The 55412-nt window shown below is 72.8% G+C and carries 51 protein-coding genes, 2 pseudogenes and 1 riboswitch (1 of these 54 running past the window's edge); of the genes and pseudogenes, 34 read left to right on the forward strand and 19 right to left on the reverse strand.

Annotated features, from left to right (window positions below; all coding sequences use genetic code 11):
• A pseudogene (gene purU, locus D3218_RS14865) lies at nucleotides 1-129 on the forward strand (formyltetrahydrofolate deformylase); the annotation flags it as partial.
• 22 nt (nucleotides 130-151) lie between these two features.
• On the opposite strand, the gene putA reads toward purU, so the two are convergent.
• Nucleotides 152-3856 (reverse strand): trifunctional transcriptional regulator/proline dehydrogenase/L-glutamate gamma-semialdehyde dehydrogenase, encoded by a 3705-nt coding sequence (gene putA, locus D3218_RS14870; RefSeq protein ID WP_119540888.1) that lies wholly within the window; start codon nucleotides 3854-3856, stop codon nucleotides 152-154.
• Between the two features lie 128 nt (nucleotides 3857-3984).
• On the opposite strand from putA, the gene D3218_RS14875 reads away from it, so the two are divergent.
• The 6 genes from D3218_RS14875 (at nucleotide 3985) to D3218_RS14900 (ending at nucleotide 9226) form a co-directional block, all read left to right on the forward strand.
• Nucleotides 3985-4446 (forward strand): Lrp/AsnC family transcriptional regulator, encoded by a 462-nt coding sequence (locus D3218_RS14875; protein WP_119540889.1) that lies wholly within the window; start codon nucleotides 3985-3987, stop codon nucleotides 4444-4446.
• Nucleotides 4447-4913: 467 nt separating this feature from the next.
• Entirely contained in the window at nucleotides 4914-5405 is a 492-nt protein-coding gene (locus tag D3218_RS14880) for a MarR family winged helix-turn-helix transcriptional regulator (protein ID WP_245415061.1), read from the forward strand.
• 101 nt (nucleotides 5406-5506) lie between these two features.
• The gene (locus tag D3218_RS14885) at nucleotides 5507-7144 is read left to right on the forward strand and encodes an OpgD/OpgG family glucan biosynthesis protein (RefSeq protein WP_245415062.1); all 1638 of its coding nucleotides are present in this window, start codon (nucleotides 5507-5509) and stop codon (nucleotides 7142-7144) included.
• Between the two features lie 2 nt (nucleotides 7145-7146).
• On the forward strand, nucleotides 7147-7476 hold the full coding sequence (locus D3218_RS14890; protein WP_136625110.1) for a hypothetical protein: 330 nt from the start codon (nucleotides 7147-7149) through the stop codon (nucleotides 7474-7476).
• A gap of 210 nt (nucleotides 7477-7686) precedes the next feature.
• Entirely contained in the window at nucleotides 7687-8862 is a 1176-nt protein-coding gene (locus tag D3218_RS14895) for an OpgC family protein (protein WP_119540891.1), read from the forward strand.
• Nucleotides 8863-8998: 136 nt separating this feature from the next.
• The gene (locus tag D3218_RS14900; RefSeq protein WP_119540892.1) at nucleotides 8999-9226 is read left to right on the forward strand and encodes a DUF3329 domain-containing protein; all 228 of its coding nucleotides are present in this window, start codon (nucleotides 8999-9001) and stop codon (nucleotides 9224-9226) included.
• A 102-nt stretch (nucleotides 9227-9328) separates the two neighbouring features.
• Here D3218_RS14900 and cobT read toward each other — a convergent pair whose 3' ends face one another.
• Entirely contained in the window at nucleotides 9329-10345 is a 1017-nt protein-coding gene (gene cobT / locus D3218_RS14905; protein ID WP_119540893.1) for a nicotinate-nucleotide--dimethylbenzimidazole phosphoribosyltransferase, read from the reverse strand.
• A gap of 126 nt (nucleotides 10346-10471) precedes the next feature.
• Between cobT and D3218_RS14910 the strand changes: the two genes are divergently transcribed.
• Nucleotides 10472-11248: an adenosylcobinamide-GDP ribazoletransferase gene (locus D3218_RS14910; RefSeq protein ID WP_119540894.1), complete on the forward strand. Its 777-nt coding sequence runs from the start codon at nucleotides 10472-10474 to the stop codon at nucleotides 11246-11248.
• On the opposite strand, the gene cbiB is transcribed toward D3218_RS14910, so the two are convergent.
• From cbiB to D3218_RS14925, 3 genes are read right to left on the reverse strand one after another with little or no spacing between them, the layout of a single operon-like run.
• Nucleotides 11238-12206, reverse strand: coding sequence for an adenosylcobinamide-phosphate synthase CbiB (gene cbiB / locus D3218_RS14915; protein ID WP_119540895.1), 969 nt, complete (start codon nucleotides 12204-12206; stop codon nucleotides 11238-11240). The genes D3218_RS14910 and cbiB overlap by 11 nt on opposite strands.
• Nucleotides 12203-13219, reverse strand: coding sequence for a threonine-phosphate decarboxylase CobD (gene cobD, locus D3218_RS14920; RefSeq protein ID WP_119540896.1), 1017 nt, complete (start codon nucleotides 13217-13219; stop codon nucleotides 12203-12205). The genes cbiB and cobD overlap by 4 nt, the downstream gene beginning before the upstream one ends.
• Nucleotides 13216-14523, reverse strand: coding sequence for a cobyrinic acid a,c-diamide synthase CobB (locus tag D3218_RS14925; RefSeq protein WP_119540897.1), 1308 nt, complete (start codon nucleotides 14521-14523; stop codon nucleotides 13216-13218). The genes cobD and D3218_RS14925 overlap by 4 nt, the downstream gene beginning before the upstream one ends.
• A 47-nt stretch (nucleotides 14524-14570) precedes the next feature.
• Between D3218_RS14925 and D3218_RS14930 the strand changes: the two genes are divergently transcribed.
• Entirely contained in the window at nucleotides 14571-15707 is a 1137-nt protein-coding gene (locus D3218_RS14930; protein WP_119540898.1) for a cobalt-precorrin-5B (C(1))-methyltransferase, read from the forward strand.
• Nucleotides 15697-16440 carry a cobalt-precorrin-6A reductase gene (locus D3218_RS14935; RefSeq protein WP_119540899.1) on the forward strand — a complete coding sequence of 248 codons (744 nt, stop codon included), beginning with the start codon at nucleotides 15697-15699 and terminating at the stop codon, nucleotides 16438-16440. The genes D3218_RS14930 and D3218_RS14935 overlap by 11 nt, the downstream gene beginning before the upstream one ends.
• Here the strand turns inward: D3218_RS14935 and cobM are convergent.
• Genes cobM through D3218_RS14965 form a run of 6 tightly spaced genes read right to left on the reverse strand, consistent with a single transcriptional unit; the run spans nucleotide 16429 to nucleotide 22764 of the window.
• Complete coding sequence (cobM, locus tag D3218_RS14940) at nucleotides 16429-17208, reverse strand: precorrin-4 C(11)-methyltransferase (RefSeq protein ID WP_119540900.1); 780 nt, start codon at nucleotides 17206-17208, stop codon at nucleotides 16429-16431. The two genes, D3218_RS14935 and cobM, sit on opposite strands and share 12 nt — an antisense overlap.
• On the reverse strand, nucleotides 17205-19010 hold the full coding sequence (gene cobJ, locus D3218_RS14945) for a precorrin-3B C(17)-methyltransferase (RefSeq protein WP_119540901.1): 1806 nt from the start codon (nucleotides 19008-19010) through the stop codon (nucleotides 17205-17207). Before cobJ ends, cobM begins: the two co-directional genes overlap by 4 nt.
• On the reverse strand, nucleotides 19007-19738 hold the full coding sequence (cobI, locus tag D3218_RS14950; RefSeq protein ID WP_119540902.1) for a precorrin-2 C(20)-methyltransferase: 732 nt from the start codon (nucleotides 19736-19738) through the stop codon (nucleotides 19007-19009). The genes cobJ and cobI overlap by 4 nt, the downstream gene beginning before the upstream one ends.
• The gene (gene cbiE / locus D3218_RS14955; protein WP_119540903.1) at nucleotides 19735-20949 is read right to left on the reverse strand and encodes a precorrin-6y C5,15-methyltransferase (decarboxylating) subunit CbiE; all 1215 of its coding nucleotides are present in this window, start codon (nucleotides 20947-20949) and stop codon (nucleotides 19735-19737) included. The genes cobI and cbiE overlap by 4 nt, the downstream gene beginning before the upstream one ends.
• Entirely contained in the window at nucleotides 20946-21590 is a 645-nt protein-coding gene (locus D3218_RS14960) for a precorrin-8X methylmutase (protein ID WP_168990557.1), read from the reverse strand. Before D3218_RS14960 ends, cbiE begins: the two co-directional genes overlap by 4 nt.
• Before the next feature lie 13 nt (nucleotides 21591-21603).
• Nucleotides 21604-22764, reverse strand: coding sequence for a sirohydrochlorin chelatase (locus D3218_RS14965; RefSeq protein ID WP_119540905.1), 1161 nt, complete (start codon nucleotides 22762-22764; stop codon nucleotides 21604-21606).
• 274 nt (nucleotides 22765-23038) lie between these two features.
• Between D3218_RS14965 and D3218_RS14970 the strand changes: the two genes are divergently transcribed.
• From D3218_RS14970 to D3218_RS14980, 3 genes are all read left to right on the forward strand, one after another.
• Nucleotides 23039-23785, forward strand: coding sequence for a TSUP family transporter (locus D3218_RS14970; protein ID WP_119541067.1), 747 nt, complete (start codon nucleotides 23039-23041; stop codon nucleotides 23783-23785).
• Nucleotides 23786-23808: 23 nt separating this feature from the next.
• Nucleotides 23809-25272, forward strand: coding sequence for a cobyric acid synthase (locus D3218_RS14975; protein ID WP_119540906.1), 1464 nt, complete (start codon nucleotides 23809-23811; stop codon nucleotides 25270-25272).
• Between the two features lie 110 nt (nucleotides 25273-25382).
• Nucleotides 25383-25967 carry a cytochrome b gene (locus tag D3218_RS14980; protein ID WP_280959975.1) on the forward strand — a complete coding sequence of 195 codons (585 nt, stop codon included), beginning with the start codon at nucleotides 25383-25385 and terminating at the stop codon, nucleotides 25965-25967.
• A 7-nt stretch (nucleotides 25968-25974) separates the two neighbouring features.
• On the opposite strand, the gene D3218_RS14985 is transcribed toward D3218_RS14980, so the two are convergent.
• Nucleotides 25975-26826: an SDR family NAD(P)-dependent oxidoreductase gene (locus D3218_RS14985; RefSeq protein ID WP_119540907.1), complete on the reverse strand. Its 852-nt coding sequence runs from the start codon at nucleotides 26824-26826 to the stop codon at nucleotides 25975-25977.
• A gap of 204 nt (nucleotides 26827-27030) precedes the next feature.
• Between D3218_RS14985 and D3218_RS14990 the strand changes: the two genes are divergently transcribed.
• The 8 genes from D3218_RS14990 to D3218_RS15025 all read left to right on the forward strand — a co-directional run bounded on the left by D3218_RS14990 (nucleotide 27031) and on the right by D3218_RS15025 (nucleotide 35514).
• Complete coding sequence (locus D3218_RS14990) at nucleotides 27031-27300, forward strand: AAA family ATPase (RefSeq protein ID WP_119540908.1); 270 nt, start codon at nucleotides 27031-27033, stop codon at nucleotides 27298-27300.
• A gap of 17 nt (nucleotides 27301-27317) precedes the next feature.
• A riboswitch (cobalamin riboswitch) is annotated at nucleotides 27318-27555 on the forward strand.
• Nucleotides 27556-27587: 32 nt separating this feature from the next.
• The gene (locus D3218_RS14995) at nucleotides 27588-27764 is read left to right on the forward strand and encodes a CbtB domain-containing protein (protein WP_119540909.1); all 177 of its coding nucleotides are present in this window, start codon (nucleotides 27588-27590) and stop codon (nucleotides 27762-27764) included.
• 144 nt (nucleotides 27765-27908) lie between these two features.
• The gene (locus D3218_RS15000) at nucleotides 27909-28622 is read left to right on the forward strand and encodes a CbtA family protein (RefSeq protein ID WP_119540910.1); all 714 of its coding nucleotides are present in this window, start codon (nucleotides 27909-27911) and stop codon (nucleotides 28620-28622) included.
• On the forward strand, nucleotides 28604-29131 hold the full coding sequence (gene cobU / locus D3218_RS15005; protein WP_119541069.1) for a bifunctional adenosylcobinamide kinase/adenosylcobinamide-phosphate guanylyltransferase: 528 nt from the start codon (nucleotides 28604-28606) through the stop codon (nucleotides 29129-29131). Before D3218_RS15000 ends, cobU begins: the two co-directional genes overlap by 19 nt.
• Nucleotides 29132-29135: 4 nt before the next feature.
• Complete coding sequence (gene cobW, locus D3218_RS15010; protein ID WP_119540911.1) at nucleotides 29136-30212, forward strand: cobalamin biosynthesis protein CobW; 1077 nt, start codon at nucleotides 29136-29138, stop codon at nucleotides 30210-30212.
• A 1-nt stretch (nucleotide 30213) separates the two neighbouring features.
• Nucleotides 30214-33927 (forward strand): cobaltochelatase subunit CobN, encoded by a 3714-nt coding sequence (gene cobN, locus D3218_RS15015; protein ID WP_119540912.1) that lies wholly within the window; start codon nucleotides 30214-30216, stop codon nucleotides 33925-33927.
• A complete protein-coding gene (gene cobO / locus D3218_RS15020) occupies nucleotides 33924-34565 on the forward strand; it encodes a cob(I)yrinic acid a,c-diamide adenosyltransferase (protein ID WP_119540913.1) in 642 nt (213 codons plus the stop codon). Before cobN ends, cobO begins: the two co-directional genes overlap by 4 nt.
• Before the next feature lie 262 nt (nucleotides 34566-34827).
• The gene (locus D3218_RS15025; RefSeq protein WP_119540914.1) at nucleotides 34828-35514 is read left to right on the forward strand and encodes an MFS transporter permease; all 687 of its coding nucleotides are present in this window, start codon (nucleotides 34828-34830) and stop codon (nucleotides 35512-35514) included.
• A gap of 183 nt (nucleotides 35515-35697) precedes the next feature.
• Here the strand turns inward: D3218_RS15025 and D3218_RS15030 are convergent, their stop codons facing one another.
• Genes D3218_RS15030 through D3218_RS15040 form a run of 3 tightly spaced genes read right to left on the reverse strand, consistent with a single transcriptional unit; the run spans nucleotide 35698 to nucleotide 37981 of the window.
• Nucleotides 35698-36990, reverse strand: coding sequence for an NAD(P)/FAD-dependent oxidoreductase (locus tag D3218_RS15030; RefSeq protein WP_119540915.1), 1293 nt, complete (start codon nucleotides 36988-36990; stop codon nucleotides 35698-35700).
• Between the two features lie 37 nt (nucleotides 36991-37027).
• Nucleotides 37028-37171 carry a DUF3096 domain-containing protein gene (locus D3218_RS15035; protein WP_119540916.1) on the reverse strand — a complete coding sequence of 48 codons (144 nt, stop codon included), beginning with the start codon at nucleotides 37169-37171 and terminating at the stop codon, nucleotides 37028-37030.
• 30 nt (nucleotides 37172-37201) lie between these two features.
• Complete coding sequence (locus tag D3218_RS15040) at nucleotides 37202-37981, reverse strand: 3-hydroxybutyrate dehydrogenase (protein WP_119540917.1); 780 nt, start codon at nucleotides 37979-37981, stop codon at nucleotides 37202-37204.
• 153 nt (nucleotides 37982-38134) lie between these two features.
• Between D3218_RS15040 and folD the strand changes: the two genes are divergently transcribed.
• Nucleotides 38135-39037, forward strand: a complete 903-nt coding sequence (folD, locus tag D3218_RS15045) for a bifunctional methylenetetrahydrofolate dehydrogenase/methenyltetrahydrofolate cyclohydrolase FolD (protein ID WP_119540918.1) — start codon at nucleotides 38135-38137, stop codon at nucleotides 39035-39037.
• Nucleotides 39038-39223: 186 nt separating this feature from the next.
• Here the strand turns inward: folD and grpE are convergent, their stop codons facing one another.
• Both grpE and hrcA read right to left on the reverse strand, forming a co-directional pair.
• A complete protein-coding gene (gene grpE, locus D3218_RS15050; RefSeq protein ID WP_119540919.1) occupies nucleotides 39224-39961 on the reverse strand; it encodes a nucleotide exchange factor GrpE in 738 nt (245 codons plus the stop codon).
• 115 nt (nucleotides 39962-40076) lie between these two features.
• Complete coding sequence (gene hrcA / locus D3218_RS15055) at nucleotides 40077-41204, reverse strand: heat-inducible transcriptional repressor HrcA (protein WP_210209688.1); 1128 nt, start codon at nucleotides 41202-41204, stop codon at nucleotides 40077-40079.
• A gap of 411 nt (nucleotides 41205-41615) precedes the next feature.
• Here hrcA and rph point away from each other — a divergent pair, with 411 nt between their 5' ends.
• From rph to D3218_RS15090, 7 genes are read left to right on the forward strand one after another with little or no spacing between them, the layout of a single operon-like run.
• On the forward strand, nucleotides 41616-42335 hold the full coding sequence (gene rph, locus D3218_RS15060) for a ribonuclease PH (protein WP_119540920.1): 720 nt from the start codon (nucleotides 41616-41618) through the stop codon (nucleotides 42333-42335).
• 43 nt (nucleotides 42336-42378) lie between these two features.
• Entirely contained in the window at nucleotides 42379-43032 is a 654-nt protein-coding gene (gene rdgB / locus D3218_RS15065) for an RdgB/HAM1 family non-canonical purine NTP pyrophosphatase (protein WP_119540921.1), read from the forward strand.
• Nucleotides 43029-44228, forward strand: coding sequence for a radical SAM family heme chaperone HemW (hemW, locus tag D3218_RS15070; RefSeq protein WP_119540922.1), 1200 nt, complete (start codon nucleotides 43029-43031; stop codon nucleotides 44226-44228). Before rdgB ends, hemW begins: the two co-directional genes overlap by 4 nt.
• On the forward strand, nucleotides 44225-44566 hold the full coding sequence (locus D3218_RS15075) for a YnfA family protein (RefSeq protein WP_119540923.1): 342 nt from the start codon (nucleotides 44225-44227) through the stop codon (nucleotides 44564-44566). The genes hemW and D3218_RS15075 overlap by 4 nt, the downstream gene beginning before the upstream one ends.
• Nucleotides 44563-45492 (forward strand): 16S rRNA (cytidine(1402)-2'-O)-methyltransferase, encoded by a 930-nt coding sequence (rsmI, locus tag D3218_RS15080; protein WP_119540924.1) that lies wholly within the window; start codon nucleotides 44563-44565, stop codon nucleotides 45490-45492. Before D3218_RS15075 ends, rsmI begins: the two co-directional genes overlap by 4 nt.
• Nucleotides 45489-45869 (forward strand): YraN family protein, encoded by a 381-nt coding sequence (locus D3218_RS15085; RefSeq protein ID WP_119540925.1) that lies wholly within the window; start codon nucleotides 45489-45491, stop codon nucleotides 45867-45869. The genes rsmI and D3218_RS15085 overlap by 4 nt, the downstream gene beginning before the upstream one ends.
• A gap of 31 nt (nucleotides 45870-45900) precedes the next feature.
• Nucleotides 45901-46899 (forward strand): adenosine kinase, encoded by a 999-nt coding sequence (locus D3218_RS15090; protein ID WP_119540926.1) that lies wholly within the window; start codon nucleotides 45901-45903, stop codon nucleotides 46897-46899.
• A gap of 11 nt (nucleotides 46900-46910) precedes the next feature.
• Here D3218_RS15090 and D3218_RS15095 read toward each other — a convergent pair.
• Nucleotides 46911-47813: pseudogene (locus D3218_RS15095) on the reverse strand (YifB family Mg chelatase-like AAA ATPase); the annotation flags it as partial.
• Nucleotides 47814-47850: 37 nt separating this feature from the next.
• Between D3218_RS15095 and D3218_RS15100 the strand changes: the two are divergent.
• On the forward strand, nucleotides 47851-49536 hold the full coding sequence (locus tag D3218_RS15100) for a recombinase family protein (protein WP_373289015.1): 1686 nt from the start codon (nucleotides 47851-47853) through the stop codon (nucleotides 49534-49536).
• A 113-nt stretch (nucleotides 49537-49649) separates the two neighbouring features.
• On the opposite strand, the gene D3218_RS15105 is transcribed toward D3218_RS15100, so the two are convergent.
• Nucleotides 49650-50981, reverse strand: a complete 1332-nt coding sequence (locus tag D3218_RS15105) for a DNA cytosine methyltransferase (protein ID WP_019994354.1) — start codon at nucleotides 50979-50981, stop codon at nucleotides 49650-49652.
• A gap of 432 nt (nucleotides 50982-51413) precedes the next feature.
• Between D3218_RS15105 and D3218_RS15110 the strand changes: the two genes are divergently transcribed.
• The 4 genes from D3218_RS15110 to qatD all read left to right on the forward strand — a co-directional run.
• Nucleotides 51414-53180, forward strand: coding sequence for a KAP family P-loop NTPase fold protein (locus D3218_RS15110; protein ID WP_019994353.1), 1767 nt, complete (start codon nucleotides 51414-51416; stop codon nucleotides 53178-53180).
• 179 nt (nucleotides 53181-53359) lie between these two features.
• The gene (locus D3218_RS19555) at nucleotides 53360-54034 is read left to right on the forward strand and encodes a hypothetical protein (protein ID WP_019994352.1); all 675 of its coding nucleotides are present in this window, start codon (nucleotides 53360-53362) and stop codon (nucleotides 54032-54034) included.
• The gene (gene qatC, locus D3218_RS15120; RefSeq protein ID WP_019994351.1) at nucleotides 54028-55299 is read left to right on the forward strand and encodes a Qat anti-phage system QueC-like protein QatC; all 1272 of its coding nucleotides are present in this window, start codon (nucleotides 54028-54030) and stop codon (nucleotides 55297-55299) included. Before D3218_RS19555 ends, qatC begins: the two co-directional genes overlap by 7 nt.
• Nucleotides 55296-55412 carry the beginning of a Qat anti-phage system TatD family nuclease QatD gene (gene qatD / locus D3218_RS15125; RefSeq protein ID WP_019994350.1) on the forward strand. It continues 615 nt past the right edge of the window, so the window shows 117 of its 732 coding nt (coding positions 1-117); its start codon is at nucleotides 55296-55298; its stop codon lies beyond the right edge, outside the window. Before qatC ends, qatD begins: the two co-directional genes overlap by 4 nt.

Genomic DNA, 55412 nt, shown 5'->3' on the forward strand with positions numbered 1-55412 from the left:
GACGTCGAGGCCCAGGTCCTGTCGCGCGCCATCCACGCCCACATCCACCACCGCACCTTCCCCAACGGCGAGCGAACCGTCGTCTTTCCCGCATCCCCAGGCGGATACGCCTCCACCAAAATGGGCTAGGGGCCGGAGCCGGCCCCTCGCCTCAGCCGATCGCCATGAGGCTGGCGTTGCCGCCGGCCGCCGCCGTGTTGATCGAGGTCGAGACCTCCTCCACCAGCCAGTTCAGACAGATCGCTTCGGGATCCTCGCGCAGCGCCGCGCCGGTGGCCGCCTGCACCAGCACCAGCGGCCCGTCGAGCGCGGCGATGCGGGCGCAGACGGCCTGCACGCGCGCGCCGTCGCCCTCCACCAGGGCGCCCGCGAAGGGGCCGCTCGCCGCCCAGTCCGCCGCGTGCGAGACGCGGGCCCCGACCGCCGCCGGCAGGTCGCGCAGCGCGCCTTCGAGGCCGGCCGCCCCGTCCACCACCACGCCGTTGCCGGTGGCGAGCGCGGCGGCCAGCAGGCGGCGCAGCCCGGTCGCCGTCTCGGGCACGAGCAGCACCCGGCCACGCGGATGCAGAGCGTAGAGGTTGGTCTCGCCCACCGGACCGGGCAGCTCGCGCACGAGGCCGAGGCCGGAGCGCTCCGCCATCTCGCGCGCGGCGGCCGCGTCCTCGGCGTGCCCCGCCCGGTCGAGCCAGCGCACATAGTCGAGCAGCGCCTCGTCGGTGTGCGGCATGCCCTCGCGAACCGGCACCGGCGCGCGCGACACGAGGCGGCCGAGATAGAGCGGCCCGCCGGCCTTGGGCCCGGTGCCCGACAGGCCCCGTCCCCCGAAGGGCTGCACGCCCACCACCGCGCCGATCACGTTGCGGTTGACGTAGACGTTGCCCGCGCGGACCCGGCCCGTCACGTGCGCCACGGTCTCGTCGAGCCGGGTGTGGAGGCCGAACGTCAGGCCGTAGCCGGTGGCGTTGACCGCCTCCACCAGCCGGTCGAGCTCATCGCGCCGGTAGCGCAGGACATGCAGCACCGGGCCGAAGACCTCGCGGCGGAGCTGCCCGAGGTCGTCGATCTCGATCAGGGTGGGCGCGACGAAGGTGCCGTGGCGCGCCTCCTCCGGCAGGGCCAGGCATTCCACGGCCAGACCGAGGCCGCGCATGCGCTCCACATGCGCCTCGATCCCGGCGCGCGCCTCCTCGCCGATCACCGGGCCGACGTCCACGGCCAGGCGGTCCGGCCGGCCGAGGGTCAGCTCCCGCATCGCGCCCTTGAGCATGGCGAGCGTCCGGTCGGCGATGTCGTCCTGCAGGCACAGGACGCGCAGCGCCGAACAGCGCTGGCCGGCCGAATCGAAGGCCGAGGCCATCACGTCGGAGACGACCTGCTCGGCGAGCGCGGAGGAATCCACGATCATCGCGTTCTGCCCGCCCGTTTCGGCGATCAGCGGGATCGGCCGCCCGTCGGACGAGACGCGCTCGGCGAGCTGGGCCTGGATCAGCCGGGCGACCTCGGTGGACCCGGTGAACATCACGCCCGCCGTTTCGGGCGCGGCGACCAGCGCGGCGCCGAGCCGCCCATCGCCCGGGGCGAACTGGAGCGCGGCCGCCGACACGCCGCCCTCGTAGAGGATGCGCACCGCCTCGTGGGCAATCAGCGGCGTTTCCTCGGCGGGCTTTGCGACCACCGGGTTGCCCGCCACCAGCGCGGCGGCGACCTGACCGGTGAAGATCGCAAGCGGGAAGTTCCACGGGCTGATGCAGACCACCGGGCCGAGGGGCTCGTGGGCCGGCCCCAGGCCGGCGCGCGCCTCGGCGGCGTAGTAGCGCAGGAAGTCCACCGCCTCGCGCACCTCGCCCACGGCGTTGGTCGCCGTCTTACCCGCCTCGCGCATCACCACGCCCATCAGCGCGCCGATCCGCGCCTCCATGAGGTCGGCCGCGCGCTCCAGGCACGCCGCGCGTTCGGCGGTGGGCACGCCCGCCCAGGCGGCGGCCCCCGCGGCGGCGGCCGCGAGCACCGCGCCCGCCGCCTCCACGGGCAGCTCGGCGACCCGCCCCACCGCGTCGCGCCGGTCGGAGGGGTTGAGGACCGTGCGGGGCGCGCCGCCCCGCCCGCCATCCACCACCAGCGGGGACGCCTCCACCGGCGTGCGCGCCGAGGCGGCCAGCTCCTCCGACAGACGGGCGAGCACGCTCTCGTCCGCCAGGTCGAGCCCGCGCGAGTTGGCGCGAACGGGCGCGAACAGATCCCCGGGCGCGGCGATCGCCTCGTGCGGGGCGCCGACCACCGGCTCAGCGGCGACCAGCTCGGCCGGATCTGCGACCAGCGTCTCGATGGACACCTTGGGGTCGGAGATCCGATTGACGAAGGAGGAGTTGGCGCCGTTCTCCAGGAGGCGGCGCACCAGATAGGCGAGCAGCGTCTCGTGCGTGCCGACGGGCGCGTAGATGCGCGCCGGCCGGTCGAGCTTCGCGCGGCCGACGACCTCGTCGTAGAGCGGCTCGCCCATACCGTGGAGGCACTGGAACTCGTATCGGCCGGGCCCGAAGTCGGGGCCGGCCAGATGGTAGATCGCGGCCAGCGTCTGCGCGTTGTGGGTGGCGAACTGGGGGAACACGGCGTCGGTCGCCGCCAGCAGCTTGCGGGCGCAGGCGACATAGGCGACGTCGGTGTGGAGCTTGCGGGTGTAGACCGGGAAGCCCGGCAGGCCGTCCACCTGCGCCCGCTTGATCTCGGCGTCCCAATAGGCGCCCTTCACCAGCCGCACCATGATGCGGCGCCCGGCGCGCCGGGCGAGGTCGACGATCCAGTCGATCACGAAGGGGCATCGCTTGCCGTAGGCCTGGACCACGAAGCCGAGGCCCTGCCACCCCTCCAGCGCCGGATCGAAGCTCAGCGCCTCCAGAAGGTCGAGCGAAAGCTCCAGCCGGTCGGCCTCCTCGGCATCGATGTTGAGCCCGATATCGTATCGCTTGGCGAGGACGGCGAGCGCGCGCACGCGCGGCAGCAGCTCGTCCATCACGCGGCCGGCCTGGGCTCGCCCGTAGCGCGGATGGAGGGCCGAGAGCTTGATCGAGATGCCCGGCCCGTCCACGACGCCGCGCCCGCCCGAGGCCTTGCCGATGGCGTGGATCGCGGTCTCGTAGTCGCGGCGGTAGCGTTCCGCGTCGGCCGCCGTGGTCGCCGCCTCGCCCAGCATGTCGTAGGAATAGCGGAAGCCGCGGGCCTCCAGCGGCTTGGAGCGCTTCAGCGCCTCGGCGATGGTCTCGCCGGTGACGAACTGCTCGCCCATCATGCGCATCGCCATATCGACGCCGCGCCGGATCACGGGCTCGCCGGCGCGCGCGATCAGCCGCGTCAGGGCGGCCGACAGCGAGCGGTCGCTGACCGTGGTGGTCAGCCGGCCGGTAACCACGAGGCCCCAGGTCGCGGCGTTGACGAAGAGCGAGCGCCCGGCGCCGACATGCGACTTCCAATCCCCGTCGGCGATCTTGTCGCGGATCAGCGCGTCGCGCGTCGCCGCATCGGGAATGCGCAGCAGCGCCTCGGCGAGGCACATCAGGGCGACGCCCTCCTGGCTCGACAGCGAGTATTCCCGCACCAGTCCCTCGACCCCCGTGCCCTTGTGCTTGGCGCGCAGCGCCTCGATCAGCCGCCGGGCGGTGCGGGCCACGGGCTCGCGCATCTCGGGCGGCAGCCGCGCGGCCTCCACCAGCGGCGGCACGCATTCGGTCTCCGGGCGACGGGCGGCCGCGGTGATCGCCGCGCGAAGGGGCGTCGGCTCGCCGAGGGGCGGGGCGAAGCGCGAGAAGGGGCGCGCCGGGCCGGCGTCGGCCGTGGCGGGGCGATCGAAGGTCTCGGACATCGGGAGGCTCCGAAGGGGAGGAAGCGTCGCGCCATGATAGCCGCTCGCGCCTCGGCCGTCCGACTTGTGTCCACCCTTCCGCAGGCCGTATGGATCGATCGGACGCCTCTGTTCAGGACGAACGACCCATGGACGAGCCTCGCATGGACGATCTGGACGCCTTCGACCGCAGGATGCTCGACATCCTGGCGGAGAACGGGCGCATCTCGGTGACGGAACTCGCCGCGCGCGTCGGCCTGTCCAAGACCCCGTGCCAGATCCGCTTCCGCCGGCTGGTCGAGCGCGGCGTGGTGGATGGGTTCAAGGCGGTGATCAATCCGGGGCGGATCGGCCTCGACCATGTCGCCTTCACCGAGGTCAAGCTCGCTTCCACGAGCGAGGACGCGCTGCGCGCCTTCAACGCGGCGGTGAAACGGATCCGCGAGGTGGAGGAATGCCACCTGATCGCCGGGCGCTTCGACTACCTCCTGAAGGTGCGCACCCGCGATATCCGGCGCTATCGCCAGGTGCTGGGCGAGGCGATCTCCAACCTGCCCCATGTCGCCAGCACGTCCACCAACGTCGCGATGGAGGCGATCAAGGAGAAGTAGCGGCGAGCCACGGGCGCAGCGGCGCCGCATCAGGTCCCGCGCCGCAGCTGCGCGTGATGCGGCCCCGCCGGGAAGGCGCATCTCCCCCTCCAGCCCTGCGTCGGGGCGGGCAGCGAGGATCGTCGGTTCGCTTCATCGCGAAGCGCCGCATCCCCGGACGCTCCGGCACGCGCGCCGTCGCGACCGTTGCGCTCGATGCCCGATGCCGGATGCCGGATGCCCGATGCGCATGCGGTGGCTGCGCAGTCCCGCGTCCCGTCCGGCAGAGCGCCGCGCGGCTGGTTTCGCCCCGGTTTCCCCTTCGGCGCCTTGGGCGAGCAGGATGAAGCGTTCGTCGCGATCACACCGAAAAGGTGAAAAACGCCATTCAGGGTTGTGGCAATGCGATGGCATTCATGCTTGAGTTTCTTCGCCAGACTTACAAGCAGTTAAATGCACGAAGTCGTTCGCCACCCCACAAAGGGATCATGAGCCAGCCCCAATCCACGCACGGCGCCGCCCTCGCATCGGTGCCATCCGCACAGGCCGACGACGGGATGGTGCAGCACCTCCTGTCGATCTCGAAATCGACCCGCGCCTTCCTTTCCCTGCTTCTGATGGAACTCGACCTCCATCCCGGACAGGACCAGCTCCTGGCTCGGGTGGAGCCGGGCGTGCCGGTCAGCGTTTCGGCCCTGGCCGACCAGCTTTCGGTGCGACCGTCCACCGTGTCCAAGATGCTGGACCGGCTGATGGAGAAGAACCTCGTGGAGCGAACGGCCCACAGCCACGACGCGCGGCGCACGATGGTGATGCTGACGCCGGCGGGCCGGGCGTTGCGCGGGCGCGTCGCGACGCTGTGGGAGAAGCTGGAAGCCGACCTCGCCTCGGCCGTGGCGCCCGAGCGACGGGAGAACCTCCTGGGATCCCTGCGCGAGGCGGACGAGCTTCTCACCGCCAAGTTGCGCCGGCTGCGCTGACGCAGGGAAAGGACGGCTTCGGGACGGCGCGCTAGGCAGGGGGCGGCTTTTTGCTTATGCTGAGGGCGTTGTCGCGTTTCCGAAAGAAGCCTCCCATTTCCGTGACGAGTTCTTCCCTCCCCTCCCGCCGCACGGCCCTGAAATACGGCCTGGGCGGAACGCTCGCCCTCCTGTGGGCGCATCGCGCCGGCGCCCAGCAGCCCGCCGACCCGGCGGCTCCGGTGGTCCAGCCTCCCGCCGCCGCACCCGCCGCGCCCCCGCCCACCGTGGTGGACCTCAACGCCTTCTCCTTCGACGCCCTGTCCAACGCGATGCGCGCCCGAGCCGCCGCGCCCTGGAGCGAGCCGGCGCGCGACCTGCCGCAGCCGATCGCCGACCTCGACTACGACAGCTATCGGCGCATCCTCTACCGGCGCGACCAGACGGTCTGGGCGAACGAGCCGCTGAACTTCCACCTCCAGGCCTATTTTCCCGGCTTCCTCTACAAGGACACGACGCGCCTGTTCGTCGGCGACGGGACCCGGTTCCAGCCGCAGATCTTCTCGGGCGCCAACTTCGAGTTCCTCGCCCCGCTCGACCCGTCCACCTTCCAGAACATCCAGCTTCCGGGCGTGGCGGGCTTCCGCCTGAACTACCCGCTCGACCGGCCGGACCTCTACGACGAGCTGGTCTCGTTCCTGGGCGCCAGCTACTTCCGCGCGCTCGGCATGAACAACCGCTACGGCCTGTCGGCCCGCGGCCTCGCCATCAACACGGCGACGGCGGTGGCCGAAGAGTTCCCGCGCTTCACCGCCTTCTACATCGTGAAGCCGCAGCCGGGGCAGGAAGGGATCCAGATCTTCGCCGAGCTGGAAGGGCCCAGCATGGCCGGCGCCTACGCTTTCCAAGTGCGGCCGGGCGTCGAGACGCAGATCGACGTCACCGCGCGTCTGTTCTTCCGTGGCGAGGTGGAGCGGCTCGGCGTCGCGCCGCTGACCTCGATGTACCATTTCGGCGAGAACGACCACAACGAGCGGGAGGACTTCCGCCCCGAGGTGCACGACAGCGACGGCCTGTTCATCCTACGGCCGAGCGGCGAGCGCCTGTGGCGCCCGCTGAAGAACCCCGAGGAGCTCGCCCTCTCCTATTTCGGCGAAACTTCGCCCAAGCTCTTCGGCCTGCTCCAGCGCGACCGCGACTTCTCGCACTACGAGGACGTGGAGGCGCATTACGAGCTGCGCCCCTCGCTGCTGATCGAGCCGATGGGCGACTGGGGCCGCGGCATCATCCAGCTCGTCGAGATCCCGACCGATTCCGAGATCAACGACAACATCGTCGCGTTCTGGGTGCCCGAGGAGAAGCCGGCGGCCGGCTCGCAGTTCGAGTTCCGCTACCGGATGCACTGGGGCTTCAACGACCAGATGGAAAGCCATCAGGCGATGGTGGCCGGAACCTATGCCGGGCTCGGCGGCAACGCCGCCGACACGGGCGAGACCAACCTGCGCCGCTTCGAGATCAATTTCGTGGCCGGCACGGCGCAGAACCTGCCGGGCGACGCGGTGGTGGTGCCGATCCTGGAAGTCCCCGACACGGCCCGCCTCGTCCATAGCGGCGTCAGCCGCCTGCCGGGCGGCGGATGGCGCCTGTCGATCGAGCTGGAGAAGCTCGACGCCTCGCCCGTCGAGCTGCGTGCCAAGCTCTCCTACAACCAGCGCATCATCTCCGAAACCTGGCTCTACCAGTGGACGGGCCGGCCGTGAGGATGCCCACCGCAACCCTCGCCGGGCCCGCGCCGGCGGCGCCGCACGAGACGCACGAGCGCTTCTTCGACGCGCGCCCGGCCGGCATGCTGGTGGACCGTCCGGACCTCTCGGAGGACGACCTCCTGGCGGCCATCGCCGAGCGGCTCGTGTTCGAGGGGCGCACGGGCCCCGAGCCGCAGGTGGTGATCGAGGCGGCCCGGCTCGGCAAGCGCAAGGCGCTGGCCTTTCTGCGCAAGCTTCTCCTACCGCCGCCGCGCTCGCCCCTGTCCATGCCGGTCCGCCCGATCCTGCGCGAGCACATGACGCGCACCGACGACGACATGCGCTGAGGCCGGCGCCGCCGGCGCCGATCCGCGTCCGCGATCGACGGGGCCGCCCGGCGCCGTCTTCCGCCCGCGCCTCCAAGCCGCCGTCCGGCCGCCGGCCGGGCGCCTTGCCGACGCCCCATCCGAGCGCGATATCCCTCCCAGGGACATGACGACCGATTCGCCCGCGAGGGCGTGCCGGACGAACGAGCGAAGGCTCGACCAGGGTTTTTCATGACAGCACCATCCCGGCGCCTCCCCCCGCCGCGCGACCATCGCATCGACTTCTATCGCGGCGTCGCGCTTCTGATGATCTTCGTGAACCACGTCCCCGGGGTTCTCTGGGAGCATTTCACCTCGCGCAATTTCGGCTTCTCCGATTCGGCCGAGCTGTTCGTGTTCCTGGCCGGCGTGTCCTGCGCCCTCGCCTATGGCCGCAACTTCCTCGAGCGTTCGGGCCTCGTCGCCTCGATCCGCGCCTTCCGCCGCGCGGGCGTGCTCTATCTCAACCACATCGCGCTCACGATGATCGTGGCGAGCCTCTACGCCTTCGCCGCGCTGGCGACCGGCGACGGGCGCTACCTCATGCAGCTCGGCTTCGGCTATTTCCTGTCGCGGCCGGTGGACACGCTGGCCGGCATCGCGACGCTCGGGCACCAGTTCGCCTATCTGAACATCCTGCCGATGTACGCCGTGCTGCTCCTGATGCTGCCGGCCATGCTGGCGGTGGTCCGCCGGGTCGGGCTGCCGGGGCTGCTGGCCGCGTCCGCCGCGCTCTGGCTCGCCTGCGGCCTATGGCGCTTCAACCTGCCGAACCACCCCAATCCCGGCGGCTGGCAGTTCAACCCCTTCGCCTGGCAACTCATCTTCGCCATCGGCCTCGCCACCGGCCTCGCCAAGGCGGGAGGCGCCGCGCTGGTGGCCTATTCGCGCCCGCTCTACCTCGCGTGTCTCGCCTATCTCGCGGTGAGCTTCGTGTTCGTGTCCTGCTCGCTCTGGGGTTGGGAGAACGCCCTGCCGCTGCCCGGCTTCCTGCGCGGATTCGACAAGACCTACGTCTCGCTGCCGCGTCTCCTGCACGTCCTGGCGCTGATCTACGTGTTCGCCCACGCGCCGGCCCATTCGCCGCTGCAGCGGATCGGGCGCGAGAACCCGTTCGCGCTGCTGGGGCGCCACTCGCTGCCCGTTTTCGCGGTCGGCACCGTGCTGTCGCTCCTGTTCCAGCTCCTGCGGCTCAACCGCGAGCCGTCGCTGGCCTTCGACACGGGGCTGATCGTGCTGGGGCTCGGCGTGCATTTCGCGCTGGCGCTGTTCCTGGACTGGTGGCGGGCGGTGAACGCGCCGACGCAGCCGGCCCTCGCCGTGCCCGAGCGCCCGCAGGAGAAGGTCGGCGCGGGCGCGCGCGCCTGACGCCCCTTCGCCGGTTCGCTCCGGTTCCCGCGCTCGGTGGCCACCTCGCGGGATCGTGGGGTCGCCCCCCTCGTGCCTCCGGCCGCCGGGCCCGCTATAAGACCGGAGCCGGATCGGCCGGCAGGAGGATCGCCCCTTGAAGGATGCAAGCCATCCCTTCTTCCGCCCGCTCTGGCGCCGCGTCGCGGTGGTGGCGGTCTGCGCCGCCTGGTCGGTGGTGGAGTTCGTCATGGGCGACCCGACCTGGGGCATCATGACGGGCGCGATCGGAGCCTATGCCGCCTATACGTTCCTCGTGGCCTACAAGCCGCCGCCGGAGGCCGCCGAGGCGCCCGGCGAGCCGGGACCGCCGCCGGCCGCCTGACCCTCACGGCTCCGCCCGGGAAGCCGCCAGCGGAGGATCGGCAGCGAGACGAGTGGCGGAAAGCATCGCCCGGCCGGCCCGGCGGCCCCTTCGGACGGGCTTTCAGTCGCGGTTGGCGACGCCGGCCTGCGCGAAGGTCGCCATGCCGTTGTGACAGGCCACGGCCGCCTTCACCACGGCGGCCGCCAGCGCCGCGCCCGTGCCCTCGCCGAGCCGCATGCCGAGCGCCAGCACCGGCACCTTGTCCATGATCGCGAGCGCCTTCTGATGGCCGGGCTCGGCGGAGACGTGGCCGAACAGGCAATGGTCGAGCGCGCGCGGATCCATGGCATGGAGCACGGCGGCGGCGGCGGTGGCGACGAAGCCGTCCACGATCACCGGCACGCGCTGCATGCGGGCGGCGAGGATGGCGCCCGCGATGGCCGCGATCTCGCGGCCGCCAAGCCGTCGCAGCACCTCCAGCGGATCGGCGAAGTGCGCGCGGTGCAGCGCCAGCGCCTCGTCCACCGCCGCCGCCTTGCGCGCCATGCCGGCCGCGTCCTGCCCGGTGCCGGGGCCGACCCAGTCGGCCGCCGTGCCGCCGAACAGGGCGGCGAAGATCGCGGCGGCGACGGCCGTGTTGCCGATGCCCATCTCGCCGAGGACGAGGAGGTCGGGCTCGCCCGCCAGACACTCCATGCCGAAGGCCATGGTGGCCGCGCAGTCGCGCTCGCCGAGCGCCGCCTCCTCCGTGATGTCGGCGGTGGGGTAGTCGAGCGCCAGGTCGAAGATCTTGAGCCCAAGATCGAACGTGGCGCAGATCTGGTTGATCGCCGCCCCGCCCGCCGCGAAATTCTCCACCATGGACTGGGTGACCGTGGGCGGAAAGGCCGAGACGCCCTTGCGGGCCACGCCGTGGTTGCCGGCGAACACGGCGACCACCGGCCGATCCACGGTGGGCGCTCGGCCCTGCCAGGCCGCCATCCACTCGGCGATCTCCTCCAGCCGGCCGAGGCTGCCGGACGGCTTCGTCAGCTCCTCCTGCCGGTGGCGGGCCGCGTGCCGCGCCGCCCCGTCGGCCGCCGGCATCTGGCGGAGCAGGGCGCGGATGTCGTCGAAGGGAAGGCCGGTGGCGGACATGGGCGGGCGTCTCCGAAAGCGATGCGGGCGGGCTCCGCGTGATAGGCGCAAAGGCCGCCCGCCGCAAACCCGGCCGCGCCCTCGCCGCCACCGGCGGCGGCGCCCCGCCTGGTGTAGGGTGGCGGCATGATTCGCCCCGTCCGCTCCGTGCTGCGCGCCAGCGCCTTCCTGACGCGCCTGCCGGCGGTAGGCGGCGCGTTCGCCGGCACCCCGGTGCCGCTGGGGCGGGACGCGCCGGCCTTTCCGGTGGCGGGGCTCCTCGTGGCCGCGTTGCCCGCTCTGGTTCTCGCCGGTCTCGGCGAGGCCGGCCTCGCGCCGCTCGCCGCCGCGACGGTCGCGGTGCTTCTCCTGGTCGCGCTCACCGGCGCGCTGCACGAGGACGGGCTCGGCGACACAGCGGACGGGCTGTTCGGCCATGCCGACAAGGCGCGCGCGCTGGCGATCATGAAGGACAGCCGCACCGGAACCTACGGCGCGCTGGCGCTGGCCGGCGCGCTGCTTCTGCGCGTCACGCTGCTCGCCGACGTCGCGGGGAGCTCGGCACCGGCCGCCGCGCTGGCGCTGGCCGGCGCCGCATCGGCGAGCCGCGGCGCGATGGCGCTCTTCTGGGCCGCGCTTCCGAGCGCCGATCCCGGCGGGCTCGCCGACCGCGCCGGTCGCCCCACGGCGGCGGAAGGCGGCTGGGCCGCCCTCCTCGGGTTCGGCCTCGCCGTTCTCCTGACCCAGCCCCTCTTCGGCTGGGGCGCCGCGCTCCTGCCCCTGGCGCTCGCCGCGCTCGCCTGGGAGGCGCTGCGGCGCGTGGTCCGGCGGCGCCTTGGCGGCCAGACGGGCGACACGCTCGGCGCCTGCCAGCAGACCGTGGAGATCGCCTGGCTCCTCGGCCTCGCGCTCCTCACCCCGTGAAGGCGAGAGCCACGAGCGTCAGCGCGAGAAGGAGGTCGCAGACCCGGCGGAACAGGCGCAGCGCGGCGCGGATGTCGGCCGCCGTCGCCACGCGCCGGCCGGCGGCATGGAGCAGCGGCGCCTCCACCGCGAGCGTGCCGTAGCGGCGCGGGCCGCCGAGCGCGAGCGCCAGCGCCCCGGCGGCGGCGGCTTCCGGCCAGCCGGCATTGGGCGAACGGTGGCGCCGCCCGTCGGCCCACGCGGCGCGCGCGGCCCGCACGCCCGCCCCGCGCCCGGACGTCAGGACGGCGGCCAGCACGAGAAGGCCGGCGGTCAGCCGCGCCGGAACGAGGTTGGCGACGTCGTCGAGCCGCGCCGCGGCCCAGCCGTAGTCGCGGTAGCGATCGTCGAGATGTCCGATCATCGAATCGGCCGTGTTCAGCATCTTGTAGGCGAGGAGCCCCGGCAGGCCGAACACGAGGAGGAACAGCCAGGGCGCGACCACCCCGTCCGAGGCGTTCTCGGCCAGGCTCTCGATCGCGGCGCGCGCGACGCCCGCCTCGTCCAGCGCCTCCGGGTCGCGGCCGACGATCATGGACACCGCGCGCCGGCCAGCGGCGAGGCCTTCCCTGTCCAGCGCCCCGGCGACGCGGCCCACATGGTCGGCAAGGCTTCGCTGCGCCAGGAACACGGAGGCGACCAGCGCCTCCACGCCGAGGCCCGGCCAGCCGAGCGGAGCCAGGAGACGGTGCAGCCCGTGGCCGAGAAGCGCGGCGAGACCGAGAAGCGCGAGGATCGACACCGTGCCGGCCGCCCGCCGCCGGCGGGCCGGCCAGTGCGCCTGGTTGCCCCGGCGCTCGGCGGCGGCGATCAGCGCGCCGAAGCCCGCCACCGGATGGGGCACGCGCCGCCACACCGCGTCCGGATCGCCGAGGATGCGGTCGAGCGCCAGGGCGAGGGCGGCGAGGACGGCGTTCAAGCGCCCGCATCCCCCCGCGCGCCGGCCAAGGCGTCGGCGAGCCGCGCGGCCTCCGCCTCGTCGCGAACCAGGCCGAGCCGCAGCCAGTCGGGCCGCCGCACGAAGGGGCGCGCGAGCACATGCCGGCGCGCCAGGGCCTCGAACAGCGCGTGGGCGCGAGGTGCCTCCACCAGGGCGAACAGCGCGGCGTCGCCCGTCGGCACGAACCCGGACGACCGGATCGCCCCGCGCGTCAGCGCGGCGCGGCGCGCGATCGCCTCGCGCAGCCCGCGCACCAGCGCCGCGTCGTCCATCAGCCGCTCGCCCACCGCCAGCGCTGGACCGGACACGGCCCAGGGGCCGAGCCGCTCCGCCAGCCGGTCGGCAAGGTCCGGCACCGTGAGCGCGAAGCCGAGGCGCAGGCCGGCGAGGCCGAAGAACTTGCCGAACGAGCGCAGCACCACCAGTCCCGGCCGGCCGGCGTCGGGGGCGAGGCTCTCGCGCGGGTCCGCGTCCATGAAGGCCTCGTCCACCAGCAGCCAGCCGCCGCGCGCGGCGAGCGCGTCCGCCAGAGCGAGCAGCGCGGCGCGGCCGAAGCGGCGCCCGTCGGGATTGTTGGGATTCACCACCACCGCGACCCGCGTTTCGGGCGGGCACTCTTCCGGCGCGGCGAGGGGGAGAACGTCGTGCCCGGCCGCCTGGAACGCACGCGCGTGCTCGGCATAGGCGGGATCGAGGATCGCCGTGGGACCCGTCGGCAGGAGGTGGGGCAGGAGCGAGATCAGCGCCTGGCTGCCCGGCGCCGCCACCACGCCCGCACCGGCCGGCGCGCCGCAATGGCGCCGCGCGGCGTCACGCGCGCGCGCCTCCGACGCGGCCTCCGGCAGGCGCGCGAAGAGTTCGGACTCCAGCGCCGGCAGGGGCGGCGGCACGGGGTTGATGCCGGTAGAGAGGTCCAGCCAGTCCTCTCGCCGACCGCCGAAGCGCGCGAGCGCGGCGTCCAGCGCCCCGCCATGGACGAGATGCGCGCTCATGCGCGATCGATCACATGGATATAGGAGCCGCAGACGCGGCCGCGCCGAAGGCCGACGGCACCGAGATCCCGGCCCAGCGCATCCGCCGCGTCGAACAGGCGATCGCCCGCCCCTTCCGCCACCACGGAGGAGTAGTGGAACTCGTGGCCCGTCAGCGCCCCGGCCCAGGGCGCGCCCGCGTGCGCGCGGAGCCGGCGGTAGCCGAGATGCAGCCGGCGCCGGGCGAAGCTGGTCTCGAGCGGCAGGAAGCCCAGCATGGCGTGGCGCGCCCCTCCCTCGTCCTCCAGCCCCTCTCCCAGAACCATGTAGCCGCCGCACTCGCCGTAGATCGCGGCGCCCCGCGCCCGCGCCGCCGCCATGCCCGCCCGAAACCCCGCCGCCGCCGCGATGCGCCCGGCATGGAGCTCGGGATAGCCGCCCGGCAGGAACACCGCGTCCGCGGCCGCCTCCGGCCCCTCGTCCGCCAGCGGCGAAAAGAACGACAGCTCCGCGCCCGCCAGGCGCCAGCCGTCGAGGAGGTGCGGATAGGCGAAGGCGAAGGCTTCGTCGCGCGCCACGGCCACCCGCGCCCCGAGCGGGGCGAGGCGCGGCGCGGGGGCGCGTTCGGGACGAGGCGCGGGCGCGGGCGCGAGCAGCGCCTCGACGGCTGCCGTGTCCGCCCCTTCGGCGAACCACGCGGCGGCCTCGTCCAGGAACCCGTCGAGCCCCGCGGTCTCGCCCGCCTGGACAAGCCCAAGGTGGCGTTCGGGCATCCGCAGGCCGTCGCGCGGCGGCAGGACGGCGAGCACCGGCAGCCCCAGCGGCGCCAGCGCCGCGCGCAGGAGCGCCTCGTGCCGGGCGCTCGCGACGCGGTTCAGCGCGAGCCCGCAGAAGGGGAGGTCCGGCCGGTGGTCGCGAAAGCCGCGCACCAGGGCCGCGACGGATTGCGACTGCCGCGCGCAGTCCACCACGAACAGCACCGGCAGGCCGATGGCGCCGGCAAGATCCGCCGCCGAGCCGGTGCCGTCCGCCGCCCCGTCGAACAGGCCCATCATCCCCTCCACCACGAGCGGCGCGCCGCCGGTCTCGCAGAGGTCGCGGAGCAGCGCGGGGCGCATCGCATAGGGGTCGAGATTGACCGAGGCGCGCCCGGCGGCGGCTGTGTGGAAGGCCGGGTCGATATAGTCGGGCCCGGCCTTGGCGGGTGCCGGCGCGAGCCCGCGCCCGCGCGCCCAGCGCAGGAGCGCGAGCGTGAGGAGCGTCTTGCCGCTGCCGGATTGCGGCGCGGCGACGAGGAGACCGGGACGGGGCGGATGCGCGCTCATGATTGCGGCGCTTTTCGCACGGATGCGCGGCGCCTATAAGCCCCCGCATGGGCATCGATGGCGGGCAGCGCCGGACACGGGCGGGCGGATCGGACGCGGCGGCGGCGACGCGCGAGGGCGTGCCGCTGCGGCGCGGCTGGACCACGGGCGCCTGCGCCACCGCCGCCACCAAGGCGGCGCTCGCCGCGCTGCTCTCCGGCGCATTTCCCGACCCCGTGGAGATCGTGCTGCCCAAGGGCGAGCGACCGGCGTTTCCGCTGGCGCGCGCCCATGTCGCGGGCGGCGAGGCCTTCGCCGCGATCGTCAAGGACGCCGGCGACGACCCCGACGTGACGCACCTCGCCGAGGTCGGGGCGCGGGTGCGGCTGGGGGCGCCGGGCACCGGCATCGTGTTCCGCGCGGGGCCGGGCGTCGGCACGGTGACCCGGCCCGGCCTGCCGATCCCGCCCGGCGAACCGGCGATCAACCCGGTGCCGCGCGCCCTGATGCGGGCCGAGGTCGAGGCGCTGTGCGCCGCCCACGGCGTGTCGCCGGACGTCGAGATCGTGATCGAGGTGGCGGACGGCGAGCGCCTGGCCGAACGGACCTGGAACGGTCGGCTGGGGATCCTCGGCGGCCTGTCGATCCTCGGCACCACGGGGATCGTGCATCCGTTCTCCTGCTCGGCCTGGATCCACTCGATCCATCGCGGGATCGACGTGGCGCGCGCCTCCGGCCTCGGGCACGTGGTCGGTGCGACGGGCTCGGCCAGCGAGGACGCGGCACGCCGGCGCTATCCGGACCTTCCCGACATCGCCTATCTCGACATGGGCGACTTCGCCGGCGGCGTCCTCAAATATTTGCGCCGGCACCCCGTGCCGCGCCTGACGCTGGCCGGGGGCTTCGCCAAGTTCACCAAGCTGGCGCAGGGGGCGCTGGACCTCCATTCGGGGCGCAGCCAGGTGGACCTCCGCTTCCTGCTCGGCCTCGCGGGTGGCGCCGGCGGGGATCTGGAGGCGGCGGTACTCGGCGCCAACACGGCCAAGGAGGTTCTGGATCTGGCGCGGGCGCGCGGCATCGACCTGGCGGCACCCGTCGCGGCCCGCGCGCGCGACACGGCGCGCGAGGCGCTGGGCGACGCCGCCGTCGGCGTCGAGGTGCTGGTGACGGACCGGGCCGGACGGGTGATCGCCCATGCCGGCTGACCGTCCCCGGCGGGTCCTGATCCTCGGCGGAACGGCGGAGGCGACGGCGCTCGCCCGTCGGCTCGCCGCGGAGCGCCCGAGCCTTCCTCTCGTGCTGTCCCTGGCCGGCCGCACGCTCGCGCCCGACCTGCCGGCCGGGATCGACGCGCGGATCGGCGGTTTCGGCGGGGCGGCGGGGCTCGCCGCCTTCCTGGGCTCGCAAGCGATCACGCACCTCGTCGACGCGACGCATCCCTTCGCGGCCGGCATCTCGCGCAACGCGGCGGAAGCCGCCGCGACGGCGGGCGTCCGGCGCCTCGCGCTCCACCGTCCCGGCTGGACGGCGGGGCCGGACGACCGCTGGCTGCGGGTCGCCTGCCTCGCCGGTGCCCGCGACGCCCTGCCGCACGGGGCGCGCCCGTTCCTGGCGCTCGGCCGCCAGCATCTCGCCACGTTCCGCCACCGGCCCGACCTCCGGCCCGTGCTGCGCATGGTGGACCCGCCGGACGACCTGCCCTTCGCGGCCGACCTCGTGCTCGGCAAGCCGGGCGACCGCGCGGCGGAAGTCGCGCTGATGGCGCGGACGGGCGTCACCCATCTCGTGTGCCGCGATTCGGGCGGGCGGGCCTCGTTCGCCAAGGTCGAGGCGGCGCGCGCCCTGGGGCTTCCCGTGGTGCTGATCGACCGCCCGCCACCGCCGCCGCCGCCGCTCGCGGCCGACACGGAGGCGGCGCTCGCCTGGCTAGCCGGCTGAGCGGCCGCGCACGGGGCGCAGGATGTGCGGGTGGGCGGCATCGTAGAGCTTGGAATCGACGAAGCCCTCGGCGCCCAGCGCCCGCCCCACCAGCACCAGGGCGGTCCGGGTGAGCTTCGCCTCGCGCACGCGCCGGGCCACGGTGGAGAGCGTCGCGTGGATGAAGGCCTCGTCGGGCCAGCCGACGCGATAGGCGACCACCACCGGGCAGTCCGGCCCGTAGGCCGGCAGGGCGCCGAGCTCGCGCTCGATATGGGCGAGGTTGCGGATCGACAGGTGGATCGCCAGCGTCGCGCCGCTCCGGCCGAGCGTCGCGAGATCCTCGCCCTCCGGCATGGCCGAGGACTTCATCGCCGTGCGCGTGACGATCACGCTCTGGCAGACCTCGGGGATCGTCAGCTCCTGGCGGAGCGCTGCGGCCGCCGCCGCGAAGGCGGGCACGCCCGGCGTCACGTCGTAAGGGATGGCGAGCGCGTCGAGCCGCCGCATCTGCTCGGCGGTCGCCCCGTAGATCGACGGATCGCCCGAATGGACGCGGGCGACGTCGAGGCCTGCGCGATGCGCCGCCTCCATCTCCGCCACGATCTGGTCGAGATGCATCGGCGCGGTGTCGAGGACGCGCGCGCCGGCCGGCGCCGCGCGGACGATCTCCTCCGGCACCAGCGATCCGGCATAGAGGCAGACCGGGCAGCTCTCGATCAGCCGCAGGCCGCGCACGGTGATGAGGTCGGGCGCGCCGGGGCCGGCGCCGATGAAATGGACGGTCACGATCCGATCCCCGATCCGGCCTTGGCGGCGTAGCCGCGCGGCGTATAGGCATAGGTCCGCCCTTCGCCGCTGGCGAAGGCTCGGGTGTTGCTGGAGCCGACCACCACCACGGTCAGCATGTCCACCTCGTCGACGTCGAGGTCCTGCAGCGGGACGATGCGCACGCTTTCGCCCGCGCGTCCGAGATTGGTGGCGAGCACCACCGGCGTGTCGGCGGGGCGGTGGGCGAGAAGCACCTCGCGCGCATGGGCGAGCTGGGTGCGGCGGCGCTTGGAAACGGGGTTGTAGAAGGCGATCACGAAATCGCCCTCCGCCGCCGCCCTGACCCGCCGCTGGATGTCCTCCCAAGGGGTCAGGAGATCGGATAGTGAGATGGTGCAGAAGTCGTGTCCGAGCGGCGCCCCGGCGCGGGCGGCGGCCGCCTGGAGCGCCGAGATGCCGGGCGACACGGCGAGCGCCACGCGGCGCGCGCCGTCGGACAGGTCGCCCCGGTCGACCAGCTCGAACACGAGGGTCGCCATCGCGTAGATGCCGGCGTCGCCCGAGCACACCAGCGCCACGTCGCGCCCCTCGGCCGCCAGTTCCAGCGCGAAACGGACGCGCGCCTCCTCCGCGCCGAGGTCGAAGTCGTGGCGACGCTTGCCCGTCGCCAGCGGCCCCAGGAGGTCGAGATACAGCGAATAGCCGACGAGATCGGTGGCCCGCGCGACCATGTCCGAGACCTCGGGCGAGCGCCAGTGCGCCCCGCCCGGGCCGATGCCGACCACGAAGAGCGCGCCCCGCGCGCGGCCGATCGCGGCCGGGTCGACGGGCCCGGGGGCGCGGCCGAGCGCCGCCGTGGCGCGGGCGGACTTGCGCTTGGGCACCGCGAGGGCCCCGTCCGACCCGACGCCCGCAAGGGCTGCGCCCTCGCACACGCCATGGCAGCCGGTCTCGCGGAACACCACGTCCGAGGGCGCGGTAAGGCGCGGCGCTTCCGCCTCCAGCCGCGCGGCGTCGAGGAAGCGCGCGGGCACGCCGAAGCGACGCGCCACCGCATGGACGGCGGGCTCGTCCACCTTGAGGTCCAGGGAAGCCACGGCGGCGAGCGACAGCGGGCTGAGGCCGGATTCGGCCATCACGCGCTCGGCCAGCGCCACGGCCTCCTCCGGCGGGGCGCCGCGCTCGGCGCCGATGCCGAGGACCAGGGTCCTCGGCCGGTAGAGCAGTTCTAGCGGCGCCGGCGCGCGGGCCTCGTCCGCGATGCGCAGCGTCACGCGCCCGTCGTCCGAAAGCGGCAGCGACGCCGCTTCCAGCCACGCCGCCTCGCCCTCGATCCAGGCATGTTCGCCGGCGAGGAGCTCGGCCATCACCGCCTTGGCGTCTTCGGGGTTCTCCAGCGCGAAGCCTTCCGGCGGCGCGTCCAACGCGACGCCGAAGCGCAGGTCGCCGGCCGTGGTCACGGCAGGCGCGACGCCGAGCATCGAGGCGATGCGGCGCGCGAGGTCGTTGGCGCCGCGATGGCCGCCGAGGAGCGGCACCACGCAGGACCCGTCCTCGGCCACCGCCAGCACCGGCGGCTCGGCGCCCTTGTCGACCAGCAGCGGCGCCAGGACGCGGATCAGCGCGCCCGCCGCCATCAGCGCGACGATGGGCGTGCCCCGCGCGAACAGGGCCCGCAGATGCGGGGCGGCATCGGCGAAGGCGACGTCGGCACCCGCGACGCGCGGCCCCCCGTGCACCTCGCCGCGCAGCGCGTCGGCCAGCCTGCGGGCGAGCGGCAGGGCGGCGGGAGCGAGGCACAGGATCGCGGGCGCGCTCATCGGGCGTCTCCGGCGGCGAGCGAGGCGAGGATGGCGGGCTCGGCGCCTCGATAAATGAGGATCAGCGCGAAGTAGGGCGCGGCACCGCCGGTCTCGCCGAGCGGCAGCACCCGCTCGCCCGGCTGGCCGACGCGCTCGGCATAGGTCGCCCGGCCGGTCAGACCCATGTCCTCGATCAGCGCCTTCACCCGCGCGAAATGGCGACCGAGCTTCAGGATCGCGACGCTCTCGGCGGCTTCGATCGCGGCGCGGAGCGCACCGTCCGGCAGGGTCGCGGGCAGAACCGCAAAACGGTCGGCGCGCGCGCTCAAGGGGTGCCGCGCGCGGGCGGCGGCGGCCATCACGGAGGAGACGCCCGGCACGATCTCGACCGGATGACGCGGCCCCAGGCGCGCGAGGAGCTGGAGGAAGGACCCGTAGAAGAGCGGGTCGCCCTCGCACAGGACGGCCACGTCGCGCCCCGCCTCGAGGGCTGCGGCGATGCGCGGCGCAGCGCGGTCGTAGGCGCCCTGCCCCGGCGCGCGGTCGGCCGACATGCAGAGCGGGATCGCGATCTCGTCCTGCCCGCCCGGCAGGTGCGGGGCGGCGATGGCGCGCGCCAGGCTCTCGCCGCCCTCGGCGAGCGGATAGGCGATCACCGGCGCGGCGCGCATCAGGCGCACGGCCTTGAGCGTCAGGAGCTCCGGGTCGCCCGGCCCGAGGCCGATGCCGATGAGCCGGCCTGTCATGGCGTGCCCTTCCTGGTGACGTGCCAATGGGTGACGGGCATGGCGGGGCGCCATCCGCGATAGGGGCCGACCGGCTCGGCGGCGGCGACCGACACGCGCAGGAGTTCGCCGCCATGGACCTCGTGGAGCGCGAGGAGGATCTGCTCCGATTCCAGCGTGACGGCATGGGCGACGAGCCGGCCGCCGGGCTTCAGGGCCCCGAAGGCGGCGGGAAACAGGCCGTCCGTCAGCCCGCCGCCGAGGAACACGGCGTCGGGCGCGGGCAGGCCCTCGAAGGCGGCCGGGGCGCGCTCGGGGACGATGCGCAGGCCCGCGGGCGCGAGGCGAGCCGCGTTCTCGGCGATCATGGCGCGGCGCGCCGCGTCCGGCTCGATGGCGAGCACGCGGCCGCCTGGGGCGGCACGCAGCCACTCCACCGAGATCGAGCCGCAGCCGGCGCCGACGTCCCACAGAAGCGCGCCCGGCATCGGTTCAAGGGCGGCCAGCGCCAGCGCCCGCAGCGTGCGCTTGGTCATCTTGCCGTCGTGCCGGAAGGCGTCGTCCGGCAGGCCCGGAACGGCGGAGAAGCGGCGCGCACCGGCGTCGGCGCGGCAGTCCACGCCGATCGTGTGGAGCGCGGCGACGTCGGCCGGCACGTCCCCGTCCGCCACCGTCTCGCGCAGCCGCTCGGCCGCGCCGCCCATGTGCTCCAGGAGATGGAGGCGGCTCGCGCCGAACCCCCGCGCGCGCAGAAGCTCCGCAAGCCGCGCGGGCGAGCGCGCGTCCTCCGCCAGCACCAGGAGGCGCGCGCCGTCGCGGAGCTCGGGCACCAGGGCTTCCGGCGGGCGGCCGTGGATCGACAGGCAGCGCACGTCCTCGAGCGACCAGCCGAGGCGCGCGGCGGCGAGCGAGAAGGCCGAAGGGGCGGGCAGCACGGCGAACTCGCCGGGCCCCAGCACGCCGCGCAGCCAGCGCGCCGGGCCGAACCAGGAGGGATCGCCGGTCGCCAGCACCACGGCGCGGCGCCCGCGCGCGGCGAGGATGTCGGGCGCCGAATCGGCGAAGGGCGAGCGCCAGGGCCGCCGCTCGGCCGGATGGGTTTCGGGCAGGAGGGCGAGGTGCCGGGCACCGCCGAACACGATCTCGGCGCCGGCAACGATGCGCGCGGCCTCGGGCGTGAGCGTGTCCATGCCGCCGTCGCCGATGCCGACGAGGTGGAGCCAGGGCGTCATGCCGGCGCCCCCACGAGACCGGCGGCGAGCGCGTTCACAGCCGCCGCCGCCATCGCGCTGCCCCCGCGCCGGCCGCGAAGGGTCGCGAACGGCACCCCGCGCGGATCGCCGGCGAGTTCCGCCTTGGATTCGGCGGCGCCCACGAAGCCCACGGGAAAGCCGAGGATCACGGCCGGGCGCGGCACGCCCCGGTCCAGACGCTCCAGGAGGCGGAACAGCGCGGTGGGCGCGTTGCCGATCGCCACCACCGCGCCCGCGAGGTCGGCCTCCCAGAGATCGACCTGCGCGGCCGAACGCGTGGTCGCCCCGAGGCGGGCGCGCTCGGCGACGCCCGGATCGCCCAGCCGGCACACCACGCGGTTGCCCGCCGGCAGGCGGGCGCCGATCACGCCGTGCGCGACCATCTGCGCGTCCACCAGCACCGGCGCGCCGGCGCGCAGCGCCGCCCGTCCCGCCGCCACGGCGTCCGGCGAGACCAGGAGGTCGTCGATCGCGTCCGCCATGCCGCAGGCGTGGGCGATGCGGATGGCGAGGTCATGCGCCTCGCCGGGCAGGCGCGCCAACGCGTCCGCCGCCTCCTCGCGGATGGTGCGGAAACTCGCCGCGTAGATCGCGGCGGGGTCGCGCAGGTGGTCGGGCACGGGCATCGGCCGCTCAGTGCCGCTTCAGCGTGCGGGGCCCGAGCGGGTGATCGGCATGCGGATAGGGGTGATGCGTGTGGGCATGGCCCTCGCCGTGGTGGTGGCCGGGCGCATGATGGGGGTGGCCGTGGCCATGGTCGTGGTCGTGGTGGTGCTCGTGGTCGTGGTGATGCCCATGGCCATGGTCGTGCCCGTGGCCATGATGGTGATGGTCATGGGGATGCGCGTGGCCGTGGGACCCGTGCGAATGGTCGTCGCCCGCGCCGTGGTGATGATGCGCGCCCGCGCCGGCCGTCGACGGTCCGGTGCCGATGCCCTCCACGTGGTGGTGGTGGCTCTCCTGCGGCAGGCCGACCTCCGCCTCGAAGCCCAGCACCTGCTCGCGATACTTGCACATCTGGCAGTTCATCACGTTGGTGCCGCCGAGGATCTCCTCCAGCCGGTCCACGAAGGTCTCCACCACGAGGTCGTGGGCGCCCAGGTACTTCGCCTTCAGGAAGCGGATGGCGGGGTGGTCCGCCGCCACGCGGTCCGTCGCGTCGTAGATGCGGTCCACCAGGATGCCGGTGAACAGGAAGTAGGGGAAGACGACGATGCGCCGGTAGCCGAGCCGGGCGGCATGGGTCAGCCCCGGCTCCACCAGGGGAAAGGTCACGCCGGAATAGGCGGTCTCGCCCCAGCCGAAACCGAGCCCCTCCCACAGGAGCCGCATGACCTTGGCGACGTTGGAATTGGCGTCGGGGTCGGACGCGCCGCGCCCCACCACGACCAGCATCGTGTCGTGCAGCGGCTCGCCGTCGCGCCAGCCGTCGGCGCGCAGCGTCTCGCGGATGCGCTCGCCCGCCGCGCGGATCATCTTCGGGTCGATGCCGAGCTCGCGCCCGTAGGTCACCGACACGTCGTTCTGCGCGGCATAGGTGTTGAGGACGGAGGGGATGTCGTTCTTGGCGTGGCCGGCGGCGAACAGCATGCCGGGCAGCGCCAGGATCTCGCGCGCCCCCTTTTCCCGCAGCCGGTCGAGGCCGTCGCGGATGATCGGCGTCGCGAACTCGAGGTAGCCGTAGTCCACCTCCCAGTCGGGCAGGCGGCGCGCCATCTTCTCGGCCAGCCCCCGGAACTCGTCCACCGCACCCCGGTCGCGGCTGCCGTGGCCGCACAGCATCAAGGCCTTCATGATCGTCCTCCGTCCTTGTCGCGCCGGAGGAGGCGTCGCGCCGGGGCTTTCCCCGCGCGGCGAATCGATCCGCCGGTTTCCGCGTCGGCCCCCGGATTGGGTCGGCCGCCCGTGAAATCATGGTGTCAGAGCCCCCGAGGGGCACCGTCAGGCTCCGGCTTCATGCCGCAGGCGGGCGGCTTCGTCAAACCCCGGCCTTTTCCGCTTGGCCCCGGCCCCGGGCGGGCTTATGGCCTGTGACCGTCCCCGCGAACGCCGGATGCCGAAGACCGACATGCCCCTCAACGAAACCTTCCTGCTTCTGGTCCTCGCCGCCTTCGCGGCGGGGATGATCGACGCGATCGCGGGCGGCGGCGGCATGATCACCGTGCCCGCGCTGCTGCTCGGCGGCCTCGACCCGCTCTCGGCGCTCGGCACCAACAAGCTCCAGTCGCTGTTCGGCTCGGCCTCGGCGACGATCTCCTACGCGCGAAGGGGGCACGTGCGGCTCGCCCCGCTCCTGCCCGCCGCCGCCCTGTCCTTCGCCGGCGCCTGCCTCGGCGCCCTCCTCGCCGCCTCGCTTCCGCTGGACTTCCTGCGCCGGCTCCTGCCGTTCCTGCTGATCGCCATCGCCGTGTATTTCGCCCTGAAGCCCGGCCTGTCGGACGTCGACCGCGAGCGACGCGTCTCGCCCCGGGCCTTCGCGCTGTTCCTGGTCCCGCTGATCGGCGCCTATGACGGGCTGTTCGGGCCGGGCACGGGCTCGTTCTTCATGCTCGCCTTCGTTTCGCTGGCCGGCTACGGCGTGCTGAAGGCGACCGCCCACACCAAGCTCCTGAACTTCACCTCCAATCTCGGCGGCTTCGGCGTGTTCGCCCTGGTCGGCTCCATCCACTGGAAGCTCGGGCTGGCGATGGGCCTCGCGCAGTTCCTCGGCGCCCGCGTCGGGGCCGGCGTCGCCATGCGCTTCGGCGCCGGGCTGATCCGTCCGCTCCTGGTGGTGGTGTGCATCGGGCTCGCGGCGCGCCTTCTCTGGTCGTGAGCGCGCGGCGCCCGCCCGCCCTGATGCTGCAGGGCACCGGGTCCGACGTCGGCAAGAGCGTGCTGGTGGCCGGGCTCTGCCGCCTGTTCGTCGACCGGGGGCTTCGGGTGCGCCCCTTCAAGCCGCAGAACATGAGCAACAACGCGGCCGTCGCCTGGAACGGCGACCGGGGCGAATGGGGCGAGATCGGCCGTGCGCAGGCGCTCCAGGCCCTGGCCTGCCGCACGGCCCCCAGCGTCCACATGAACCCCGTGCTCCTGAAGCCGCAGTCGGAGACCGGCTCGCAAGTGGTGGTGTGGGGCGAGGTGCGGGGCACGGCGGCCGGGCGCGACTACCAGCGCCTGAAGGCGACGCTCCTGCCCGCCGTGCTCGACAGCTTCGCGCGCGTCGGCGAGGATGCCGACCTCGTGGTGGTCGAGGGCGCGGGCTCGCCGGCCGAGATCAACCTCAGGGCCGGCGACATCGCGAACATGGGCTTCGCGCGCGCGGCGGGCGTTCCCGTGGTGCTGGTGGGCGACATCGACCGCGGCGGCGTGATCGCCTCGCTGGTCGGCACCCACGCGATCCTGCCGCCGGAGGACCGGGCGCAGGTGGCGGGCTTCCTGGTCAACAAGTTCCGGGGCGACCCGGCGCTGTTCGGCGAGGGCATGGCCGCCGTCACCCGCTTCACCGGCTGGCCCGGGTTCGGCCTGGTGCCCTGGCTGCCCGAGACCGCCCGGCTGCCCGCCGAGGATTCCGTGGCCCTCGACCGACGCCCGCCGGCGGACTCGAGGCGGGGCGACCTCCTGATCGCGGTGCCGCGCCTGCCGCACATCGCCAATTTCGACGACCTCGACCCGCTCGCGGCGACGCCGGGCGTGTCGCTCGCGCTGGTGCGGCCGGGCGAGCCCTGGCCCGACGGGGCGGGGCTGGTTCTCCTGCCGGGCTCCAAGGCGACGATCGCCGATCTCGGCGCCCTGCGCCGCGAAGGGTGGGACCGGGCGATCCTGGCGCACCGCTCGCGCGGCGGCCACGTGCTCGGACTGTGCGGCGGATACCAGATGCTGGGGCGGCGCATCCTCGACCCGGACGGTATCGAGGGCGAGGCGCGCGAGGCCGAGGGGCTCGGCCTCCTGGACGTGGACACGCGCATCGCGGGCCCGAAGACCCTGCGCGAGGTCGAGGCCCGGGCCGGCGACGGAACCCCCTTCCCGGCCTACGAGATCCACATGGGCCGCAGCGAGGGCCCGGACCGGGACCGGCCCTTCGCCCATGTCGGCGCCGAGCGGGAGGGCGCGTCAAGCGCCGACGGCCGGGTGCGGGGCACTTATCTGCATGGCCTCTTCGCGGGGGACCGCTGGCGCGAGGCCTATCTCGGCGGCCTCGGCGTCGCGCCCGCGGGCCGCTCGCACCGGGCCGAGGTGGAGCGGGCGCTGGACGCGATCGCCGCCCGGCTCGAGGCCTGCCTCGACATCGCCGCCCTGGAGCGGATCGCCCGCGCCCGCTGAGCGTGGCGGCGGTCCGAGACTTCGCGGCGCGCCGCGAGATGTCAAATCCGTAATTGGCAATCCATGTGGAATCGCTCCAGGGTTCGCCGCGGTGCAACAGGAGATACGCCGTGGCCGCCTCGCCCCTGACCGATTCCCGCACGGGCTACGGCCTCGTGTCGCGCATGCTCCACTGGAGCATGGCGCTCCTGTTCACGTGGCAGTTCACCACCGTGGTCCTGTCGGCGCTTGCGCACGACACGGCGGTGGAGCGGTTCTTCTGGGGCACGCACTATTCGGTCGGCTTCACGCTCTGGGCGCTGGTGCTCCTGCGCGCCGTCTGGGGCCTTTCGCAGCTGAAGCATCGCCCCCCGCACGAGGGGTCGCGGCTCCTCCAGCGCGCGGCGACGCTCGGCCACCTCGCGCTCTATCTCCTGATGGTGATCGTGCCCTCGCTCGCCATCCTGCGCGCCGCGGGCAACGGGCGCGGCTTGCGGGTCTACGGCATCCAGCTCGTGGCACCCGGCGGCGAGGCGAACCCGGCACTGACCGCACCCGCCAACCTCCTGCACGGGTTTCTCGGCTGGACGCTCTTCGTGCTCATCGCCGGTCACATCGCCATGGCGCTCTGGCATGGGCTGGTGCGGCGCGACGCGACGCTGCGCCGCATGACGCGCGGCCCCGAGCGGGGGCCGCGCTCGCTGCGCTCGGTCTGAGCGCCGCTCAGTCCTCGGTCGCGAAGTCCTTGAAGCGGCCGGCCCAGTCCTTGTGCCAGCGCGACAGCGGCGGACGGTTCTCGACGATGTCTCCGGCCGCCCAGCGGATGCGCTTCTCGTCCGTCCGCCGGTCCGTCTCCCCGTCCGGGCACAGGATGTAGAAATCCCCGGCCTCCAGCCGCTCCATCATGAAGTCCACGGTCTGGTCGGGCGTCCAGGCGCCCTCCGGCTTCTCGGTGCGGCCCCGCGCCGTGAGCCCGGTGAACACGAAGCCGGGGATCAGCAGCGCCGCCTGGACCTGGTGGCCTTCGGTCCCGCGCAGCTCGTGCTGGAGCGCCTCGGTGAACACCTTCACCCCGGCCTTGGACACGTTGTAGGCCGGATCGCCCGGCGGGGTGGTGATGCCCTGCTTGGACCCGGTGTTGACGATCAGCGCCGGCTCGCCGTGCGCCATCATGGCCGGTCCGAAGACCCGCGTTCCGTTGATCACGCCGCCGAGGTTGATCGACAGCACGGCGTCCCAGTTGGATTGGTCGCCGAAGATCGAGGAACCCGGCTGGATGCCGGCATTGTTCATCAGGACGTGGACCTTGCCGAGGCGCTCGGCGATGTGGCCGGCGGTCTTCTCCAGGCCCGCCCGGTCGCTGACGTCGCAGGCCGCCGCGACCACGCGCGTCTCGTCGCCGTCGGCCAGCGCCACCAGTTCCTCGTGCGCGGCGGCCAGATCGTCCATCCGCCGGTCCACCACGGCGACCTTGAGGCCGGCGCGGGCGAAGCGGCGCGCGGCGGCAAGGCCGATGCCGCCCGCGCCCCCGATCACGACGGCGGTGTGGAGCGGGGCGATGGCGGGATGGTGCATCGGAATGATCCTCGGGTAGCTGCCTTCGATTCGCCTTGGACATAGCAGGCTCGCGCCCCATGGGGAGTGCGGGAAGCGAAAGGACGAACCGGCGATGCCTCACGGGCGCGTGGCCTCCACCGGCGGTCCCGGCTCCGGCAGGACGCCCCCGATCCACCGTCTCCGGCGCGGGGGTCTGCCCCACAGGCCCGAGGCGGGCGCGCCGTGATCCAAGACCCAAGCGCCGTCGGCGGCCGGGCCCCGCCCTCGGGCGACCGGTCGGCCTTCGCGGAAGCGATGCCCGCGTGGGAGCAGCGATCCCGGCACGAGGCGGCCGGGCTCGCGGAGCCCGTGCCCTTCGACCGGGGCCTGCCCCACCTCGTCGGCCATCTCCGGCCCTTCGGCCTTTCGGAGCCGGCGCATGCGGAGGCGGCGGCGCGCCCCTGCCGCTACGAGCCGCCGGTCTTCGTCGCCCCGCCTTGGGGAGGCAATTGACAGCGCCGGCGCCACGTCTATCCTCGCGCGCGGATGGTCTCGCCTCGCCAATGGCGCGGGCGAGCTAAGAGGGAATGCGAAGGGCCGACTTAACCCAAGGGCCCGTATCGCAGCCGACCCCGCGACTGTAGAACGGCGAGGCGCCCCCGCCGGCAGGCATCTGCCGGAAACGCCACTGGACGGGTTCGTCCGGGAAGGCAGGGGGAATGCCGGTGACCCGTGAGCCAGGAGACCTGCCATCCGTTTCGAGGCGGCCATTCCGGCCGCCGTCACGGAGGTTGAACACCATGGCCCGTTCGAGCGCATCCGCTCTCAGCACACCCCTGTCCGCGCGCCTTCCGGCCGCGCTTCTCGCCCTCGCCGCCGGCGCCTTCCTCCTGTGGGGCGCGGGGTTTGCCGGCGCCGACGCGCTGCACGACACGGCGCACGACGCGCGCCACGCCATGGGCCTTCCCTGCCACTGAGCCGGCCCCGCCCGTCTCGTCATCCGTAAGGCTCCGCGTCGCGCGCCCGGTCCTCGGACCATCGCCGCGGCGCGACGGCCTTTCCATCGGCACGGTCACGGCTCGGATCGCGACGGCGCTCCGCCGGGCCGGGAGGGATATCCCATGCTCGCACGCTTCTTCCTCGCCGCGCTCCTGGCCGGCATCCTCGCCGGCGTCGTCGTGACGCCCGTCCAGCATCTCAAGACCACGCCGCTGATCCTGGCGGCCGAGACATATGAGGGCGGAGGCGCGGCGCACGACCACGCCGCCTTCGTCCCGGGCCTCGTCTCCGCCGCCCACGCCCATGGCGGCGGCGAGCACGCCGAGGGCGGCACCGCCGGGCGGATCGGCGGGACGCTTCTCGCCAACGTCGTGATCGGCGCCGCCTTCTCGCTGCTGCTCCTGGCGGCGAGCCTCCTGGTCGACCGGCCGCTGACCGCCGCCAACGGCGCGATCTGGGGGCTGGCGGGCTTTGCCGTGCTCACCCTGGCGCCCGCGCTCGGACTGCCGCCCGAACTGCCGGCCATGCCGGCGGCGGACCTTGCCGCGCGCCAGGCGTGGTGGCTCGCCACCGTGGCGATGGCGGCGGGCGGGCTGTGGCTGCTCGTGTTCCGTCGCGGCGGCCTTGCGATCCTCGGCGGCCTCGCCCCCCTGGCGCTGCCGCATCTGGTGGGCGCACCGCACCCGGACGACATCGCGAGCCCCGTGCCGGCGACGCTGGCGGCCGAGTTCGCGGTCGCCTCGCTCTTCGTTTCGGCCCTGTTCTGGACCGCCGCCGGCGCGCTGCTCGGGCTCGGGCTCGACCGGGCGCGGCGCGGATCGGCCGTGGCGGCGTGAGCCTCCATTTCGTCCTCGGCGGGGCGCGTTCGGGCAAGAGCGCCTTCGCCGAGGCGCTCGTCTCGGCCAGCGGCCTCCGCCCCCTGTATCTCGCCACCGGCCGCGCCTTCGACGCCGAGATGCGGGCGCGCATCGCCGAGCACCGCGAGCGGCGTCCGCCCCCGTGGGAAACGGTGGAGGCGCCGCTCCGCCTGGCCGAGGCGCTCCGGCGCGAGGCGCATGGCGACCGGGCCGTCCTGGTCGACTGCCTCACCCTCTGGCTCACCAACCTGATGCTGGAGGACCACGACGTTCCCGCCGCCTTCGCGGCCCTCGCCACGGCCCTCGCGGCTCCGCTTCCCGGCCTCGTGGTGATCGTCTCCAACGAGGTCGGCCTGTCCATCGTGCCGGACAACCGCATGGCGCGCGACTTCCGCGACCATGCCGGCCGGCTCCACCAACGCGTCGCGGCGCTGGCCGGCGAGGTCACCTTCGTCGCCGCCGGCCTGCCGCTGAAACTGAAAGGCTGACGCCATGCAGAAGATTCCCGCCACCGTGATCACCGGCTTCCTGGGCGCCGGCAAGACCACGCTGATCCGCAACCTCCTCCAGAACGCCGGCGGCCGGCGCATCGCGCTCGTCATCAACGAGTTCGGCGACCTCGGCGTCGACGGCGACATCCTGAAGGGCTGCGGCGTCGAGACCTGCCGCGAGGAGGACGTGGTCGAGCTCACCAACGGCTGCATCTGCTGCACCGTCGCCGACGACTTCATCCCCACGATGGAGAAGCTCCTGGAGCGGAGCGACCGGCTCGACCACATCGTGATCGAGACCTCGGGCCTCGCCCTGCCCCAGCCGCTGGTGGCCGCCTTCAACTGGCCCGAGGTGAAGGCGCGCGTCACGGTGGACGGCGTGGTCACCGTGATCGACGCGGCGGCGGTGGCCGCCGGGCGCTTCGCCGACGACGAGGAGAAGGTCCGGGCCGCACGCGAGGCCGACGAGAGCCTCGACCACGACAACCCGCTGGAGGAGCTGTTCGAGGACCAGATCCGGGCCGCCGACCTCCTGGTCCTCAACAAGGCCGACCTGGTGGACGCGCAGACCCTGGCCGGCGTGCGCGCCAAGGTGGAGGCCGAGGCCGGCCGTCGGCTCGCCGTGGTCTCGTCCGAGAACGGCCGCCTGCCGGCCGACGTGCTGCTCGGCCTCGGCGCGGGCACGGAGGACCTGATCGCCGGGCGCCGGTCGCACCACGAGATCCACCACGCGGACGGCCACGAGCACGACCACGACGACTTCGAGAGCTTCGTCGTGGAAGGCGGCGAATGCGCCTCGGTGGAGGCGCTGACGGAAGGGCTGCGGACGATCGTCGCGGCCCACGACATCCTGCGCCTCAAGGGCTTCGCCGCCATCCGGGGCAAGCCGATGCGCCTCGTGGTCCAGGCCGTGGGCGGGCGGATCGAGACCTATTTCGACCGGCCCTTCGCGCCCGGCGAGACGCGCGGCACGCGCCTCGTCGCGATCGGCCTGCACGACGCGATGGATCGCGGCGAGGCGGCCATTCGCGAGGCGGTGGCGGCCCTGGCGCTGCCGGCCCGCGCGGCGGCCGAGTAGCATGCACCTCCTCGCCCTCCAGCGCGGCACGCTCGCCGACGGGCGCGAGGCGGTGGACCTCGGCCAGTCGCCGGGGCGCGTCCTGGTCCTGTCGGCCGCCGACACCGAGCTCGCCGCGCTCGCCTTCGCCGCCGACCGGCTGGGCCTCGCGGAGGGCGACCTTCGCCTCGCCAACCTCCTGCGCCTCGGGCATCCGATGTCGGTCGACACCCATGTGGAACGCATGGAGGGGCACGTCCGGCTCGTGGTGATTCGGCTGCTCGGGGGCGCCGCCTACTGGCCGCACGGCTGCGAGGCCTGGAGCGCGGCCGCGCGGCGGCGCGGCTTCGCCCTCGCCGTCCTGCCGGGCGACGACCGATCCGATCCCGGCCTCGACCGCTTCTCCACGCTACGCGAGCCGGAGCGCGAGCGCCTCTGGGCCTATCTGCGCGAGGGAGGCGCGGCCAATGCCGACGCCTTCCTGCGCTCGGCGCTGGCGCTGGCGGGCGGCGCGACGCCGGACGAGGCGCCCGCCCGCCCGATCCTCAAGGCCGGGCGGCTGGAGCGGCCGGGAGCGCCGCCGCCGGACCCGGCACGGCCGCTCGCCGCCGTGGTGTTCTACCGCGCGCTGGTGCAGAGCGGGCAGACCGAGGCGGTGGAGGCGCTGGCACGGGCGCTGGAGGCCGAGGGCTTCGACACGCTGCCGGCCTTCGTCTCGGGTCTCAAGGACCCGGTCAGCGTCGAGACGTTGCGCGCGCTCTTCGCCCCGCGCCCACCCGACGTGGTGGTCAACCTCACGGGGTTCGCCACCTCCGCGCCCGGCCGCCCCTTCGCCCCGACGGTGCTTGACGCGGGCGGCGCCGTGGTGCTCCAGGGCGTGCTGGCCGGCACCACCCGCGAGGCCTGGGAGGCTTCCGCCCAAGGGCTTTCGGCCCGCGACCTCGCGATGAACGTCGCCTTGCCCGAGGTGGACGGGCGGGTGCCGACGCGGGCGCTCGCCTTCAAGTCGGCGGGCGAATGGCACGCGCGCACCCAGAGCGACGTGGTGGCCCATCGGCCGGAGCCCGGCCGCGTCGCCTTCGTCGCCGCGCTCGCCGCGCGTTGGGCCGCGCTCCGGCGCACGCCGGCGGCGGAACGGCGCGTCGCCGTCATGCTCGCCAACTATCCCAACCGCGACGGCCGGCTCGCCAACGGCGTCGGCCTCGACACCCCGGCCGGCACGATCGAGGTCCTGCGGGCCCTGCAGGCCGCGGGCTACCGCACGGGCCCCCTGCCGCCCGACGGCAACGCGCTGATCGCCCATCTCCAGGCGGGCCCGACCAATGCGGGCCGCGCCGGGCGCATGGTGCGCGAGACGCTGTCGCTCGAACGCTACCTCCGCTTCCTCGAATCGCTGCCCGCCCCCGCGCAAACCGCCGTGACGGACCGCTGGGGCGCGCCGGAGCGCGACCCGTTCTTCGACGCCGCCCGAGGCTTCGCCCTGCCGCTCGCCCGGTTCGGCAACGTGATCGTCGGCATCCAGCCGGCGCGCGGCTACAACATCGACCCCAAGGAGACCTATCACGCGCCGGACCTGGCGCCGCCGCACGGCTACCTCGCCACCTACGCCTTCCTGCGCGAGGCGTTCGGCGCGCAGGCGGTGGTCCACATGGGCAAGCACGGCAACCTCGAATGGCTGCCGGGCAAGGCGCTGGCGCTTTCGGACGCCTGCTTCCCCGAGGCGGTGCTCGGCCCCCTGCCCCATCTCTATCCGTTCATCGTCAACGATCCCGGCGAGGGCACGCAGGCCAAGCGTCGCGCCGGGGCCGTGATCGTGGACCACCTCACCCCGCCGCTCACCCGCGCCGAGAGCCACGGCCCGGCGCGCGATCTCGAACGGCTGGTGGACGAGTACTACGAGGCCGCGCAGGGCGATCCGCGCCGCACCGCGCTCCTGAAGCGCCAGATCCTGGACATGCTGGCGGACACGAGCCTCGGCGCCGACGCCGGCCTCGCGCCCGGAGACGTGGACGACGCGGCGCTGGGGCGGCTCGACGCCTGGCTCTGCGACCTCAAGGAGATGCAGATCCGCGACGGGCTGCACGTGTTCGGCCGGGCACCGGAAGGACGGCTCCTGGACGATCTCACGGTGGCCCTCGCGCGGCTGCCGCGCGGCCACGAGCCGGCCGACGCCTCGCTCCTGCGCGCCCTGGCCGCCGATCTCGGCCTCGGCGCGTTCGATCCGCTGGACTGCGCCATGGGCGAGCCCTGGGGCGGGCCGCGTCCGCCGTGTCTCGGGGAAACGACGCCGGACCCGTGGCGCACGGCGGGCGACACGGTGGAGCGGCTGGAGCTTCTGGCTGCCGGGCTCGTCGCCGGCGGCCGCGCGCCCGAGCGCGGCTGGACCGCCACCTGCTGCGTGCTCGCCGAGATCGAGAACCGGCTGCGCCCGGCCGTGGTGGCCTGCGGCCCCGCCGAGATCGCCGGTCTCCTCGCCGGCCTCGACGGGCGCTTCGTGCCACCCGGCCCCTCGGGCGCGCCGACGCGCGGGCGGCCGGACGTCCTGCCCACGGGCCGCAACTTCTTCTCGGTCGACACGCGCGCCGTGCCGACCGAGGCGGCCTGGGCGCTCGGCCGCAAGTCCGCCGAGCTCCTGGTCGCCCGCCACCTCCAGGACCAGGGCGAATGGCTGCGCGCCGCCGGCCTCACCTGCTGGGGCACCGCCAACATGCGCACCGGCGGCGACGACATCGCCCAGGGCCTCGCGCTGATCGGGGCCCGGCCGACCTGGGATCGCGCCTCCGGCCGCGTGACGGGCTTCGAGATCGTTCCGCCCGCCGTGCTCGGGAGGCCGCGCGTCGACGTGACGCTGCGCGTCTCGGGCTTCTTCCGCGACGCCTTTCCCGAACAGATCGCCCTGTTCGACCGGGCGGTGCGCGCCGTGGGCGCTCTGGAGGAGGACGAGGACGACAATCCGATCGCCGCGCGCATGGCGCGCGAGGCGCGCGCGCTGGAAGACGCCGGCCTCGACGCCGGGGCGGCGCGCCGGCGCGCGGGCTTTCGCGTGTTCGGCTCGAAACCCGGCGCCTACGGCGCGGGGCTGCAGGCGCTGATCGACGAGGGCGGCTGGGAGACGCGGGCGGACCTGGCCGAATCCTTCCTCCACTGGAGCGCCTACGCCTACGGCGCGGACGCCGAGGGCCTGCCCGAACGCGCCGCCTTCGAGGTCCGCCTCGGGCAGATGGAGGCGGTGATCCAGAACCAGGACAACCGCGAGCACGACCTTCTGGATTCCGACGACTACTACCAGTTCCAGGGCGGCATGAGCGCGGCCGTGCAGCACCTGTCCGGCCAGGCGCCCCGCGCCTACCACACCGACCATTCGCGCCCCGAGCGGCCGGTGATCCGAACCCTGGACGAGGAGATCGCCCGCGTGGTGCGCGCGCGCGCCGTGAACCCCAAGTGGATCGCGGGCGTCATGCGCCACGGCTACAAGGGCGCCTTCGAGATGGCGGCGACGGTGGACTACCTGTTCGCCTTCGCGGCCACGACCGACGCGGTGGCCGACCGCCACTTCGACCTCGTGCACGCCGCCTATCTGGAGGACCGGCGCGTCGTCGCGTTCCTGGAGCACAACAACCCGGCCGCGCTCGCCGAGATGAAGGCGCGCTTCGCCGAGGCCGTCGCGCGCGGGCTCTGGCATCCGCGCTCCAACTCGGCGAGATTCGCCCCCGAATCGGAGGACCCCGTCCCATGAGCGAGAAATCCCCCCTGCTGGCCGCGATGAGCGAGGAGGAGCTCGACGCCCGCCACGCCGAGAAGATGCGCAAGAAGAAGGCGGCGCGCGACAAGATCCTGGCGACCAAGACGCAGGAGAAGGGCCTCGTCATCGTCCACACCGGCAAGGGCAAGGGCAAGTCGACGGCCGCCTTCGGCCTGGTGTTCCGTGCGCTCGGCAACGGCATGAAGGTCGGCATCGTCCAGTTCGTGAAGGGCAGGTGGGAGACCGGCGAGCGCCAGGCCCTGGAACGCTTTCCCGGCGAGGTGACGATCACCGCCATGGGCGATGGCTTCACCTGGGAGACGCAGGACCGCCAGCGCGACATCGCCGCCGCCCGCCAGGCCTGGGAGCGCGCCAAGGCGCTGATCGCGGACGAGGAGCACCAGATGGTGGTGCTGGACGAGCTCAACATCGTCCTGCGCTACGAATACATTCCGGTCGCCGAGGTGGTGGACTTCCTGCGCGAGCACAAGCCCGAGATGAAGCACGTGGTGATCACCGGCCGCAACGCGCGCGAGGAACTCGTCGAGTTCGCCGATCTCGTCACCGAGATGGAGATGGTGAAGCACCCGTTCCGCTCCGGCATCAAGGCGCAGCGGGGCATCGAGTTCTGAACGCGGGCGAGGCGGAGCGGCCGGGTCCAGTGCACCGGCGGACGTAACGAATGGGTTTCGGACGCGGCCAAGCGGAAAGCCAGCCGGCGGTCGGCCGTTCCAAAGCGCTCGCGTCCGTCGGGGCGGTGCTTCGAACCGGACGTTCACCGAACGTCCCTGTGACCTGATCCCGCAGGTGGCGTAGCGCAAGCCTTCCGCATGGTAGGCTTGCCGGCACCCATCGCAGGTCGCGTCGGCTCGAACACAATGCGGGATCGCGTCCATGGACTTCATGAACCTCCTCAAGTCGGTGGAGGCCCTGCTCTACGAGCTGGTCTCCTGGCTCGTGTTCTACCCGATCACGCTGTGGCGCTGCGTCCGTCGCCCCCTTTCCATGTTCGACTACGCCCAGCGCGAGCTGACAGGGTCGCCGGAGAACCAGTTCGCCGACGCGCTCAGTCCGCCGATCTTCCTGTTTCTGTCCATCGCGCTGGCTCACGTGATCGATACGACACTGACCCCGGACCAGGACGTGCCCATCGGCCTCCTGTCCGACACGCGCAACCTTCTCGTGTTCCGCGCGACCGCGTTCAGCCTGTTTCCGATGATCCTGGCGGTGCAGGCGGTTCGCCAGAAGAACCAACCGCTGACGCGTTCGACGCTCCGACCTGCTTTCTATGGCCACTGCTTCCTGGCGGCGCCCTTCGTCCTGTCGGTGGATCTCGCCCTCACCACGGGGCATCTGGCGACCGACGGAGCCGTCATCGTCGGCACCGTGATCTTCGTGGCGGGTCTGATCTGGTACCAGGCGACGCTGACGGGGTGGTTCGTGAGGCACAGGGGCTCGGGGCGCGGTCGCGCTTTCGCCCGTGCCGCGCTTCACATCCTGCTCGGCACCGTCGCCATGTTCCTTCTGGTTCTCCTGGCGGTCGCGCCCCAGGTCGTCGCGGCTTGGAAGGAGACCCCGTGACAGGCGTCCGGCGCAGACCCCCTGCGCCGGATGTATCCGCGCATTGGCCTGCGCCGCATGGAACGTCCGCTTCGTGGGAGGAACGCATTGGAAGCCGACCGACGGTTTCGCACCCCTTCCGTGCCGGTCCGAACGCTTCGGGCCGCCGTCGCCGCGCTCGCCTGAGGCGCCCCGTCCTCGCGCTCACCCGTGCAGCTTGAGCGCCGGTCCCTTGGCCGGAGAGAGCATGTCGGCGAAGATCGCGACGGTTCCGCGCAGCCGTCCGAGCACCTTCCACTGATGGTGGCGCTGGAGCGCGTTGTAGGCGGCGGTGGCGAACTGGCCGTGGATCAGGAAGTCGTCGCCCACCCCGGGGCGGACGCGCCCCACCGTGCCGGCCCGCCCGACGGAGACCAGCCGGCCGCGATTGCGATACACGAAGGGCTCCACCGGCTGCCCGGCCAAGAGAAACGGGATCGTCTCGGACAGGTAGGCCGCCTCCTGCGCGGCGGCCTGGGCGGTGGGTGGCAGCGGCGCTTCGGCGCCCTTGGGCACGAGGCTCGCCGCATCGCCCATGACGTAGATCCGCTCGTCCACCGTGGAACGGAGCGTGCGGTCCACCCGGATGCGGCCCTTGTCGTCCAGCTCGAAGTCGGCGAGGCGACGGAGCACCGGATGGCCGACCAGCCCCGCAGCCCAGACCGAGACGTCCGCCGGCCAGCGCTCGCCCGAGACCGAGCGCACCGCGTCCGGCTCCACGGCCGCGATCTTGGCGTCGGTCACCGTCTTGACGTCGATCGCCTTGAGCCGCTCCACCAGCTTGCGGCGCAGCTCGGGGTCGATGCCCGGCATGATCTCGGGCGCCGCCTCCAGGATGGTGATGCCGAGGAGCTTGCCCTGCCGCGCGCCGCCGCCGCGCGCCTCGAAGCCGCTTTCCGAATTGCGCAGGTGGGCGGCAAGCTCCGTGCCCGTCGCGCCCGAGCCGACGATGACGATCTCGGCCGGCACGCCCGTCGCGCGCGCGCGTATCATGGCGCCGGCAAAGCGGGTGCGGAACGCCTCTGCGTCCTCCGGCCCGTCGAGGCGGACGGCGTTCTCGGCGACGCCCTCCGTGCCGAAGTCCGGCGTCACGCCGCCGAGCGCCACGACGCACAGGTCGTAGGCGAGGAAGCGGGCGGGCGCCAGCTCGCGCCCCTCGTCGTCGCGCATCGGACCGAGCTCGACGCGCCCGCCCGCCCGGTCGATCGCGCGGACCTCGCCCTGCTCGAAATGGAAGCCGCGCATGCGCGCCAGCATGTAGAAGGAGATTTCCGCTAGGGTCGAGGACACGGTGCCCGCGGCGAACTCGTGCAGCCGCGGCTTCCACAGATGGCTCATCTCGCGGTCGACCAGCGTCACCGCGACGCGTCCATCCCCCGCCAGTTGAGAGGCGAGCTCCAAGCCGCCCGCCCCGCCGCCGAGGATCAGCACCCGCTGCCCCGTCGCCCCTTCCGCCATGGTCCGATCTCCTTCGCGTCGTCCCACGCGAAGGTCGTCAGGGCGAGATGGTTCCCATCAGTCCGGTGATGCCGATCACGATCAGGTAGATCGCGACGATATAGTTCAGGAGGCGCGGCATCAGCAGGATCAGGACGCCTGCGATCAGCGCCACCAGCGGCTGCACGGTGATGATTTCCATGATGTGTCTCCTTCGCCGGGTTCGGGCCGGTCAGCCCATGTACCAGCCGTGGCTGGCGGTGATGGACTGGCCGGTCAAAGCGGTGGAGCGGAAGCCGGCGAGGAAGACGGCCAGCGCCGCCACGTCCTCCAGCGTGGTGAACTCGCCGTCCACCGTGCGTCCCAGCATCACGTTCTTCACGACCTCCTCTTCGGAGATGCCGAGGTCGCGGGCCTGTTCGGGGATCTGCTTCTCGACCAGGGGGGTGCGCACGAAGCCGGGGCAGATGACGTTGGAGCGCACGCCGTGCCTGCCGCCTTCCTTCGCCATGGTGCGCGCCAGGCCGAGGATCCCGTGCTTGGCGGCGACATAGGCGCTCTTCAGCGCCGAGGCCTCGTGGCTGTGGACCGAGCCCATGTAGATCAGGGCGCCGGAGCGGCGCGGATACATGTGGCGCACCGAGGCCTTGGTGAGCAGGAACGAGCCGCCGAGATGGATGTCCACCACGCGGCGGAACTCCTCGTAGGGGAAGTCCTCCACCGGGTGGACGATCTGGATGCCGGCATTGGCCACCATCGCGTCCAGCCGTCCGTACCGCTCCGCCACCGCGTCGACCCCGGCGTTCACCGCCGCCTCGTCGGTCACGTCCATGGTCACCGCGAGGGCCCGGCCGCCGGCGGCCTCGATCTCGGCCGCCACCGCTCGCGCCGCATCGGCGGCGATGTCGGCGATGCCGACGCTCGCCCCTTCGCGCGCATAGGCCAGCGCGATGGCCCGGCCGATGCCCGACCCCGCGCCCGTCACCACCGCGACCTGTCCATCGAGTTGCATGAGCCCGTTTCCCTTGCCGGCTACCCGTGCGGGAATCATAGAAGGTCCGGGCCCGGCGAACAGGGCCGCCCGCCGTCGCGGGGCCGATTTCGCGCTCGCGGGCGGGCCGGCGGCGACCTATAAGCGGTGCGACGCAGCAAACGGGGATTTTCGATGGCGGCGACCAGGATCGACGGCAAGCAGGCGGCCGAGGACGTGCTGGCGACGGTGAGGGCCGCGGCGGCCGATCTGGAGGCACGCCGCGGCGTCAAGCCGGGGCTCGCCGTGGTGCTGGTCGGCGAGGACCCCGCCAGCCAGGTCTATGTCGGCTCCAAGGGCCGCATGGCGGGGGAATGCGGCTTCCATTCCGTCACCCACCGACTGCCCGCGGACGTGGCGCAGGACGAGCTCCTGGCGCTGATCGACCGGCTCAACGCCGACCCGGCGATCCACGGCATCCTGCAGCAGCTGCCCCTGCCGGAGGGGCTCGATGCCGACGCCGTGGTCGGGCGCATCCACCCGGACAAGGACGTGGACGGGCTCACCGTCGTCAACGCCGGGCGCCTCGCATCCGGCCTGCCGGCCGAGGCCTTCGTCCCCTGCACGCCGGCCGGCTGCATGGTGCTGCTGCGCCGCGCGCTGGGCGCCGACCTGTCGGGCCGCCGCGCGGTGGTGGTCGGCCGTTCGAACCTCGTCGGCAAGCCGATGGCGCAGCTCCTGCTCCTGGCCAACGCCACGGTCACCGTCGCCCATTCGCGCACCCGGGACCTACCCGCCCTTTGCCGCGAGGCCGACATCCTGGTCGCCGCCATCGGCCGGCCGCAGGCCCTCGGCGCCGACTGCGTGAAACCCGGCGGCGTGGTGATCGACGTCGGGATCAACCGCATCGACGCGCCCGAGCGTGGCGAGGGCAAGACGCGGCTCGTCGGCGACGTCGCCTACGAGCCGGCCGCCGCGGTGGCCGCCGCGATCACCCCCGTGCCGGGCGGCGTCGGGCCGATGACCATCGCCATGCTCATGGCCAACACCGTCACTGCCGCCTGCCGCGCCGCCGGCGAGACGCCGCCGACGTTCTGACGCGGGGGGCGGGTCCCGGGAGGCCCGCCGAGCCCGCCTCCCCGCCGCCATCGGGCGATCGACGCGAAAAAAGGGGGCCGACGGCCCCCTTCGCTCGTGGACGCTGTGCGGGCGAGCCGCGGCCCGGAGGCATCCCGTCTCCCGTTGGATCGCGGCGGCGCCGCCCCTGCGATCCCCGGCCGCGCCTCAGGCGTCCTTGGTGCTTTCGTCCGGCACGCCCGGCTTCGTGTCGGGGCCGCTCGCGGGGACGGCGGACTTCGGACCGCCCTTCGACACGCCCACCAGCGCCGGGCGCAGCACGCGCTCGCCGATGGCGTAGCCCTCCTGCACCACCTGCACCACGGTGTTGGCCGGAAGCTCGGGGTTGGGCACCTCGAACATGGCCTGATGGAAATTGGGGTCGAAGCGCTGGTTCAGCGGCTCGAGCCGCTTCACGCCGTGGCGCTCCATGGCCGACAGCATGGACCGGCCGGTCATCTCGACGCCCTCCACCAGGGCGGTGAAGCCGGCATCGCCGCCCTCGCGCGCCCCCTCGGGCAACGCCTGGAGCGCCCGGTCGAGATTGTCGGACACGGAGAGCATGTCACGGGCGAAGTTGGCCACGGCGAACTGGCGCGCGTCCTTGATCTCGCGCTCGGTGCGCCGGCGAAGGTTCTCCATGTCGGCGGCGAGGCGCAGCATCCGGTCCTTGACGTCGGCGTTCTCGGCCTCGAGCTCGGCGATGCGCGCCCGGTCCGCCTCGGCCGCCTCGTGTCCGCCCCAGGTCGACACGGTCTCCTCGCCCTCCGTTCCCGGCGCCTCGGCCGACGGGGAAACTGTCTCGCCCGGCGCCGCGCCCGCGATGCCGCCGCCCTTGAAGAAGGCTTGGGCCCCCGTCGCCTCGCCCTGGCGTTCGCTTGGCGTCTTGTCGGTGTCGCTCGTCATCGAAGAGGGCGCTCCTTGGTCTTGGGGAATCGGGCCGGGCCCGCCGCCGCGATCGGCCGCAGGCGCCCAGGCCGGGGTTGGTCGGTGCGGGATATCGAATGCCGGGTGCTGAAAATCAAGGCCGGCGGGGCGGCGCGGTGCCCGAAAGAAGGCGCGACACGAGCCGAGCGGTGTAATCCACCATGGGCACGATGCGCCGGTAGTTGAGCCGGGTCGGCCCGATCACGCCGACCGCGCCGATCACCCGGTCGTCGCCGTCGCTGTAGGGGGCGATCACCAGCGAGGAGCCGGACATGGAAAACAGCTTGTTCTCCGATCCGATGAAGATGCGGACCCCGTTTCCCGCCTCGGCGAGATCGATCAGCTCCATGATGGAGCTCTTGGATTCGAGGTCGTCGAACAGATGGCGCAGCCGCTCGAGGTCCGGCGCGGCGGTGACGCTGTCGAGGAGGTTGGCGCGCCCGCGCACGATGAGCCGCGACGGATTGCCCGCCCCGCCGCCCGCCCATACGGCGAGCCCGGCCTCCACGAGGTCCTGCGACAGGCGGTCCAGGGCCCGGGCGGTGTCGTCCTTGAGGGCGGCGATGCGTGCGCGCGCCTCGCCGAGCGTGCGCCCGACGACATGGGCGTTGAGGAAGTTGGTGGCCTCCACGAGCTGGGCGGCGGTGATGCCCGGCGTCAGCTCCAGGACGCGGTTCTCGACCTCGCCGTTCTCGCCCACCAGGACCACCAGGGCACGCGCGGCGTCCAGGCGCACGAACTCGATGTGGCGGAGGCGGATGTCGGCCTTGGAGGCGAGGACGATGCCCGCCCCGCGCGACAGGCCGGAAAGGAGCTGCGAGGCCTCGGTCAGCAGCGCGTCCACCGGGCGCCGCTCGCCCTCGGCGCGCACCCGCTCCTCGATCTCCTGCCGCTCGCGCTCGGGCAGGTCGCCGGTCTCCAGGAACGCGTCCACGAAGAAGCGCAGGCCCACCTCGGTCGGCAGCCGGCCGGCCGAGACGTGCGGCGCGTAGATCAGGCCGAGCGCCTCGAGGTCCGACATCACGTTGCGGATCGAGGCGGGCGAGAGCGAGGCGGTGAGCAGGCGCGACAGGTTGCGCGAGCCGACCGGCTCGCCGGAATCGAGATAGGTGTCGACGATCAGCCGGAAGATCTCGCGCGAACGCTCGTCCAGCGCCTGGCCGAGGTCGAGGCGGCGGTCGAGCGGATCGCGGGACAGGGACAGCGTGGGGCCGAGCTTCATCACGGGGGGAATATATGGAGGCTCGCCGACGCGGCCAAGCGGGCTGCGGGCGCGCCGCGTGGCTATCCACGCCTTGACGCCCGCTTCCCCTCGCGGCCGGCACGTCGGGGGCGGCGCGGCCGCCGGAACGGGTCCGATCGGCCTCCGCCGGGGGCGACCGGCACCCCGCGCCTACCGTCTGGCTCGCCGTTCCTCCCTGGCACGTCCGCAGTGCTCGCACCGGGCGGTGGCGAAGATCCACGAGACGGGACGCGCGCCGAGGAGCCTGAAGCCCCCCGAGGACCATGTGGCGCGCGCCGAGCCTTCCGGGGCGCGGGTCCCCACCGCCCGCGATCGCGGTGCCGGCGCTTCCGGTTCCCCTCCGCATGCGTTAAGGAGACCGCGACACATTCCCAGTTGAGCGGACATCCCATGCGGCCTTCCAAACGCCAGCCCGACGAATTGCGACCCGTTTCGCTGGAGCGCGGCGTTTCGCGCCACGCCGAGGGCTCGTGCCTCGTCAAGTTCGGCGACACGCACGTCCTGTGCGCGGCGAGCCTGGAGGAGCGGGTGCCCGGCTGGCTGAAGAACACCGGCAAGGGCTGGGTCACCGCCGAATACGGCATGCTGCCGCGCGCCACGGGCGAGCGCATGCGCCGCGAGGCGGCCGCCGGCAAGCAGTCCGGGCGCACGCAGGAGATCCAGCGCCTGATCGGCCGGTCGCTGCGCGCGGTCGTCGACCTCCAGGCGCTGGGCGAGCGCCAGATCACGGTGGACTGCGACGTGATCCAGGCCGACGGCGGCACGCGCACGGCAGCCATCACCGGCGCCTTCGTGGCCCTGTCGGACTGCCTCGCCTGGATGGAGACGCGCGGCATGGTCAAGCGCGCGGCCGTTCTGAAGGACCACGTGGCCGCCGTGTCCTGCGGCATCCATGCCGGCAAGCCGGTTCTGGACCTCGACTATCTGGAGGATTCGGCCGCCGAGACCGACGCCAACTTCGTGATGACCGGGCGCGGCGGGATCGTGGAGATCCAGGGCACGGCCGAGGGCGAGCCCTTCTCGCGCGCCGAGCTCGACGCGCTGCTCGGCCTCGCGGAGGCGGGCATCGCGCAGCTCGTGGACCGGCAGAAGGCGGTGCTCGGCGCCTGAGCCGCGCCCGCCCCCCGAGCGAAAGGTGAAGCGTTTGGAACCCATGACCCAGGACCTGCCCCTCGACCCGGCCCGGGGCCCGCTGCTCGTCGCCAGCCACAACGCCGGCAAGATCGCCGAATTCCGCGAGCTCCTGGGACCGCTCGGCTTCCGCGTCGTGTCGGCGGCCGAGAAGGATCTGCCCGAGCCCGAGGAAACCGGCGCGACGTTCGAGGAGAACGCGCGGATCAAGGCGCTGGCGGCGGCGCGGGCCACGGGCCTGCCGGCGCTGTCGGACGATTCGGGCCTTGCGGTGGATGCGCTGGGCGGCGATCCCGGCATCTATTCGGCGCGCTGGGCCGGGCCCGGCAAGGACTTCGCCATGGCCATGCGCCAGGTCGAGGAGAAGCTCCAGGCGGCGGGCGCGCACGAGCCGGCCCAGCGCACGGGGCGCTTCGTGGCCGTGCTCTGCCTCGCCTTCCCCGACGGGGCGACGCGCGAGTTCCGCGGCGAGATCGAGGGCACGATCGTCTGGCCGCCGCGCGGCGCGCTCGGCTTCGGCTACGATCCCTGCTTCCTGCCGGAGGGCGAGACGCGCACCTTCGGCGAGATGGCGTCCGACGAGAAGCACGGCTGGGTACCGGGGCAGGACACGGCCCTGTCGCACCGCGCCCGCGCCTTCCGCCTCTTCGCCCGCGAGTCTCTCGGCGTCTCGTGACCGTGGCCCTGCGCTCCCTGTCGGCGATCCGCCCCTACACGCCGCCGGCCGGCGACCCCGGTTTCGGGGTCTATGTCCACTGGCCGTTTTGCGCGGCCAAGTGCCCCTATTGCGACTTCAACAGCCATGTCCGCCACGAGCCGGTGGACCAGGCGCGCTTCGTCGCCGCCTTTCGCCGCGAACTCGCCGAGCAGGGGCGGCGCACGCGCGGCCAGACCGTCACCTCGGTCTTCCTCGGCGGCGGCACGCCGAGCCTGATGGAGCCGGCCACGGTGGCCGCGATCCTCGACGCGGTGGCCGCCAACTGGACCGTGGCCGACGGCGCCGAGATCACGCTGGAGGCCAACCCCTCCTCGGTCGAGGCGGAGCGGTTCCGAGGCTATCGGGCCGCCGGGGTGAACCGCGTCTCGCTCGGCGTCCAGGCCCTGAACGACCCGGACCTTCGCCGCCTCGGGCGGCTGCACGACGTATCGCAGGCACTGGGCGCGATCGGCCTCGCGCGCGAGATCTTCCCGCGCCTGTCCTTCGACCTGATCTATGCCCGCCCCGGCCAGAGCGTGGCCGCCTGGGAGGCCGAGCTCGCCCAGGCGATCGGCTTCGCCGCCGACCACCTGTCGCTCTACCAGCTCACCATCGAGGAAGGCACCGCCTTCCACGCGCTGCACCGGGCCGGCAAGCTGCTCGTCCCCGACGGCGAATTGTCGGCCGAGCTCTACGAGGCGACGCAGGCGATCACGCGGTCGCACGGCCTGCCCGCCTACGAGATCTCCAACCACGCGGTGCCGGGCGCGGAATCGCGCCACAACCTCACCTACTGGCGCTACGGCCTCTATGCCGGCGTCGGGCCGGGCGCGCATGCCCGCCTGCCCGGCGAGGGCGGCGGGCGCCACGCCGTGTCCAACGAGAAGCATCCCGAGACCTGGCTGCGCATGGTGGAGGACTGGGATGCCGGCTCGGTGGAGGACGTCCCGCTCGATCCGCAGGAGCAGGCGGACGAGCTGATGCTGATGGGCCTGCGCCTGGCGGAGGGAATGGACCTGGAGCGGTGGCGCGCGCTGGCGGGCCGGGACATCGACCCGGAGACCGTGGCCGAGCTGACCGGTCACGGAATGCTCCAGCGCCTCGGCCCGGATCGCATCCGCGCGACGCCCGCCGGCATGCTGGTGCTCGACGCCGTGGTGGCGGACCTCGCGTGAGCGCCCACGCCGCCCAGACGCTGGCCGCCTATGCGCTGGCCGCGACGGCGGAGATCGCCGGCTGCTTCGCGGTCTGGGCCGTGCTCAGGCTCGACGCGTCGCGGTGGTGGCTGGCGCCGGGCCTCCTGTCGCTGGCGGTCTTCGCCTACGCGCTGACATGGGTCGAGGCCGAGTTCGCCGGTCGCGCCTATGCGGCCTACGGCGGCATCTACATCCTGGCCGCGCTTCTGTGGGCCTGGGGCGCGGAAGCGGCGCGGCCCGACCGGTTCGACCTCGCGGGCGCGGCGCTCTGCCTGTGCGGCGCGGGCGTGATCCTCTGGGCGCCGAGGGGCGCATGAGCGGCACGGACGGATCCGCGCCCGAAGCCGAGGCCGTCCCGGACGAGGGACGGACGGGCTTCGCGCTGCGCGGAACGCCCTTCGCGGCCGCCCGCCCCGAGCCGGCTCTCTATCTCGTGGCGACGCCGATCGGAAACCTCTCGGACATCACGCTCCGGGCGCTGGAGATCATCGCCGGCGCCGACGTCCTCGCCTGCGAGGACACGCGCCAGACGGCGAAGCTCCTCCAGCGCTACGCCATCCGCCGCCGTGCCTGGTCCTATCACGAGCACAGCGCGGAGGGCGCCGACGAGGCGCTGCTCGCCGAACTCGCCGCCGGCCGCTCGGTCGCGCTGGTGTCGGACGCCGGCACGCCGCTCGTCTCCGACCCCGGCTACCGGCTCGGCCGCGAAGCCATCGCGCGCGGGCTGCCGGTCGTGCCGGTGCCGGGCGCCTCCGCTCCGCTCGCCGCGCTTCTGGCCTCGGGTCTGCCGTCCGACGCCTTCTTCTTCGCCGGCTTCCTTCCGGCCAAGGAAAGCGGACGTCGGGCACGGCTCGAAAGCCTCGCGCGCGTGCCCGGCACGCTCCTGTTCTTCGAGGCCCCGCACCGAATCGCCGACAGCCTCGCCGACATGGCGGCGGTGCTCGGGGCGCGTCCCGCCGCCGTGTGCCGCGAGCTGACCAAGGCCTTCGAGACCATCTATCGCGCGTCGCTGCCCGAGCTTGCCGCCGACTTCGCGGCGATGGAGCGGGTGCGTGGCGAGATCGTGGTCTGCGTCGGCGGCCCGCAGGGCGAGGACGCCGAGGCGCCGGCCGACGTGGACGCCATCCTCCGAGGGCTGCTGGCCGAGATGAAGCCGGCAAAGGCGGCGCAGGAGGCGGTCCGGCTCACCGGCCTGTCGCGCCGCGAGCTCTACGGGCGCGCCCTGGCGCTGAAGAACGAATGAAGGCGCCGGCCGAGCGTCTCGCGGAGCGGCGCGCGCGCTTCGCCAAGGGTCATCGCGGCGAGCGGCTGGCCGCCTGGGCGCTGCGCCTGAAGGGCTATCGCATCCTGGCCGTGCGCCATCGCACCCGGCTCGGCGAGATCGACCTCGTCGCCCGCCGGGGCGACACCGTGGCGATCGTCGAGGTCAAGGCGCGCGCCACCCTTCAGGCGGCGATGGACGCCGTGGCCCCGGTGGCGCAGGCGCGCATCGCGCGCGCGGCGGAGCTCTGGCTTCAGCGGCAGCCCGACCACGCCCGCCTGTCCCTGCGCTTCGACATCGTCGCCGTCCTGCCCCGTCGCTGGCCGGTGCACGTTCCCAACGCCTGGCAAGCCGCCTGATCCGAACATCGCAAGAGGGCTCCTCCCCCGCATGGCCGACTACGACCTCCTGACGATCGGCAACGCCATCGTCGACATCATCTCGCGCACCGACGACGCCTTCCTCCGGGACGCCGGCATCGAGAAGGGCGCCATGACCCTGATCGACGCCGAGCGCGCCGAGGCGCTCTATGCGGGCATGGGACCGGCCACAGAGATGTCCGGCGGCAGCGCGGGCAACACGGTGGCGGGCCTCGTTTCGCTCGGCGGCACCGGTGCCTATTTCGGCAAGGTCTCGGACGACCAGCTCGGCCGGATCTTCGCCCACGACATCCGCTCGCTCGGCATCCGCTACGAGACCGCGCCTCTCGCCGGCACGCCCCCCACGGCGCGCTCCATGATCCTGGTGACGCCGGACGGCGAGCGGTCGATGAACACCTATCTCGGCGCCTGCGTCGAGCTGTCGCCCGAGGACGTGGTGGAGGAGATCGTGGCGGGCGCCCGCGTGACCTATTTCGAGGGCTATCTCTGGGACCCGCCGCGCGCCAAGGACGCGATCCTGCGCGCCGCCCGCATCGCCCACGGTGCCGGCCGCGAGGTCGCCATGACGCTGTCGGACGCGTTCTGCGTCCACCGCTACCGGTCGGAATTCCTCGACCTCATGCGCTCGGGCACCGTCGACATCGTGTTCGCCAACGAGGCGGAGGCCCTCGCCCTCTACGAGACCGAGGTGCTCGAGGAGGCGGTGCACCACCTCGGCCGGGACGCCAGGCGGCTGGCGGTGGTGACGCGCGGCGCGGAGGGCTGCGTGGTGGTGGAGGGACCCGAGACGCAGGCCTTTCCCGCCACGGTCGTCGCCGACGTCGTGGACACGACGGGTGCGGGCGACCTCTTCGCGGCCGGGTTCCTGCGCGGCTACACCGCCGGTCTCGACCACGCGCGATGCGCGCGCCTCGGCGCGGTCGCCGCAGGCCACATCATCGGCCAGATCGGTCCCCGGCCGCAGACGCCGCTCGCCGAGCTGCCGGACATCCGCGCGATCCTCGGCTAGGACGCGGGGCCCTATCCAACCGCCACCGGTCGCTCGGTGGCCACGCGGTATCCGATCGCCTCGGCGAGATGCGCGCGGCCCACGGTCTCGGTGCCCGCGAGGTCGGCCAGGGTCCGGGCGACCTTCAGGATGCGGTGATAGGCGCGGGCCGAGAAGGCCATGCGTTCGGCCGCCTCGCGCAGCAGCTTGGTGCCGGCGGCGTCGGGCGCGGCGACGCGCTCCACCAGGGCGGCGGAGCAATGGGCGTTGAGCGTCGTGTTCGGCAGGCCGAGCGCCTCGTACCGGCCCGCCTGGATCCGCCGCGCGGCCTCCACGCGGGCGCGCACGGCGGCGGAGGTCTCGGACGGGGCGAGGGTCAGGAGGTCGGCGGCGGAGACGGCGGGCACGTCGACGCGGATGTCGATCCGGTCGAGCAGCGGGCCGGACACGCGGGCCTGGTAGTCGGACGCACAGCGCGGCCCGCGCGCGCAGGTGTGTCCGGGCTCGCCCGCCATGCCGCATCGGCACGGGTTCATCGCCGCCACGAGCTGGAAGCGCGCGGGATAGGTGACGCGGTAGTTGGCGCGCGCGATGACGCTCTCGCCGCTCTCCACCGGCTGGCGCAGCGAATCGAGCACCGCCGGCGAGAACTCGGGCAGCTCGTCCAGGAACAGGACGCCGCGATGGGCGAGCGACACCTCGCCCGGCCGCGTGCGCTGACCGCCCCCCACCATGGCCGCCATGGACGCCGAGTGGTGCGGCGCGCGGAACGGACGGCGGTCGGACAGGCGCCCGTCCGACAGCTCGCCGGCGATCGAGGCGATGCGCGAGACGTCGAGGATCTCGGCCGGCACCAGCGGCGGCAGGATCGAGGGCAGGCGCCCGGCCAGCATCGACTTGCCCGAGCCGGGCGGCCCGCACATCAGCAAGGTATGCTACATTAACAGCATCGAACCCGACGGACGGTTACCGATGCCCAAGGCTTTCAGCTACATACGCTTCTCGTCGCCGGAGCAGGCACGCGGCGACTCACTCCGTCGTCAGCTATCTAGGGCGAGGGACTGGTGCCAGGCTCGCGGGCTGGAGTTGGACGACAGCCTCCGGGACCTGGGCATATCTGCGTACAAGGGCGCTCACCGGGACATCGGCGCCCTCAAGCGATTCCTTGCTTTGGTTGAGGCGGGGGAGGTCCCGCACGGCTCGTACTTAGTGGTCGAGTCCTTGGACCGTCTGTCCCGAGAGGCTGTTCTGGATGCCGCGGCGCGGCTGTTCGACCTGATCCGCGCGGGAGTCATTGTTGTGACTCTCTCCGACGGTCAGGTCTACTCCGAGGAGCGCCTGCGCACGGACTGGACGCCGCTGATCGTGTCGATCGCAGTGATGGCTCGCGCCCACGAGGAGTCCCGGACGAAGGGAGAGCGAGTTGGGGCCGCCTGGGCAAGGAAGAAGGCCGCGGCACGCGATGAGGGCCGGCCCCTCACGCTGCGCTGTCCCGAGTGGATCGCGATCGAGGACGGCAAGTTCGTCCTCCGCGAGGACCGCGCCGAGATCGTGCGCAGCATCTACCACATGGCGATCGAGGGCTACGGGCAACGGCAGATCGTATCTCGGCTCAACGCGGCCGGAACCCCGACATGGCGAGGCGGCATCGGCTGGCAGACGTCCACCGTCGCCAAGATTCTCAGCGGACGCCTCGCGCTCGGCGAGTACCAGCCGCATTCGGGCACCCACCGCGGCGGCAACCGCCAGCCCGAGGGCAACCCAATCAGGGGCTACTACCCCGCCGTCGTGGACGAGGAGACCTACTGGCGGGCCCGGCAGGCATCGAAGGGCCGCCGCATCGCAGCCGGTCGACGGGGACGCGGCGTCGCTCACCTTCTCCTCGGGCTTGGCAAGTGCGCCCGCTGCGGCGGGTCCATGTACGTGATCGACAAGGGACCGCCACCGAAGGGCGGGACGTACTTCGAGTGCGCCACGCAACGGCGCGGCGCGGGGTGCGAGAACGGCACGAGGTGGCGTGCCGACCGCATCGAACGCCGCCTCCTCCGGGGGCTGGCCTACCTCGACGCAGGGGCGGTCCTCCGCGGCGCGCAGCCCACCGCCGAGGCCGATCGCGTGACCATCCTCGGCGCTCGCCTCGCCGAGGTCGAGGGCCGCCGCAAGCGCCTCCTCGGACTGGTCGAGGACGGGGACGACGGGGCGGCCGACCGCTACCGGGCGCTCGGCGAGGAGGCCAAGACCATCCAGCGCGAGCTCCGCGAGGCCGAGAAGGCCGCCGCGACGGCCGCCGCCGACCCCGGCCTACGCGCCCGTCTCGGTGAGGCCGTGGACCTGTCACGGGCGATGGAGGAAGCGGAGGGCGACGACCGGCACGCGATCAGGACGCGTCTCGCCGAACAGCTTCGCCAACTTGTGGCCGAGGTTCGATTCGATCCCGACTTGGGGGTGCTCGCGTACCTCACCCCGCGGCCGGGCGTCCCCGCCGAGGACGTGCCCGCGATCGTCGGCGCCCGCCACATGCTGGCTTGGCAGATGTGGCTCAACGACGACACGGACCCGTCCGGGTTCGTCGGCATGGATGACACACCCGACCCCGACGAGGAGACCCGCAACCTCCGTACCCTTGCGAAGATGCGCGGGCGGAGAGCGTCGGCGTAGCCGGCGCGACCCGCCCGCACCCGGCAACGCCCCTGCGAGGGGCGTGAACCCCTCCCCGCGGGGAGGGGTGGAGCTGGTCCGAAGGACCGGGTGGGGGTTCGGCGACCCGGGCCCTACTCGGCCGCTTCGAGGAATGCCGCCGACGCCGGAACGCGGACAGGCGCGCCGAGCGGGCGGCGCGGGACAGGCGTGCGCAGCTTCTCAAGCCTTGCCTCGGCCCGAGCCTTGCGCTTCGCGGCAACCTCCGCGCGCCACTTGGCATGCGAGCGCAATGCGCGCCGCAGGTCCGACTTCGCGTTCGTCGACAGCGTCGAGAAACCTTCGGCGCGCTCCAGGAGCGCCAGCTCGGCGTCGAGGTCCGCAAGGATTCGACCGCCCAACAGCTTCCGTGCCTGCTTCAGGTGCAGCCGCCGGTTCCGAAGGGACTGCCCGGTAAGACCCCTGCGACCCTTCTGGAGCCAGGCGTCGAATGCCTTCTCCGTCGTCGGGATCGACTCGCCCCGTTCGCGTGCGAGGATTACCCGCCCGACTGCCTCCGCCAACGGAGGGGGGACCGCGTTGGCGATCATCAACATCCTCTGCCTGGTCGCCGGGATGTCGAGCCAGTCCCAGTCCGCGGGGAAGCCCTGGATGCGGGAAAGGACATCCATCGGCAGCGGGTCGACGAGTGCCGACGGCGCCATGTCGCGCTCGTGGTCCGTGTACCAGTTCTGCGGTCCCTCATGCGCACTGCGCAGGAGCGTTGGGCACGGGAGGTCGATCGACCGGACGCCCGAATGCCCTGTGTAGGGCCGCATGAAGAATGCGCGGGCCTCTGGCGGATGGTCCCCGCCCGGGTGAACGCCCACGTCGTCGCCGAGGGCATCGCGGATCGACATGCGACGGGGAGAGGCGGCCTCGGCGATGGCCGACGTGAGGAAGCCGTCGGCCTCCCCGAGCCTTCCCACGGCGAAGAATCTTTTGCGCATCTGCGGCGTGCCGTAGCGGCTGCCGTCGAGTACGACTTCCGTCAGTCCGTAGCCGGCCTTGACGAACAGGGCGCGCGCCTTCGCGTACGTCTTCGTTTTCCGGGCGCGGGGAACGTTCTCCATGACGAACCACGCGGGCCTTGCGGTGATGATCGCCACGGCGAAGCCGAGCGTCAGGGACGCGTTGCGTCCCTCCTGACGCTTGCCGGCCGAGGAGAAGTCCTGGCACGGCGGGCCGCCGACGATGATGTCGGGCTCCAGGGCGGCGATGGTGGGCGCCATCGTCAGGAGGTCCGCAAGGTCCGCCTTCCGGTGGCGGTCGCGCTTGAAAAGCCGATCGAGCGGCCGGCGGAGGTTCGCGCCGTGGACCCTCAGGGCCTTCTCGTTCGCGTCGTACCCCTGGACGATCTGGAAGCCAGCCCGTGTCAGACCGAGGGACATGCCCCCGGCACCGCAGAAGAGATCGATTGCCCGCATTGGTTCGCCGTCACGTTGTTGCTCGTGACAGTTGCCTACCGCGTGGTCCGTTCGTTTCGGGTCAAGGAATCAGGTGAACGGTCGGTGACCGACGACCCGGTCGCCCCCGTTGACGCACAGGCTCCGGGGCACCTTCGGCGCCAGTTGAGGGGCGCTGCGCCCCTCCGCCTGCTCCGCCTTCGGCTTCGGCCCGTTCGGGCTGGAAAACGGGGACGGCCGTAGCCTTCCGCAACTGAGGGTCAGCTAGTCAGAGGGATGGAGCAACTTCCTTGTGGTGCCACACCCCTGAGTCGCAACTGACGACCCAACGATTCCCTGCAACACAAAGAACTGATTGTCGCAACGGCATCGAACGGATCAAACGACACGCTGCTTACGAGTGTGGGTTGTGTATAATCATCGAACCTAGATTCCCGAGCGGCAATCCGAATCATGTGGCGCGACAGCGAGAGCGAGCAGGACTTCCTGAACTTTACCGAGGTGGCGGACCAGATCGCCACCCTCGCGACCACTCCATCCCTGTTGCCCATCTCGATCGGCGTGTTCGGAACGTGGGGCACGGGAAAGTCGACCGTGCTGAAGCTCGTCGAGGCACGCCTGCCCGCCCCGAGAGACGGGGACGCGGCTGCCGTCGTCGTCAGGTTCGACGCCTGGATGTACCAAGGATTCGACGACGCGCGTGCCGCCCTGATGGAGGTGGTCGCCACCGAGCTTCTCGCGTTGGCGGAGGAGAAGAAGACCCTTGTCGAGAAGGCGAAGGAGTTCGCGGGACGGGTCAATTACTTCCGTGGTTTGGGGATGATCGCCGACTTCGGCGTCGGAATGGCCCTCGGCATCCCCCCGGGCCTCCTGACGAGGGCGGGCGCCGCAGTGTCCTCGGCTCTTGCGGGCGGTCTGACCGAGGAGCAATACGGTACGGCTAAGGAGGACGCGGCCGAGGCTCGGAAGGGGCTCGGCGAACTGATCAAGCCCGCCGAGAAGCGGACGCCGCCAAAGGAGATCGTGGCCTTCCGCGAGGAGTTCGGCTCCTTGCTAGAGGGGCTAGAGACGACGTTGGTCGTCTTCGTCGACAACCTTGACCGATGCCTTCCCGACGTCGCGATCGGCACGCTTGAGGCGATCCGGCTGTTCCTGTTCATGCCTCAGACGGCGTTCGTCATCGCCGCCGACGAGGATATGATCCGCCATTCGGTCGCGAAGCACTTCGACGATCCCAACGCGTCCCACGTGCGCGACTATCTCGATAAGGTCATCCAGGTGCCGATGCGCGTACCGAGGGTCGGGGCGGAGGACCTGCGAGCCTACATGTACTCGCTCTTCGTCGGCCTAGCCGCGCCCGACCGCCTGCCCGCCGTGCAAGAGCGGCTCCTTTCCGCACTGCAAGAAGGATGGCGCAACGAGACATTCGAGAAGGCCGAGATCGCAGGACTCGCGGGAAACCCTCCCGACCTCTTGGACAACCTCGCCATCGCCGACAGGCTGGCGCCGATGATGGCGTCGGCGCCGAAGATCCAGGGCAACCCCCGCATCGTGAAGCGGCTTCTCAACGCCGTGTCGCTCCGGCGTACCCTGGCCGCGAAACGGCAGATGAACGTCGACTTCGCGACCTTGGCGAAGCTCGCCATCTTCGAGCGCTGCACCGACGGTCCGGCAACGCTCGCGCTGTTCCAGCTCATCATGGATGGAAAGGACGTCGAGAAGGTCCTCCTGCCGGGCGGCAAGGATAAGGCCAAGCCGTCCCCGTTGCCCAAAGAGTGGGAGCCGCATGCCGATTTCGTCGAGGAGTGGCGAAAGCTCGACCCGCCGTTCGAGAACGCCGAGAGACTGAGGCCGGCCGTCTTCCTCAGCCGCGACGTCATGGCACCGGCGCGGGCACGCTCGGACATCAGCGAAGCGGCCCGAACCGCCATCGATGCCTTGCTCAAGATCGACGGCATCGCGTCCCCGGTCGGAAAGAGGATCGTCGCCGGCCTGACGCCTGACGACAAGCGCGCCGTCATGTCCGGGCTGGTGGCGACCATGCGGGAAGCCGACTGGACCTCGGCGGTCCCGGGCCTCTACGGCGCCTTGATGATCGCGGAGGCACTTCCGGAGACCAAGACGGAACTCAAGGCCTTCATTGGCAGCCTCAACACCGGCGAGATGACCAAGGGGATTCAGTTCCTCCTTCGCAAGACCGGCATGCTGGAGACCAAGTGATGGGAACCTCGCGCTCTAAGCCTGACGCTCCTCCGGCGGCTCCCCTCGTTCCGCCATGGGCCGACCAAGACCCAGCACCACCTCCGCCGCTACCGGATCCTCTTCCGGAAGATCCCGTCCCCGAGCCGGAGGACGACGACCCCGGCCCGCTGGCCGACGACGTCGTCGACGGAGAAGAGGTGGAGGAGGTTGCCGAGCCTGCTCGGTTCCGCCCCTTCCGGATGGCGCTGAGTAGGTTCGGGGCGTCGAACGATCGTGCGGATGCCAGGGCGGCCCTGGGCCGATGGGCAAACAAGTCCGTTGGGGGCGGTCCAGCCGGAGCCCGGCGCGTCGCACGGGCAGCGCGCACCGGTGGATCCGCGCTGGCGGGCCTCGCGCGCGCCGGCGCGGGAGAACCGCCCGAGGCCGGCCAGATCGACATCCGCGAACTCGCGGGACAGCCTTTGGACGTGGCAGTCGCGGCGATCGTCGACGCGTTCATGCCGGCCGGCATCATCGACGAGGTAACAGCCCGCCTTTCGATGGAGGTAGCCGTCGCGGAAGCGCTAGGCAACGCGGGGGCCTTCGATCCCGCCGCGCTCGACGCCGAGGCGGTGCAGACCGCCACCCTGGCCTTCGTGGCAGAGCTCGTGTTCACGCAGGTCGCAGGCGACGCCGGCAAGGCCCTGGCCGCGATCGGCCCCGTGGCGGCGGCACAACGGGAGGCAGACATCCGCTCTCTCGTGAAAGAGGTTGTCGACTTGGTCGGCGCTCCGATCCTGGTCGCCGCGGGAGCTGTCCTTAGCGGACAGCGGATGTCCGCGTTGGTCGCGCGGACCGTGCAGGTCGCGCTCGAGGAGATCTCGACATGGTGACCCGCATCCCTACCCGCGTGCTCGCCACGCCGAATGCCATGCGCGCGACGGCCGCGGTCGCCCACGGCGACGTCGGCGTTGCCTTGCATCACATCGGTCGCCCTGAACTCGCCGGCCTCGGCGGCACGCTTAACCAAGCGGCGGCCGCACTCCCGAGAACCCCGTCGGTCCTGGCGTGGGACTTCCTCTCCATCGCCCTGGCGGTCCATGCCGCCGACCGTTTCGTCATCCGCAAGGAAGCAGCCGACTCCTGGACGCGCATGATCGCGCTGGAGGTCGAGCTTGCCGATCCCGAGCCGTGGGCGGCCCAGGCCGGGGCGATCGAGGACACTCTTCGCTTCCTTTCGAGCGATATATGGAGCGTCAGGTTCCGCGGCGGGGGCGCACGCCCTCCGGCCGTCGCAGACCGGCCGACAGACCGGGATTGCGCATGCCTGTTCTCCGGCGGCCTCGACAGCCTGATTGGCGCGCTCGACCTACGCGCGGAAGGCCGGAGGCCCCTCCTCGTCAGCCAGGCGTCGCCGAAGGAGGGGTCGGTCCAGCGCACCTTGGCAGGGCTGATCGGCATGGACGCTGAACGTTTCTCGGCGCGTGCCTCGGAGCGCTGGCGGCAGCCGTACGAACCGTCGTCACGGGCACGATCCATGCTGTTCCTCGGCTACGGGGCCGTGGCGGCGGCGTCGCTCGCCCGGGATGGGGCGCCGGTCGACCTCTTCGTTCCCGAGAACGGACTGATCTCGATCAACGCGCCGCTGACGCATCGGCGCATGGCGAGCCTCAGCACGCGGACGACGCACCCGCACTTCATCTCGTCCCTCCAACGTGTCCTCGACGGAGTAGGCCTGCCTGCGCGCATTCGCACGCCCTACGCCCTCAAGACTAAGGGGCAGATGCTTGCCGAATGCCGAGACGAACTTATCCACGAGCTCGCGCACCGCTCCTATTCGTGTGGGAAGGGAAAACGCCTCAACCAACATTGCGGTCGCTGCGTGCCATGCCTTATACGCCGGGCTTCCTTCGAGGCAGCGGGCATGCGGGACGGTACGGATTACTGGGCGAACGACCTTTCCGAACACGCGTCGAACGAGGACGTGGCGGCGGCGAGGTTCGCGGCGGCGACGCTTGAGCGCCGCGACGTGGCACGTTGGGCAAGCGAGGCAGGCCCGCTCCCGACGGATCCGGACTTGCGGCGTGGCCATGTCGACGTGGTGCGCAGGGGCACCGCGGAGGTGAAGGCGTTCCTCGACGCGATCGCCTGGCCTTGATCGACTTGCACTGCCATCTCGACCTGTATCCCGATCCGTCGGGAATGGTCGCGGAGTGCATCACACGGCGCCTCTACGTCCTGTCGGTGACGACTGTTCCCAGCGCGTTCGAG

This window comes from Aureimonas flava, assembly GCF_003583935.1.
In the GTDB taxonomy this organism is placed as follows: Bacteria; Pseudomonadota; Alphaproteobacteria; order Rhizobiales; family Rhizobiaceae; genus Aureimonas; species Aureimonas flava.

Bases quoted from the DNA above. Each gene is read 5' to 3' on its own strand.
- putA (WP_119540888.1), bottom strand. From the start codon at position 3,856: ATGTCCGAGACCTTCGATCGCCCCGCCACGGCCGACGCCGGCCCGGCG.
- D3218_RS14875 (WP_119540889.1), top strand. From the start codon at position 3,985: ATGGACGAGCCTCGCATGGACGATCTGGACGCCTTCGACCGCAGGATG.
- D3218_RS14880 (WP_245415061.1), top strand. From the start codon at position 4,914: ATGAGCCAGCCCCAATCCACGCACGGCGCCGCCCTCGCATCGGTGCCA.
- D3218_RS14890 (WP_136625110.1), top strand. From the start codon at position 7,147: ATGCCCACCGCAACCCTCGCCGGGCCCGCGCCGGCGGCGCCGCACGAG.
- D3218_RS14895 (WP_119540891.1), top strand. From the start codon at position 7,687: ATGACAGCACCATCCCGGCGCCTCCCCCCGCCGCGCGACCATCGCATC.
- cobT (WP_119540893.1), bottom strand. From the start codon at position 10,345: ATGTCCGCCACCGGCCTTCCCTTCGACGACATCCGCGCCCTGCTCCGC.
- D3218_RS14910 (WP_119540894.1), top strand. From the start codon at position 10,472: ATGATTCGCCCCGTCCGCTCCGTGCTGCGCGCCAGCGCCTTCCTGACG.
- cobD (WP_119540896.1), bottom strand. From the start codon at position 13,219: ATGAGCGCGCATCTCGTCCATGGCGGGGCGCTGGACGCCGCGCTCGCG.
- D3218_RS14925 (WP_119540897.1), bottom strand. From the start codon at position 14,523: ATGAGCGCGCATCCGCCCCGTCCCGGTCTCCTCGTCGCCGCGCCGCAA.
- D3218_RS14930 (WP_119540898.1), top strand. From the start codon at position 14,571: ATGGGCATCGATGGCGGGCAGCGCCGGACACGGGCGGGCGGATCGGAC.
- D3218_RS14935 (WP_119540899.1), top strand. From the start codon at position 15,697: ATGCCGGCTGACCGTCCCCGGCGGGTCCTGATCCTCGGCGGAACGGCG.
- cobJ (WP_119540901.1), bottom strand. From the start codon at position 19,010: ATGAGCGCGCCCGCGATCCTGTGCCTCGCTCCCGCCGCCCTGCCGCTC.
- cobI (WP_119540902.1), bottom strand. From the start codon at position 19,738: ATGACAGGCCGGCTCATCGGCATCGGCCTCGGGCCGGGCGACCCGGAG.
- cbiE (WP_119540903.1), bottom strand. From the start codon at position 20,949: ATGACGCCCTGGCTCCACCTCGTCGGCATCGGCGACGGCGGCATGGAC.
- D3218_RS14965 (WP_119540905.1), bottom strand. From the start codon at position 22,764: ATGAAGGCCTTGATGCTGTGCGGCCACGGCAGCCGCGACCGGGGTGCG.
- D3218_RS14970 (WP_119541067.1), top strand. From the start codon at position 23,039: ATGCCCCTCAACGAAACCTTCCTGCTTCTGGTCCTCGCCGCCTTCGCG.
- D3218_RS14975 (WP_119540906.1), top strand. From the start codon at position 23,809: ATGCTGCAGGGCACCGGGTCCGACGTCGGCAAGAGCGTGCTGGTGGCC.
- D3218_RS14985 (WP_119540907.1), bottom strand. From the start codon at position 26,826: ATGCACCATCCCGCCATCGCCCCGCTCCACACCGCCGTCGTGATCGGG.
- D3218_RS14995 (WP_119540909.1), top strand. From the start codon at position 27,588: ATGGCCCGTTCGAGCGCATCCGCTCTCAGCACACCCCTGTCCGCGCGC.
- D3218_RS15000 (WP_119540910.1), top strand. From the start codon at position 27,909: ATGCTCGCACGCTTCTTCCTCGCCGCGCTCCTGGCCGGCATCCTCGCC.
- cobW (WP_119540911.1), top strand. From the start codon at position 29,136: ATGCAGAAGATTCCCGCCACCGTGATCACCGGCTTCCTGGGCGCCGGC.
- cobN (WP_119540912.1), top strand. From the start codon at position 30,214: ATGCACCTCCTCGCCCTCCAGCGCGGCACGCTCGCCGACGGGCGCGAG.
- cobO (WP_119540913.1), top strand. From the start codon at position 33,924: ATGAGCGAGAAATCCCCCCTGCTGGCCGCGATGAGCGAGGAGGAGCTC.
- D3218_RS15025 (WP_119540914.1), top strand. From the start codon at position 34,828: ATGGACTTCATGAACCTCCTCAAGTCGGTGGAGGCCCTGCTCTACGAG.
- D3218_RS15030 (WP_119540915.1), bottom strand. From the start codon at position 36,990: ATGGCGGAAGGGGCGACGGGGCAGCGGGTGCTGATCCTCGGCGGCGGG.
- D3218_RS15035 (WP_119540916.1), bottom strand. From the start codon at position 37,171: ATGGAAATCATCACCGTGCAGCCGCTGGTGGCGCTGATCGCAGGCGTC.
- D3218_RS15040 (WP_119540917.1), bottom strand. From the start codon at position 37,981: ATGCAACTCGATGGACAGGTCGCGGTGGTGACGGGCGCGGGGTCGGGC.
- folD (WP_119540918.1), top strand. From the start codon at position 38,135: ATGGCGGCGACCAGGATCGACGGCAAGCAGGCGGCCGAGGACGTGCTG.
- grpE (WP_119540919.1), bottom strand. From the start codon at position 39,961: ATGACGAGCGACACCGACAAGACGCCAAGCGAACGCCAGGGCGAGGCG.
- hrcA (WP_210209688.1), bottom strand. From the start codon at position 41,204: ATGAAGCTCGGCCCCACGCTGTCCCTGTCCCGCGATCCGCTCGACCGC.
- rph (WP_119540920.1), top strand. From the start codon at position 41,616: ATGCGGCCTTCCAAACGCCAGCCCGACGAATTGCGACCCGTTTCGCTG.
- rdgB (WP_119540921.1), top strand. From the start codon at position 42,379: ATGACCCAGGACCTGCCCCTCGACCCGGCCCGGGGCCCGCTGCTCGTC.
- rsmI (WP_119540924.1), top strand. From the start codon at position 44,563: ATGAGCGGCACGGACGGATCCGCGCCCGAAGCCGAGGCCGTCCCGGAC.
- D3218_RS15085 (WP_119540925.1), top strand. From the start codon at position 45,489: ATGAAGGCGCCGGCCGAGCGTCTCGCGGAGCGGCGCGCGCGCTTCGCC.
- D3218_RS15090 (WP_119540926.1), top strand. From the start codon at position 45,901: ATGGCCGACTACGACCTCCTGACGATCGGCAACGCCATCGTCGACATC.
- D3218_RS15100 (WP_373289015.1), top strand. From the start codon at position 47,851: ATGCCCAAGGCTTTCAGCTACATACGCTTCTCGTCGCCGGAGCAGGCA.
- D3218_RS15105 (WP_019994354.1), bottom strand. From the start codon at position 50,981: ATGCGGGCAATCGATCTCTTCTGCGGTGCCGGGGGCATGTCCCTCGGT.
- D3218_RS15110 (WP_019994353.1), top strand. From the start codon at position 51,414: ATGTGGCGCGACAGCGAGAGCGAGCAGGACTTCCTGAACTTTACCGAG.
- qatC (WP_019994351.1), top strand. From the start codon at position 54,028: ATGGTGACCCGCATCCCTACCCGCGTGCTCGCCACGCCGAATGCCATG.